The following is a 57,671-nucleotide window of genomic DNA, read 5'->3' as shown; positions in this document are numbered from 1 at the left end:
CGTCAGGCCATGGAGTACTCGGGTCTCGAATATCTCGACAAGTCGCTGGAAAAGGGAGGAGCGATCCTGATAACGGCTCATCTCGGAGGTGTCGAATTTCTTCCCCTGGCTCTTGCGCTCCGTAATTATCCTGTTACCATGGTAGTCAATTTTCAGACACAGCTTCTCAAGGAAAGCCTGATGCAGCGCGCAGCAGAGGTGAATGTGGAGCTTATCGACGGTAAAAGCGGCAACATCATGGCTCAGGCCATGGAAGCTCTTCACCGCGGGAGAATACTGCTCACCGAGTGTGACGAGATAGATGCATGGAAGCCCAAGGGCAACAGGTTTATCCAGGCTTTCGGCGGCCAGATTCTTCTCGACCGTTCCCTCGAGATCATGTGCCGGCGCAGCGGTTCCACCCCGCTTGGCTCGTTCATGATCCGGACCGCCAAAGGATACCGTCTCTCCATAGTACCGTTCAGCGATATGGAGGAGGTTGTCCGCGAGGGACTGTCCGAGGCGATTCTGAAGAAGTTTGAACAGGTTGTCATGACGTTTCCGGATCAGTGGTATCAATGGAAAAAATTTCACAAGATGCGCCCGGAGATTGCATGACAAGTTCAAACGGTGTTTTAAAAATCAGTTCGGCCAGTATCGGAGCATATAATCTTGATTTCTGCATGGACATAACCCACAGCCTGGCTTCACGGTCGTCGTCGGTCAATATTTTTACAACGCTCGAAACGGACAATGGGCTCAGGGGGTATGGAGAGTGTGTTCCCCGCTCCTATGTTACCGGGGAGACGCCCGAGAGTGTGATGGAATCCCTCAGGCGTATTGTGCCGGAAATAACCGGGGATACCTTTGCCGATCCCGGAGATGTCGTTGTAAAACTCGAGCGGCTCGGCATGTCCCTGCGTGACGCCGGGAATCCGGCGGCGCTCTGTGCTGTCGAGCTTGCCGTGCTCGATCTGGCGGGTAAATACTGGAATACAAGTGTTTCGGATATCCTTGGATTTGCCGAATCGGACGAACCGCTCTTTTACAGTCTTGTCATTCCTTATCTCAAGGGGAAAACGCTCGAAAAATTCATCAGCCATGCCGCTCCCTACAACTTCGGGCATGTGAAAGTGAAGGTGGATGACAACGATCCCGCGGGTCATGTATCCCGCATACGGTCATTGACCGGTGACAAGACGGAAATCCGGGTGGATGCCAACTGTTCATGGAACAGGAAGAACGCGCCCGTTTTCATGAGCGAACTGGCGGACCTGGGCGTGGTATCGGTCGAGCAGCCTCTTCCCCCGGACGATATCGAGGGAATGGCGGCAATCAGGGGAAAGGGTCTGCCGCTCGTCACGCTCGACGAAACGGTGAAAAATCCAGGCGATGTCGAACGTGTGGCCGCCGCGGGGGCGTGTGATGTGGTCAATGTGCGCATCTCCAAGTGCGGTGGAATACTCGGCGCTCTCCGTGTGACCGCGGCGGCGCGGAAGCATGGAATCGGTTTTCAGCTCGGCGCGCATGTCGGGGAGAGCTGCGTGCTTTCTGCTGCCGGAGCGCATCTTGCCCATGGAGTATCCGATTTCCGCTGGCTCGAGGGCTGTTTCGGAACGCACCTGCTGAGGAAGGATCTCTGCGATGAGGAATTCCGTTTCGGTTATGCAGGCCGTGTCGATCTGCCGAAAGGACCCGGGCTCGGAGTCGTCGTTTCGGAATCCCGGATGAATGCGGCGCGGAAGTATGAAGAAAAAGTCACTTCTGCCTGATCGCACTGTAACGGAGCGGTTTCGGGCAGAGATTTCCGTTTCGAGAGGAAGGTCTTTTGAAAATCAGCGGTTTTTCCTTCGTCCGCAATGCGATCAAACTCTATTATCCCGTGGTTGAGGCAATCAGGTCCGCCCTTCCGCTCGTCGATGAATTTGTCATAGCGTGCGGAGATTCGGATGACTCGACTACCGACGCTATCCGTGCCATCGATGATCCCAAAATAAAGATCATCGAGACTGTCTGGGACAAAAACTATTTCGTCAAAGGAGCAGTCAACGCGGTGCAGTCCAATATTGCGCTCGATGCCTGTACCGGGGACTGGTGCATGTATCTCCAGGCGGACGAGGTTGTTCATGAACGATACCTCCCGGTGCTCCGTGAAAAGATGAAGCGTTATCTCGATACACCCGCCGTGGAGGGACTGCTGTTCGATTATGTGCATTTTTACGGTTCTTACGATCTTTACCAGGCCGGGCACAACTGGTACTCCCATGAGGTCAGGATCGTCCGCAACGGAATCGGTGTGAGATCATGGCAGAGCGCTCAGGGATTCCGTATCGACGGACGAAAGCTCAGGGTCGTTCCCGCGGGCGCGGAAATCTACCATTACGGCTGGGTACGGCCCCCGGTGAGCATGATGAAAAAGCAGATAGCGCTCGCATCGGTGCACCATGACAGAGCGTGGGTCGATGACCGGTATCCGGACGAGGCAGCCGAATTCGATTTCGGGTCGCTCAAGACCTGCCGCCCTTTCAAAGGCACACATCCGAAAGTCATGGAATCGCGAATCAATGAAATGAAGTGGACTGTCAGACCCGGCAGGCCGAACAAGAAAGACCACAAGCACGACCGTCTCTGGGTACGCGCGCTCACATTCATCGAAAACTCCATTCTGCACCATAAAATCGGCGAATACAAAAATTACGTGCTTATCGACAATCTCCTGAAACGCAACGGATAATACAGTAATACAGGCCCGTGAACGAGTCAGGATTGCAGACCTGTTCAACTACTGCATCCGGAGCAGGACGCGCTGTTATTTTTTTCTCTCGGGGGCAAGACTGATGGCGTTGATGAATGACGTGTAGTCATGGGACTGCAGGGCGGCAGTCCGTGCATTGGGGTCGGAGAAGATGCGGGCGATATCGGCAAGAATCTGGAGCTGCATGCCCTGATCGCGCGCCGGGGTGAGCAGCATGAAGATAAGTTTTGCAGGTGCGCCGTCTATTGCATCGAAATCGATCCCCTCGTCAGAATGTACGGCCATGACAAACGGTGTGGTGATTTCGGTAAGCCGTGCATGGGGAACGGCGATATTCCCACCGAGGGCGGTTCCCATGATTTCCTCCCGGTCCCAGACCGATTTGTAGATACGGATGGCTTCGATCCCTGTTTCCGCCGAGGCGAGGCGGGCAAGTTCCATGATGACATCACGGCGTGTCGTGCTTTCCACCGATTTGAGATATCCGGCGGGTTTCAGGAGATTTATCAGTTTGAGCGGTTTCTTCTCGCGGATCATCCATTCCATTACCGGGCCGGAGAGCATGGTTGTCCCGAGAGCCATGACAACGAGCGCCACAAAGAGGTGTTCGTGTATGACCCCGTATTCGAGCGCGAGCAATCCGAGGATGATTTCCATTGCGCCTCGTGAGTTCATTCCGAACCCGACCGCAAATGATTCCCTGAAAGTCAGGCCGCCCCACCGGGCTCCGAGCGTGCAGCCGAAAATCTTTCCCGCGCAGGCGAGTAGGAACACGATGAGGATGAGCGGAACGTTGAAGTTGGTGGCGAAATTTACTCTCAAGCCGATAAAGGCGAAAAACAGCGGAGCAAAAATATTCATGGCAAACTGGTAGATGACATCCTTGGTCCGTTCGGTGAGGTGGTGTGAATCACCGACAGCTATGCCCACGATGAACGCGCCGAACACCGCGTGAATACCGAGCCACTGCGTCGCTGCAGCCCCGATCATGGTAAAGGCGAAAACAAACCCGAGTATGCCGCCGGGCCAGACAGTCTTACGTTCGAGCCAGGGGAGTATCCGGTGAAAAGCCCACCGGACGAATGTGAGGGTGATGACGGTGAACAGGACGGTGAATACTATTGTTTCCTGGGGGCTGTGTCCGTAAACCGCGCCGGTTCCCATGATACTGAGCACAATGCTGAAAATAATCCATCCGATGAGGTCGTTGAAAGCCGCCGCTGTCAGAACGAGCATACCCATGTCGCTTTTCAGAAGATTCATATCCATGAGTGTTTTGGCGATGACGGGCAGCGCCGATATGGACAGCGCAGTGCCCAGGAACAGCGAAAAGGTCAGTTTTTCTGAGGACTGGTCGAATCCCAGGAAATGAGGCCATGCCAAAGCAGCTCCAAATCCGAGAGCGAACGGTAACAATATCCCGAGAGAACTGACCATCAGGGCGGCGCGTCCCTGTTTCCAGACGGAGGAGAGGTTGATCTCGATTCCCGCAACGAGGAGCAGGAGCACCACCGCAACCGTGGTGAGCCCTTCAAGCGCTGTAAGTGTGTGCTCGCGCATGGGAAAGAGGAGATTCTGCAGTTCGGGCGCAAACGTTCCGAGAATTGTCGGTCCGAGAATGATGCCGGCGAGAATTTCCCCCACCACCATGGGCTGACGATACCGTCTGGCCACCTCGCCGAGAAACCTCGAAAGACCGAGCAGAATTCCGAGATCGAGCAGTACGATAGTTATGTCCTGTGTTCCAAGCATTATTCAATAATCTCTTGTTTGATAAAAAAGAATCCCACGCAGTTTGCTCCGGGAGTAGTCATTTAATCATATAATAAAACCCAAAGGGATGTACAATATGTGTTATAACACGATAAGGGACGTTTTTGTTGTAAGTATTAACGTTTTCGTTTACCCAATAAAACAATATCTCTGAGATCTTCGATATTTTTTGCGGCACGCCATCGTTTATGAAAATGAGGATCCTGTATTATCTGGGCAATTGCCGATAATGCCCGAAGATGGAAATTCCGTTCATCACGGGTTCCGGCCAGAATAAAAACGGTATCGACCCTGTGAGCAGTTTCAGAGAATGTAATACCCGGTATGCATCGGGCAAGGAGAATATCGAATGTATTCTCGCCATCGATAATGATATGGGGTATTGCAATTCCTGAAGCAATAACCGTGCTGCTTTCTTTCTCACGGTCGAAAAGTAATTGTAAATAATTACACAACTCCATGTTTATCCTCTTACACATTTTTTCGGCGACAAGGGAAAAAAATTCATGAAGATTCATGGATTTGTCCAAATCGACAATAATGCAGTTTTCAATGATTTTGTCAAATCGGTCCTCGATAATATTGTCCCGTTCCCTGATAATCTCCTTCAATTCCGATTCAAGGGAGTGGGTGGTGATTTCCTTTGAGGTGATTCTCCGGATGAGATGGAGCAGTGCATATTCACGGGTCGCTCTTATTTTCCCGTAAAACCAATATGAGAAAAGGCCTGCACAAATAAGGATCGTACTTGCAATCAACGCCTCTATGCCCATCTCGTATATCAGGATACAAAAACCGGCAATACCGATAATCTGGACCCAGGGGTATAATGGACATTTAAATTGGGGTTGGTAATTCTGAACATGACTTTCTCTCATGATGATGACCGACAGACAGGAAAAGATGTATGTCAGAATCAGGGCTGTTGATGCAACTTCGACAAGAATTTTGAGTTTCAGGAAAAGAGCTATCGTAATGAAAAGACCGGTTATTAAAATTGCATAGTGAGGGGTTTTGAATTTTTCATTTATTACCGCGATTTGTTTGGGGATTAATTCATCGCGCGCCAGAGCAAGGGGATACCGGGAAGCGGCCATGATTCCCGCATTTGCCGTCGAAATAAAGGCGAGTATTGCCGCGATTCCGAGGAGAATCATGCCTTTTTTACCCAGAAAAACAAACGCACCGTCGGATATAGGAGTGAGAGAATGATCGAGCTCACCTGATCCAAGCACCCCCGAAGTCACGAAAACTGTTAATGTATACAGAATGATTACCGTTGCGAGAGATAACAACATGCCAAGAGGTAATGTCCGGGAAGGATTTTTTACTTCTTCAGCAATACTGGTTATTTTCAGGAGTCCACCGTATGAAACGAAAACCAGCCCTGTGGTTGATAAAATCTTATAAAATCCATGAGGTGCGAATGGAGCAAGGTAGTGAATATTGACATTCGGGAAGCCGAAGGCGATATAAATCACCAAAAGCACCAGCAAACCGGCAACAAGTACAATTTGCAGTTTTCCTGCTTCTTTTATTCCAATAATATTGGTGATAATAAAAATGCCACACAGCACCAATGATATTACATAAATATTCGTACTGATAATGAGTTCCATAAAAGCGGCCATACCTACGAGGGCAAAGGCGCTCTTGAGAGAAAGGGAAAACCATGTCATTAAACCGTTGACTGTACCCACCACCGGACCCATGCTGCGCATGACGAAAAAGTATGATCCTCCCGCTTTAGGCATTGCTGATACCAATTCGGCTTCGCTTAACATTCCCATTAAAGCTAGAACTCCAGCAAGGAAATAGGAAAAAATAACGGCAGGTCCGGCTTGAGCATGAGCGAGTCCGGGAAGAATAAAGAGACCCGAACTGATCATTGCACCCGTTGCGATACAATAAACATCGAGCAGTGTCAGCTCTCTTTTCAATTTCATGGGAATAAAATCCTTATGGGCCGATATTGAAATAAATTATACTATATATTGATATTGATGATGTTGTGAAATAATGAAGACTTACTTTGAATTTCCGTAAATTTCAAGGTTAAAAGAAAGATATTGTTAAATAATCTCTTTTTCAAACTATATTTTTACTGCAAATAAAAAAAAGGGTTCATATCCGGACTCATTATTGAATTTATATGACAGCTAATGGATCAGGATACTTTATAAAACTTGATTTATAAAATATGATTATATATTTTAAAAAAATATTGTAAAAGCACAAGTTTCACATGTACGTCGATATGTTCATACTGGTGAAAACACAGATGCTGCTCCGGCGAACACATAGTGATGCCGATAGTCTGGACAGATGCCGTAACAAGTACGGCATGACCTCTTCGATATCACTGTTCGTTCACCGGAGCACTAATTCATAGACATGAGGATTCATGGATGAGTAATGCTTTACAGATGCTTGTGGAACGGGGAGTCATTGAACAGATTTCCGATGCGCCTGCACTCGAGAAAAGCCTGAACACGGAAATGTTGACTCTGTATGCGGGATTCGATCCGACCGGAGACAGCCTTCATCTGGGTCATCTCTTCCCGCTTCTGTGTCTCGCGCGGTTTCAACGTCTGGGTCACCGGCCCATCGGTCTTGTCGGAGGGGCGACTGCAATGATCGGGGACCCATCGGGCAAGGACGAGGAACGTCAGCTTCTGAGTGAGGAAGTCATCGCGGCCAATGTCGCATCTTTACGGAAGCAGGTTGAACGGTTTCTCGACTTCGACGGGAAAAACAGCGCTGTCATGGTAAACAATGCCGACTGGACAAAAGAGATTTCCTATCTCAACTGGCTCAGGGATGTGGGAAAGTATTTCTCGGTCAACTATATGCTCGGCAAGGAATCGGTCAGGCGCCGTATCGAAGACCGGAGCCACGGAATCTCGTACACCGAGTTTTCATACATGCTGCTTCAGGCGAATGATTTCCTCGAGCTTTATGACCGGTATGGATGTACGCTCCAGGTCGGCGGCAACGACCAGTGGGGGAACATCACCGCGGGAATCGATCTGATTCATAAACGCCGTCAGACGCAGGCATATGGCATAACCTTTCCGCTGCTGACCTCCTCGACCGGTGAAAAATTCGGGAAAAGCGCGGGAAACGCTGTCTGGCTCGATCCGGATAAAACGAGCCCCTACAGCCTGTACCAGTACTGGATACGCACCGATGACCGTGATGCGATACGGTTTCTCAAATACTTTACCTTTTTACCGGTCGGGGACATCGAAGAACTCCGCCGCACGGTCGAAGAAAAACCTGAGGCTCGGGAAGCCCAGCGGGTACTTGCCGAGATATCGACCCGGATGATCCACGGTGAAGAGGGGCTGGCGAAGGCTCAGAGAGCATCGGAAGTTCTGTTCGGCGGCGAAATTTCTGATTTTACAGACCGCGAGCTCGCCGATATATTTGCCGATGTGCCATCCTCGACTGTCGAGCGCGGCAGGCTCGAACAGGGGATCGGTGTGCTGGCGCTGTTCACTGAGGCCGGAATCACCAAATCCAACAGCCAGGCGCTCCAGATGCTCAAACAGGGGGGTATATATGTCAATAACACCCGTATCGATGATCAGCGCCTCGTTGTTACGCCGCAGTATCTTGCGAGCGATTCGATGATTGTCCTGCGGTCGGGAAAGAAGCGCTATCATCTGGTCAAAGTGACCCGACAGGACTGAAGCGGGTGTACACATACATTTCGGTGGCAAAACTCGCATGTATGAATTACTCCGTGAAAACCCGTGGTCTATCGATCACATGAGAGGAATGGGTAAATTTTTTTTCCCGCAAAAACGGTTGAATTTGCCATTTTGCCAAGATATGAGTATATTTTGATTGTATGACAAACTGATGGTGTGGGTATGATAGAAGAACAGTGCTTGTTACCGCATAATCGCTCGAATCTCAGCCAGGAAAAAATCAGGATTATCAATTCCGTTCTCAATAAAATTCCCCAGTTGTCACTGTCTGTGCGGAAGATTATTGAGATGGCTTCCGACAAGGATGTGGACTCGAAGGAGCTCGTCGAGGTTGCATCCTCGGACCCGGTGCTGGCTTCGAAAATACTGATGATGGTCAATTCCTCGTATTACGGGCTTAACCATAAGATTGACAATCTTCGTCTTGCCATCGTACTGCTCGGATTTAACGAGGTGCGGAATCTCGCCCTCCAGTTCGGGTTCATGCAAGCATTGAGCGGTCTGGATGTTGACAGGATGTACGATCCCAAAACGCTCTGGGTTCACTCATATCTTGTGTCCATATGCGCCGAATCATTTTCGCGCGAGGATGATCCCAAACGGGCGGGCGTTCTCATGACTCTGGGCATTCTTCATGATATTGGGAAATTCGCCCTTCATGCAATCGGAATCATGATGGAAAAGAAAGGTATCAAAATCGAGTCAAAAAAGGTTTTCCCTCCCGATGTCTCGTTACTTGTCATAGAAGAAAACCTGTTTGGAGTCAACCACAGCGTTATAGGTGCCATGCTTGCGGAACGATGGAATCTGTCGGAACGGACCTGCGCGGTGATCGAGCATCACCACTCACCGTTATTTTTAGATATCAGCGAGATACAGGATGAATATATCGAAGACATCACAATTACATGCATGTCGGATATCATTGTGAACAGTCTGGCGAATGACGGGAAAAAGTTCAGCGAACTTCACCCCGCCTTTTATGAGAGACTCGGTTTAATCCCTCCCCTTGAAAAACTCATTACCGATGAGCTCAGATTAAAAATCTCGACAGCCGAAGAATATGCCCGCAATCTCGAGTGAGAACAGAAAATAGGTCACGAGCCCGAACCTGTTTCAACAGGATGAAAATCCATGTTTATACTATTCGGGTGATGGTTGATAATCCATGGAGACCGGTGCGTCTTTATGGTCACCCAAACCGGGAACAGATGGCGGTTCCGGCGGTAAATCAATGAAATACCGTTCGGAACGGAAGCCCCGGCAGGCTTTGTATGATGCCGTTCTATGTCATTGTTTATCCCGAAGAACACCCATCCGGCTTTTCAGGCGGAATTGCAGCCCGTAAGTTCCCGCTCCCGGATATTTTTCTTTATGTATCTGGAAAATTAACAAAAAATGGTTTGATTTTTATTGATTACCATATTTTCTTATCATACATTGTGTAATATCAAGCATTCCACTACAAAATCAATACTTAATAATAACATATAAAAAAGGATTCAGGCGGTCTTATGGACAATACTCAATCAGACATGGCGCAGAATACTGAGAACCAATGGGTTATGACCCGAAAGGAAGATGTCAATCCCAAGCTTCTGAACATCGTAAGCGCAGTGCTTGATATTTTCCCGGAGCTGCCCGATTCGGTTCAGAAGATCATGACGATGGTGTATGATCCCAAAACCAGTTCCCGTGAAATCGCCGAAATTGCCGCCGCAGATCCTGTGCTGGTGAGCAACATACTCAGGAAACTCAATTCGGCCTATTATCAGATCGACCGTAAGATCGAGGACATCAATTTTGCAATCATTGTCATGGGATTCAATGAGATCAGGGATCTTGCCATACAGACGGGTCTTGTAAAAAAGCTCGGCGGTGAAATGATTGGCGGAGAATACGATGCCCGCGAGCTGAGCGCCCATATTTATATGGTATCGATCTGTGTTGAGGAACTGAGCGGCAAAAACAGCAAGGATACGGGAATACTGATGTCTCTGGGCATGCTCCACGACATAGGGAAGTTCGCTCTTCATATGATCAAAACACATGAAATGAGACTGGGAATCGAGATGAAAGGTTCGAGTGATCAGAAGTCGTATGCCACGCTTCTCCAGCATGAAGAAAGTGTCTATGGCGTCAATCATGCCATTGTGGGCGGTATACTGGCTGAGAAATGGAATCTGTCCGACCGGTTTCAGAAGGTGATTGAATATCACCATTATCCTTCATTTTACCCGCTCGACTCCGTCCCGTCACAATACCGTGAGGATGTGGCTTTGATCAGTATCGCGGATTATATGGCGAACAGCCTCATTTTCAGCCATACCCTGATTCCCCAGCCTCACCCCTCATATTTTAAAATTCTGGGATTTGACACGAATGTTGAAAACCTTGTAACGCCGGCCCTCCATAAAAAGTTCGCGCGCGTTAAAGAATTTATTTCGAACATTGTGTTGGTCGATTGATGCTGTCCGTATTTTCTTCATTTCTTCTTTCTTATTCTGTTGGGTAAAAGACGCTTTATATAAACATACATTTTGAAATCACAACCATTCACCCCCAAGAAATATTAAGGAAAACAATATGTTTGGATTCGGGTTAGGTGTCAAAATTGCACTCTATATGCTGGCGGCTATCCCTCTCTATTTTATCGGTGGTAAAATGATACATTACACGCTCAATAAATGGGCAGTCATGTTGAAACAGCAGGACGTGGAGATACCATTTGTTCCGTGTGGTATCATCGCGATATTTTTCACATGGTTTTTTATTCCTTTGTTTCTCGTCACATGGTTATTGGCAGCAGTGCTGAGAGAAAAATAACAGAGGGGCAGAGGTATGAGTTTTAATTTATTTATAAAATATGTAATCTTTATCCTTTCTTCTATTCTTTACCTTATCATCAGCAAGGCCATGGTGGATCAATTAATTATTTTTTGGAGCAGCAAGTCTATTTAGATTATTGGTATTGATACTGAAACCGATTATGCCGTTTGAAATTTGAACATTTTCAGTAACCTTAGTGTGTTACCCAATTTTTCCGAATGTTCTCCTTCATAAAGTCTTTTTCACCCTCTCCGTTTTGCCCGCATTAATTATTGTGAAATACTTCATTGTTTTTTTATTAAATAATCTGTAACCGCTTTTGTATCAACGAGCTCCTGTATATCCATATCTCCGAGACAATCCAATTCATATGCCAAGGTGTTTTCTATGAGTCAATTGTGACAGAATGTGACAGAAATAAAATTTATACGGCTCAGTCAAACACAAATCGATTCCCGATCAAGTTGGGGGCTAAAAATAATCATTAAGAATAAATCCATCAACAAGGAATGAATCTGAGATTTCCTTTTTCTTGTCCCATGATCATCGATCCTTTTTAATTTACGGCTCTATGTAACACTTCGTGTTCCCCATAGATGAGGGCATAGAAAGAAGCGGTACGCCATGCTTTCCCTTCCCCGAAAGGAGGGAAGTCGGCCCGAAGAACCGGAAGAGGGGCTATTTGAAAAACGTGGGTATATTCTTATATAAATATAAGTTATAAATGACAATATCCTTTTCGAGTTATAATAGTGATTAAGGATGGAGGGAGTATTTTCGCATTATTTAGCTTGACACTTACTCATAAAATTTTTATATTTGAAAATCTATAATGTAAATAATAATCATATCATTCCCCGGAGGACAAAGGGATGTATGCAGTTGTTAATATAAAGGGATTCCAGTACAAACTGGAAAAAGGGGAAACGATCCGTGTTCCCAGATTTGACCTTGAAGTCGGGAAAAAGGTGAAGCTCTCCGAGGTTCTTCTTATTGCTGACGGCGAAAAGATCACTATCGGTAAACCATTTGTCGAGGGTGCGGTTGTCGAAGCAACGATCACCGACCAGGGTAAGTACGATAAGGTTATCGTATTCAAGAAAATGCGGCGTAAGGATTATTCGGTAAAACGGGGACATCGCCAGGATTTTTCCGAATTATCGGTTGACAAGATAAAAATCAGTGCTTCAAAACGAGCTGCGAAAGCTGCCGAGGATACACCCGAAACTCCTAAAACCGACAATGCTCCTCCTGTTGCCGAAGCGCAGGAAGATAAATCATAAAAATCGCTGTATCCGGCTCAAACGATATCCGATATGGCAGCCTGTCATACGAACAACAGGACAGCGCATCAAAAATGTAAGGCGGATATCGGATAAAACAGTGAAGATGTGGTGAAACATTATCGCCGCGGAATGAAAGCAGAACCACAGCGATTCGCAGCGGCTTATCAAGGATTATGAAAATAAATATAAAAAGCATTCCGATGATCACCATGTATTGAATTCATCGGTATGATTGGTGTGGAAGGAGAGCGATATGGCACATAAAAAAGGTGTTGGAAGCTCGAGAAACGGCAGGGATTCTGCGGGTCAGCGGCTTGGTATCAAGCGGTTTGGCGGGCAGGTTGTTTCGGCCGGCAGCATTCTTGTCCGTCAGCACGGAACAAAGTTCCATCCGGGAAACAATGTCGGCATGGGAAGAGATTGTACGCTTTTCGCCCTTGTAGACGGCAGAGTGGTTTTCGAGCGTTCCGGCAGAACACGGAAAAAGATCAGTGTATATTCGGCCGAATAACGTCCCTATCACATGATTTCCCATAACAAACTATAATCTGTAAATAAAAGGCACCTTTCGGTGCCTTTATTTATTATCTGTGATGTAGAATGACGATTGCTTTTTACCATTCCATTATGTATGTTTATGTGGCTTGATTTGTGTAACACATTGTGAGCATTTCAACGCTTTACCCGGGATGTGAAGCATGAGGCTTACATGGTTTGGACACAGTTCTTTCAAAGTAGTTACCTCGTCGGGAACTGCGCTCATTACCGACCCGTATAAACCATCCGAGCGTTTGACGTATACCCCTATTAATTCAATGGCCGATGTGGTGACTGTCAGTCACGATCATTGGGATCACAGTTCTGTCGATGAAGTCTTGGGTTCTCCCGCAATAGTCAGAAATCCGGGAAGTACTGATGTGAGAGGGATTCATATCGAGGGATTTTCTTCATTCCATGATGAAAGGGATGGTACGCTTCGCGGAAAAAACATCATTTTCAGAATTGAAGCAGATAATATAACCCTCATTCATATGGGTGACCTGGGTTATATACCTTCGGATGAAACACTCTCTGCTTTCGAAAACGCCGAGGTTATCATGATACCGTCCGGAGGGGTATACACGATAGGCCCGCTCGATGCATGGAGAATACTGGATACACTTAAACCGAATATAATAATTCCGATGCATTTTCTGAATTCGAAAAACTCTTTTCTCAAATATACCGTGGACGATTTTATCACGTATACTTCCGGTATTCCTGTCAGTGTCGAACGGCATACCGTTACGGTCGAAGATATTCTGAGCAGGCACGAATCCACCGTGCTCGTCATGGAAAGCGCCCGATGAAAATCATTTCCTACGATACCGTTGTTAAAGAAGTTTCTAAGCTCGTTGCCGAAACCAACTACAATCTGCCGCAGGATGTTCGCAAGGGGATCGAACACCAGCGTGAAAGGGAAACCATCCCTCTGGTGGCATCGATTCTCGACCAGATCATCGAAAACTTTCACATCGCATCCTCCGACTGCCTGCCGCTCTGTCAGGACACGGGAATTGCCGTTTTTTTCGCGGAGGTCGGCGACAATGTCAGTGTGGACGGGGATGGTCTCGGGTCAGCGATAAACGAAGGCACACGAAAAGGATACCGTGACGGCGCACTCAGAATGTCGGTCGTACGGGATCCCCTGAACCGGGTGAACACAGGCGATAATACTCCTGCTGTCATACACTATACTGTTATACCGGGGGAGACGCTTTCACTGGTGTTTTGCCCGAAAGGCGCGGGTTGTGAAAATATGAGCAGAACTGCCATGCTTAATCCCGGGGACGGGCGTGACGGAGTAGTCAATTTCATTCTCGACACGGTACGGGCGGCGGACGGTAAACCATGTCCCCCGGTTATTGTCGGCGTCGGACTGGGCGGTGATTTCGAGTATTCGGCGCTCCTGTCGAAACGGGCTCTTCTCAGGACTCTCGGCAGCCGTCACCCCGATCAGTTCTATGCCGACCTGGAGACGGAACTGCTCCGAAAAATCAACGAGCTCGGTATCGGTCCGATGGGTCTCGGCGGAGATTCAACGGCTCTCGATATTTTTATCGAAACGGCGCCGTGCCATATCGCGAGCCTTCCGGCGGCGGTGAACATACAGTGTCATTCGGCCCGTCACGGGGAAATAGTATTCTGAAAAAAGACAGGCATAAGGCATAAGGCATAAGGCAGGGAAAGACAGGCACAAGGCATAAGGCACAAGGGAAAAAAGAGAGAAGGCAGGTATAAGGCTGGAAAAGCAAGGCAGAAGCGGGGCGGTTCTCCCTTTGTTTTATATGGGGGATACAGCGAAGCCGAAAGAGATCGATGATTTCAGCTGATTTAACTGGATAACAGGATTCTGAAATACAAATACAAATTTTAAGTTAATTGTATTAAAAAGTTGTTTCATTGTTAACCTTGTATATTTTATATTGACAGGTACATGAATGGGCATTGATATTATACGAATGACAACACCGCTTGACCGGAAGGCACTGGCCGGGCTCAAGGCTGGCGACCGTGTCAGTCTCAGCGGCGATGTGCTGGTATTCCGTGACGAAGTCCACCGAATACTGTGCGGAAAGATCGGCGAGGGAATTGCACTGCCGTTCGATCTCAAAGACAGGGCGCTCTATTACTGCGGACCGACACCCGCCCGTAACGGCATGCCGGTGGGATCGGCCGGCCCGACAACTTCCGGCAGGATGGACAGATTTACCGGGCCGCTCCTCGCCCGGGGGCTTGCAATGACCATCGGCAAGGGAAACCGTTCGGCGGAGATTGTGCAACTGCTTCAAAAACACCGCGCTGTGTACCTTGTCGCTGTGGGTGGAACCGGCGCGCTGATCGCCCGACATATAACGGCATCGAGGATTATCGCATTTCCGGAACTGGGCACCGAAGCGGCGCGCGAATTTACTGTTATAGATTTACCGTTGATTGTTGGTATGGATATGTATGGTGGAAATGCGTTTGTGTAGTATGAAAAGAGGGGAGAATCACCATTATTTCCGCCATCATGCAAAAAAAAACAGCGGGATGAAAAAAAAAATTGACAATGTGACCCTAATCACCGATTTTGTGTTGCGTTGGTACTATTTTAAGGCTAAGTTAAAAAATATGTGTAAATGTGCCGAAATTCCTCAGATAAACAGTATGGTAAAAAAAATAATAAGATTAAAAAATATCTTGACAGGCGTATGCATTTATAATATTATTCGACAAACATATATGGCTGAAAAAACTGTCGTTTGCGCATGGATTTACGTGAAACCACTTCGGGAAATCAAGTTAACGTATTGATAAATGTGGATTTGCGAATGGTATTCTCTGTCTTTTTATAGTTATTTGTAATGAGAGGAGGGTGATACTAATTAGACGCAGTTAAACGGGTTAAACGTTTTTGCAGTTTCAGAAAGGAGGTTTTACCAGGCCGAAATCGGCGAAATATTGATGATTTGAAATGAACAATCTGACATTGGTGAAGTTATGCCTGAATTTTCGAAGGAGGGATGTGAATGGTATAAACGGAGAGAATCAGGGTTTTATAAGATTTTTAAGAAGTTTACTGTTACGAATTATAGCAACTCATCGCTAATCCGTTTCTTTGGAAGGAGATAGGGATGAAACCAAAGATTGGTTTATTATCTTTATTAGTTCTTTTACTGGTTGCACCATCTTTAGCGCTTGCTGCATCGACCCATATCAGCGTTGCTGTCAACGTTGATGCGGCGAACGACATCGGCGCGAACAGCTATGGTGTAATCAGCTCGTTTGTAGTAACGAATATTCTTGGAGGCCAGACTGTCAAGGTTACCAAGTTCAAACTTGATGGTACACTCGGCGGCGGTAACCTTACCGCGGCAAGTGCTCAGATTGATTCCGTTGAAGTCTGGATTGACAACAACCGTGACGGCAAACTCCAGCGTCTCGGCGAAACCCACGACACCTGCATAGGTACTGCGTCGGGTTTCGGCTCGGAAGTTAACAATACGTATATTACGCTCACTTCGGGTGAGCAGGTCAATATTCCTGACGCTCAGGTTCAGTATTTCCTCGTTGTCCTCAAGACAAAACCGACCCTGACCGATGGAAAGGTGACGAATGTCGGCGTCACGGTTTACGACGGTGCAACACCGACCGCCGGTGATGTCGCACTCGCAGCCGGACTTGCTGACAACATCGCGATCGTTGCCACACATCTGAAGTGGGTTGCGGGTGAGTATTACCCGAAACTCAACGGCACATCCACCAATTTCGTCAAAGCCAGCGCCAATATGCTTAAAGCTGTCGACGATTACGATAACGTTGATGCGGGTTTTGGTGATACTGTTCGTTTCGGCGTATACAGCTACAATACGCTCGATAACCTGACTGCCGATGCAACTTTCTTGGCAACAAACGGTGCCGGCGCTGATATCAAGTCAAATCAGGCCGTAACCTCAGCTACGTTTGTGGGCGGTCTTCTTGTCTCTACATCCGCTTCCGTTGCGGGCGCCGAGGTGAAATCGATTAAGTATACCAATGCCTCGTATGCCAATGTGCCGATCATTCTCGTTGCACAGACGGTTACGTATAAGCTCGAAGGTTCGGTAACGGTGTATAACGGAACCACGTACCCTGTACAGGTACCGGCGCTTGCAGTATCGCGCGGTATCGAGGTGTACGATACCGACCGTAACGGCCATATTGACCATGTGACGATGTTCTTCAACGTACCGGTCGCCGTGGGAACCGCAACCAACAATGATTTCACGGTTGGCGGCGGATATCTGCTCTCAGGCGCTCCTGTGACCAACTTCGATGCGGGCGGCACCGGAATCAAGAACGCCGGCGAGTATGGCGTAACGCTGACGCTCACAGAGAAGATGGATACATATGATACGGCGGTTACACCGGATGTTCAGTTCTCCGGCGGAGCCAACAAGATCACGGATATCGGTGGAAGTCAGTCGGTGGTCTCATGGGCCTCGGCGCAGGCGGTCGAGGTTGACCGTGCACGGCCGATTCTCATCGACGCTTACACGAGAGACACCGGAATCGGCGCCGGAGAGGCGAAGAACGGTTTACTCGACGGTATCGAGTTCGTTTTCTCCGAGCCTATAAGGAATGTGAGCGCCGGAACTGATACGACCGGTGTTCTGTTCTATATCAACCAGGTTCAAGGTACATCGTTCAACCAGGGCAGCGGGTCCAGCTCCGAAAGCAAGTGGATTGTTCCTCTTGCCGAAACATCCCCGAACACTGGTCTGACGCCCACTATCATTGTCAACGATGTTACCGGTGCAACTGTAAACCGGTATATCACCGACTTTGCGAAGACCGCTGCAGGAGCCTTCTTCTACAACAGGTTCTTCCCGGATAACACGGATTACTCCGATTATAAGACTCTTGAGACCCGTGACGGCGCTCCTATGGTCGTTTCGAGTGTCAGGACCCGTGACATCGGCGCAGCAGGCGGCGGCGGTACCGGATCGACTGCAAATAACGGAAAACTCGACGCAATCGAGGTCATTTTCTCCGAAAACGCTATCGTTCCGGGCGGCGACGGTGTACAGTTCTTTACCGATGTTGCCGGCTTCTCGAGCACGAACAACGGTCTGTATACCATCGAAGCCGGTATCGGCGGATCCGGTGCTTCGTATACATTCAAGATTACGGAAAGCACCTCGACAACCGTATTCGACTCTGAAGCGTTGCCGAAGTTTGCATACGAGCCGTCTACAGGAAAGATCACGGATTCGGCCGGTAACGCACTCCAGAAATACGGAATCGGCGCTGCCGAGCATCCGGCCACAGTTGACGGTATTGCGCCTGTTGTCGTGAAAGTTCTGACACAGGATGCCTATACCGACACCTCGCGGTACGGTAACAGCTCGTTCGAAGCTGAAGGTGCTGATGGCCGTGTTGACGGTGTCAAGGTAATCTTCTCCGAGAAGGTGATGACGCCCGGAGGAGCACATTTTGACGGCGCTACGACACAGCGTGACAATACAATCGACCAGTTCACCATTACCCATGCTCTGACAGCCAGTGAAGGACTGCGGGTGCTTCTGAAATCCGCAGAGGCTTTCGGTAAACCGACATGGGCGGATAAATCCGAGAATGGCGATACCTGGACGGAACTCACCATTTACTTCAAGGAAGCTTCGAACTTATCGACCGGCATGAAGAATGGCGGCGATACGGGTATGCTTCCCACAGTGGCCTATGCGCCAAGCGCGACAACAACGTACAATATCAAAGATTACTCGACCCTCTCGAATAATCTGTATTCGACGATTGCCGCGGGCAACATTAAAGACGGTGCCAAACCGTTCCTCATTTCCGGTATAACTAACGGATGGGGTGCCGAAGCTTTCTCGAACATCATCACATTCGATGTGAACGCTGATGTCGATGGTCTCGCCGAACGCGGCCGGACCGGCGAAAACGACGGTAACGGCAACGGATATCTCGAAGGATTCGAACTCAGGTTCTCCGAGGTTATCAACAGTGTTGGCGGTGTTGCGGCTGCTGGTCCTTATACCGGCGCTAACGTCAAGTATTTCGTCGCCGATACACTCTTTGGCGATCAGACGATTACCTTTGACGATGCGACTGCTAAGATGGAAGCCAAATCAGGCGATGCATCGATCTGGTATATAACCGGTATAAACAATAAGAAGGGCGGACCCAACACAGGTGTTACCCCGACCCTGAAGTACACGTACAACGATGCCATGATAGTCAAGGACAGCGATGGCAACAAGCTCGCCACGTTCGATCCTAAACCTTCGTATGATGGCGCGGCGCCGGTTGTGTATACGGTAAACCGCGGCGCAACGGACCGTGACCTTGTATTCACGTTCTCCGAGCAGATTTGGGGACATTATTCGAACGGTGTGAACTGCCCCGTTGACTCGATCAATGTGGCTTCCAATACCCTGTTCGGGTATGAGAACACCGGCACCCCGACGAGCGCAAGCGGCTTCACATCTGCGATCGTTACCCAGATCGCGGCCAATCAGCTCAATGCGAAGCTCAATGCCGATCTGATTGCAGGCGATATCAAGAACGATCTCGTCTGGATCAGGATGAATGCACTCTATGACAATGCAAATGCCAATGAGTCAGGACTCGCTGACAATTTGACGACTGCATCCACATCGGGTACAGATATCAAGATCGCTATCTTCGACGATGTCGTTGCTCCGTGGATTATTGGCGCGTGGACTGTCGACGCTGACGGTAACGGACTGGTCGACCACATCAAGATCCAGTTCTCCGAAGCGATGAAGGATACGCTTGCCAAGGGTTACATTTCACAGAATACCATGTCGAACGATGTTTCGGCGTCATGGAAGCTTTCCGGCTACAACGGAACGCTGCGCTGGAACTTCTTCAACAACGACAATGCAGGGAAGAAAGCCTCTATAGCCGCAGGAAAACCGGTATTTTCCAATGCTGGTACCAATCTTGCGGTTGCTTCCGGCTATAACGATGACATCATGTACCTCGAGCTCGAAGAAGATAAAGCGCCGGTTTATTCCATTTCCGGATACGGTTCGACCGGATGGGTTCCGACGATCACCTGGGGCACCGGTACCAACGCTCCGGGTCTTGGCGACCTTGCGAAGAACGTACTTGATGTAGCTTCGACCGTAACGAGCCCGAGCTCGCTCGCGGCAACGAACGGCGCGGTTATCGACGATGTCCAGCCTGTTATCATGAAGGCTGTCTACGCATCCGGAAAGACCACGCTGTACTTCAGCGAGGCGATTTCCGATACCGCGAAGTCGATCGAGTGCGATACTTTCTTAGTGCTCGATACCTATGCATTTATCTGTGACAACCGTTCGAGCAGCTACAATATATCGACTGGTGCTTCAAAGCATGCGACTGCTCTCGGTGGCAAACTGTGGCTCAGTCCGGGTGTTCTGGAAATCCCCATGCTGTCGAGCTGGACTTGGGATGCAACCAAGGCATACGGCATCCAGATCAGCAATGCTGTTTATACAGCAGAATGTTTATTCAAAGACAGCAGGGTGCAGGACACCAAGAAGGAAGGATTAGAGTACGCTGCTGATCCTTATAGCCCTGCAAAGATGTACTATGTCTACAACGAATTCTGTCCGACACCGTACAAAGATTTGACCTGCTATGACACTCACGGACTCGTGCTGATCGAAGGTGTATCGTCGATTGCACTCACTTCGCTTACGAGTGCTACCACCACAAAAGCGGGCGTTGCCGTCGATGTCAAGTGGTCTTCAACTCTGGTGGACAGTGTTGATGTCTATCAGTCGACCGATTACGGTGTAACCTTCACCATGATTCCCGGTTCGCGTACTGCTGCTTCGGCTAATAAGTACGTATGGACCGCGACATCCGGTGTTGACAAACTCAGAATCGTGTCGGCAACCGATGCAACGATCAAAGCCACATCCGCAGTTCTGACCATTCTCGGCGGAACCGGCGGAGATACGGGACTGCCGATTGCCGCCCCGACGGAACTTGCACTCAAGGACGTTCCGGGTGACAACGGACACTGGTTCATCGCAACCTTCAAGCCTGTGACTGATTCCCGTGTCAAGTCCTACCAGTTCTACAGAGAGATGACGTTTGCTCTCACCGATACGACCTCTGAAAAACAGTGGGTCTACTCGGCAGTGGTTCCCAAGACCGCGGTTGGCACTGATGGAATGGCCAGAGTTCTGGTACCGTCGGTTGTCAATGGCACCATGAAGTGGGCAGTTGCCGCTTCCTCCGGCGATGTAGTTTCCGATTTCGGAATTGCAACGAAGGAAAGCGACGAAGCAGTTGCCATGCTGGTCGAAGGCGCTGCGAAGGCTGCTGATGGAATGATCGTATCCGCCCTGAGCGAAGCTGCCGAAGGCGGCGCGATCGATAACATCGCCCCGAGCCCGATAACCGTATTTGCCGCTGATGACAACGAAGGTGCAAACACCGGTGTTCTGCTGAGCTGGACTGCGCCCGAGGATCACGGTATTGTCGGTTACTACGGATGGGCCGGTGTCGGTCAGCATCCGATTTACGGTGTCGAGAAATATGAAGTTTACAGAAAGGCTGCCGGATCCGCTACATATGAATTAGTAGGATTCGCCGGACCGCTGTCGACCTCGTACATTGACGCTGTTAAAGACGCTTCGACAGTTTATTCATACTATGTAAAGGCTACAGACCTTACCAATGCCGTAGAGACCAAGAAGTCCAACGCCATGGCATTTGCCGGCGGTGCCGACTTTACCTCGGACGGCGTTGTCGGTCTTGGCGACCTCGTGCTCTTCGGAAGCAACTGGGCTGCCAAGAAGACCGATGCCACCTGGGTGTCCGCGTTCGATCTGAACAAGGACGGCGAGGTTGGACTCGGCGATCTGGTGCTCCTCGGCTCTGCATGGTCTCAGACCAGCAAGGCTGCAAAGGCTCTTCCGATGTCGAACGATGTCGCTCTTGGCTTGACCGCATCGTATGATCAGACTACCGCTACCTACATCCTCAACATCAGCGCTTCCGAAGTTGAAGGACTGAACGGTCTCGGTCTGACCCTGTCGTACGATACAGAAGCTCTGCAGCTTGTCAATGACGGAATTTCGGGACTTGGTACAGTCAATGTCACCAGGGAAACCGAGCCCGGCATGCTCTCCATCAATTCGTACTTCAAGGAAGGTGAATTCAATGGCGGAATCACCATTGCCTTCACATCCAAGGGCACGAATAAAGACCTGAACTTTGAGCTCGTGGATGCCAGTGTTGCGATTAACAGCACTGTCAGCGCTGTCAGCGAACTTGCAAATGTAACTCTCAATGCGGTTCCGACAGTGTACTCACTCGCTCAGAACTTCCCGAACCCGTTCAACCCGACCACGACGATCGAATACTCGATCCCGCAGTCTGGTAATGTATCGCTTGTTATCTACAATATGGCCGGTCAGAAGGTCCGCACACTGGTTAATGAAAATCAGTCTGCCGCCTTCAAGAAGGTCGTTTGGGATGGCAAGAATGAACTGGGCGAGTCGGTAGCAGCAGGTCTGTACTTCTACAAGCTGGTCTCTGGTAACTTTACCAAGATCCAGAAGATGACGCTGATCAAGTAAATCATCACAAGGATGGAAGCCACATTGTGTGGCTTCCATCCTGATTTGATGTAAAACAGTAAAGGATGATTTATATGAAAAAATTTAGTGCAGTCATCTGTGTCATATTCCTGTCATTCGTTTTTGCAAATGCTGTTTTTGCACAGAACAATTCAAACGCATATTTCCTGATTGACAACAATCTGACGACTGCTGGCTATCAGGGATTGTCGGATGTAAAAGATATCGGAGCATCGGCGAAAGTCGGTTTTGCTCTTTATGCGAAACAGTGGGAAAATTCCAAAGGCTTGACCGTAACATTTGAATGGGATTCGACAAAGGCTGAATTCAGAGCCAGCAATTCCATGACTTCAATTGTTGACGATGAAATGACCATCAACGGTGCAACGCTGACTCCTCCGAAAGAAGAAAATATTCTGGCTGGTGCACTCATCAGCTCAGGAGTAAAAGACGAGGCAGGTTATTACACAATATCGTATGCAAAACAGGGTGGTGATGCTTCCAAAGCAGCGGAAGGTCTCATCTATTTTGCAGTCTTCAGAACAGCTGCCAATTTTACAAAGACGAGTACCTTGTCAATCAAGGCTTCCGTATCTGTTGCTGATGAAAACGGAGCCACGAGATTCCTCGGGACACGTTATTTTCACGTAAACCAGTCAGTCGATGTTAAATCGGCTACCTGGAAAGAAGTGAAAGAGCAGTTTAAAGACTTCTGAGATACGATAGGATGTCTAAAAAAAAGCCGCTGTGAAAACAGCGGCTTTTTTTGTTTAATTGCAAAAAATTATTTGAGCATGAGGCATTTACGGATTATTGAAGAATCAATGCTGGTAAATCTGAAGAAATACATTCCTGAAGGCATGGATACTCCATTTGAGTCCCTGCCATTCCACGTAAATCTTACCATATTGTTTTTCATTGAATTAATGCTGTAGGATGTAACAGTTTGACCGATGACATTATATATTGTAACGGTAATACCGTTGTTATCATACGATGAATATACATCGAAAGAAACTATACTGTTAAAGGGATTCGGATAGGACTGCGAGACGGAAAACGGTACGGGTCTGTGTTCATTTTGAACGGCTGTGATGACCTGTGACAGGGTAAGGGAATCATAGATTCTGAGTTTACCAAATCCCCAGATATCATTGGGAACCGGGCCGGTAAAATTATCGGTAAGTGCATAGTCGTATAGCATTGCAGAGAGGCCGGAGGATGTCAGGCCGGGCAGAACCTGTCTGATAAGCGCCGCACAGCCGACCACATGGGGCAGGGAAGCGCTCGTTCCGCCGAAATCTATATATCCGCCGGGGATACCATGCGAGGGATAATGAGATGAGAGCGAATATACGAGAGTTCCGGGCGCTGTAATATCGACAGCCCTGCGGCCGTCGATGGTGTTTCCCCAGGAACTGAAATCGTTGATAGCACCTTTAACGTTACGGGTTCCGCGCGGGTCATATGCGCCGACAGTTATGTCGCTGTCGGCAGTAGCCGGAGAACAGACGGTTCCGTCATCGGTGATGAAGTTTGTAAATTGTGCGCCGTTCATCCATTGCGAGACATCGTCGGCGATATAGGCATCCACGGCGAGCGCGGAAAATCTGCTTTTATTTTCAACGTTTATCGACATATCACCGCTGAATGGATTATCGGAGGAAATTAATATATCGATTCTCGTTGTGCCTTTCGGTGATGTATCTCTCCCGGATATTACCTTGATATCTCCGAAATAGTAATATTTTTCATCATATGTAATCAACAGAGAATCGTTAGAACTCAACTGTAATAGTATCGAAGGAGAAAAAAATCTGCCCCGCCAGAGCAGGCTGATAAAGACATTTTTAATGTTCGATCCGGGTACGGAAAAAGTGAATGTATCCTGTTTAAGCGGATCGAGGGAAAAAACGGCGTGTTTTTTCCTTTCGGGTCCCGCAAGATTTCCGGATGCGGTTAACTGCGGATAGTTGTCCCGATGAAGATCGCTGATAAATGTTTCGAGATTGGATGAGCCATCGAGGAACTGAAAAATCCAGTTCCCGAACTCATACATGAAAATATCGGCTCCCATATCTTTTGCTAAAAGAACGTTTTCCTCAATATCAACTTCGGTCTGATTTATTGCAATGAATTCGACTCCCGGCGCCATTCCGGTCAGACGTCTTCCCGGAACCTGACCGCCGACAATACCGGATGAACCGGTGCCGTGGTTTGAAATATCGCCCGTATTGGTAAAAAGATTTTCTCCGCGGTGGTGAACACCTTCCTTATCGATTATAGCAATAACACGTGAAGTTCCGAGGCCGATTAATTTTTCGCCGATATCGAGGCGATAGTTGTCATTATCATCCGATATGATAAACAACAGCTCGCCGAAAGACGGATCAGTTTCGGAGTAGCCCGCATCGGGGCCGTAATCACGGACTCCGTTGCCATTCTCATCGTTGTAGAGCCAGTCAATATCCGCGTCGTATTTATCAGCCGTTCGTGGCATAAGATTGAGCGGGTCGCGGAACGAAGCATCGTAAAAGCTCAGCGTTTCATTGCCGTCCGGCAGGCCGTTTCTATTGAGATCGACACAATCCGTTCCTTTTTCAAAAGAGCCTGAGTTATTGACGTCTATCCAATCGTAGACGCCAGCATCCGGTTTGAAAAAGGCCGGATGATAGATATCGATGCCTGTGTCAATATTTGCCACCGTAACGCCGGAGCCATCTATTGAAGAGCCGTGTTTTTCCAGCTTCCAGACCCGTGAAGCCTGAACCTGAGGATTTGAAACATCGAGTGTCGAGCAGTTAAGCGATGCAAGATTTCGTTCAATTCGTATAATGTCCTCCGCGCCGGTGAAATAATCGAGGTTGTCAAGGTTGATCCGTGCAGGATAAATATGCTCGGAATGGAGAATGACGTCATTATAACGGCTGAAAAAAAGGCCGAGGGACTCGAGTTCACGGATACGTTCCCAACTCGGCGGAACGTTGAAACGCACGGTAACCGGTACAAAATTTTCTTGGTCGACGCCGGACATTTTATAAAGGCTCGGGGAGCCAGTCGCCCGCAGGAAAAAAAGGAGCGGAGATACGGATGGTCCGGCATAAGTTTTTAAAGAGAAAAAAAATAAAAATATCAGGGCATACTGAAGTATTTTCATTAGCAACTCCGTCAAAGATTAATTACTATAGTATTTCAGTAGTTCAGATTGTATTCAACCGCCATGACGATGTATTATTAAACGTGTTATTGAGGGCAGTGTCCATGGCTACCGATATTGATAAAATAATACAAATCCTTCGTGAAACGACACAAAAATGGCGGGAGCCGATCGTTACGGAGATGACACGACAAACACATGACCCGTTCAAAGTGCTCGTTTCGACCATTATAAGCCTGAGGACAAAGGATGAAGTGACCCGTGAGGCGTCACATCGGCTCTACATACTTGCGGAAACGCCGGAAACAATGCTCGTTCTGCCCACCGATACGATCGAAAAGGCGATATATCCCGCCGGATTCTACCGGAACAAAGCCCGGACGATTATTGCCGTATGCAGGACGATAATGACCAAGTACGGGGGGAAAGTTCCCGATGATCTCGATGAATTGCTGAAAATCAAGGGTATAGGGAGAAAGACCGCTAATCTGGTGTTGACAAAAGGATTCGGAAAACCGGGAATTTGTGTGGATACCCACGTTCACCGGATATCGAACCGGCTCGGGTATGTTGTCACGAAAAACCCTGTCGAAACCGAGTTCGAATTACGCAAAATTCTACCTGAACAGTACTGGATTGAGTATAACGATTTATTGGTTACGTTCGGCCAGAACATGTGCAAACCCGTTTCGCCGCACTGTTCGGAATGTCCGATTCACAATTTCTGTAATCGCACAGGGGTGAAACAGCATCGCTGAAGCGGTGATGCTCATATCACCGGGCACTGAAATCCGTGGGTAAAAACTCGCCGTAAAAATGAGCGAAAGAGGTACTGCCGATGAAACGCTCCCTTTTACTGACCAATGACTTTCCCCCTGTCATCAGCGGAATATCCACGGTTTTCTACCATGTATGGAAATACTTCCCGTCCGACCGGATGCTTGTCCTGACACCACGGGTGAAAGATTCCGTTGCCTTTGACCGTAACGCTTCCTTCAAGCCGCTTCGTTTCCGCCCGAACAGGGAAGGGATACTGGGGAAAATCGGTTCGATGTGCGGCATGTTTTTATGGACCGCATATCTTGTTATATTCAGAAATGTGCGTGAAATCCATGCCGGCCAGGTTCTGACGTCCGGGCCTATCGGGTATTTTTTTCAGGCGGTTTTCGGTATACCGTGTTTTCTCTGGATTTACGGCGGTGAAACGACATCCTCATACAGCGCCTCAGCTTTAAAAATGTGGATCGTTACCCGGATGGTGAGGAAAAGTGCGTTCATCGTAACGAACAGTCCTTCCACAACCCGTGAAATGACCGGTTTCGGTATATCCCGCGACCGTATTATCGAAATTCTCCCCGCTGTCGATTCAGTGCTGTTCACACCCGGATCGCCGGATGAGCACCTTATCGAAAAATATCGCCTCGAAGGGAAAGATGTACTCGTAACCGTGTCACGTCTGGCAAAGCGGAAAGGACATGATCTTGTGCTGCGGGCTCTCGCTGTCCTCAGGGAGAGAAAGAATCTGCATTATCTTATTGTCGGCGCGGGAGAAGACCGTGCGCGGCTCGAACAGGTGGTCAGGGAGCTCGGCATCGAAAAAATGGTGACGTTTGCCGGGAGAGCCGAGGATTCCGAGCTGCCGCTTTATTACCGCCTCGGCGATGTTTATGTCATGCCGAACAGGGAAGTGTTCGACGAGCCCGACTCGGTCGAAGGCTTCGGCATTTCCTTCATCGAAGCTGGCGCGTGCGGCAAAGCAGTGATTGCCGGGCGTTCGGGTGGCGCCGGTGATGCCGTCGAAAACGGGATAACCGGTTATCTCATCGATCCCGAAAATCCCGCCGAATGTGCGGAAAAGATAGAATATCTGCTCGATCATCCCGAAGTACGGGAGGAAATGGGTCGCAGAGGAAGGGAACGGGTGGAGAAGCAGTTTACCTGGAGACATCGCGCCGAAACGCTCTCCGGGTATCTGACCGTACCCCCGATAGAAATCCGGAAATAAAGAAGCTCCGAGAATCCGGTTATTCAGTATGGGTAAATTTCTAAGACGTTCAAATAAAGGTTTCCATTAAAAAAGATGGTTGAAGACAAACTTACCGGTATAACGGTTATCGAGGTAATTACCCGTCTTGACCGCGGCGGTTCGGCTGAGATGGTTCTCGATCTCGTTCGTGAACTTTCACGCGACGGGGTTCGTGTCGTGCTGATCACGGGGAAAACCACGAATCCGCAGACCGATCTGGACGTGTTTGCCGCGCAGTATGGTGTCGATCTTATTATTGTGCCGCAGCTCGTCCGGGAAATTTCGCCGCTGAACGACGGTATCGCTTTTCTGAACATTCGGAGGATTATTAAGCGGATCAAGCCCGATATTGTTCACACACACACGTCAAAAGCCGGTATAGTGGGGAGATTCGCGGCATGGTCGGCCGATGTCGGACATATCGTTCATACGCCGCATGGGCATATTTTTTACGGATACTATAATCCGATTGTGACATGGTTTTTTGTTCTGGCCGAGAGGCTTGCGGCCCGAATCACCGAAAAAATCACCACGCTCACCCGTCAGGGGCTTACCGATCACGTCCGCAAAGGGATTGCTGAAGAGAACAAGTTCACGGTCATTCCCGGAGGTGTCGATGTGCGGCGGTTTAAAAACGCCAGCGGAGAACCGGTCAGGAGCGAAACCGGATTCCGTGACCGGAAAATTGTTGGCTGGGCCGGCCGTATCGATCCGATAAAGAACTGTTCCCTGTTCATCGAAGCCGCATCTATTGTCATGAAACGAAAGGGAGACGTGTGTTTTATCGTTGCAGGAGATGGGAAAGAAAGCGATATTGTAAAGAAACAATCGGATGAGCGCGGTCTTTCCGGCAGGGTCGTGTTTCTCGGAAACAGGAGCGATATGCCCGAAGTCATGGCCGCTTTCGATATTTTCGTGCTTTCTTCGCACAACGAAGGATTCGGCAGGGTGCTTGTCGAGGCAATGGCCGCCGGGGCTGTTCCGGTTTCGGTAAAAGTCGGGGGAACGAGCGATGTTATCGAGGATGGCGTTTCGGGGATTCTTGTACCGCCGGAGAATGCTGAAGCAATAGCGGATGCCGTATGCGGGTTACTGGAGGACAATGCGCTCTATAATCGTCTCAGGGACAGCGGGAAAAAAAGAGCGGACCTCTTCGATTCAAGAGCGGTCATCGACCGGTTTGAGGAATTATATGCGGGGATTCTTGGTTTGTAAACTGCTGGTGATCCTTGTATGGATGGCTCCGGCTCCTGTCATTGCACAGGATGAACAGGATGAATATCAGCAGGTTATAGGACTGCTTCACATGGATTCGGAGGTATCGGGAGGAGAAAACTCTCTCGATATGCTTGCGGCTGTGGCAAAAAACGCCGGAGCGCAGATGGCGATTGTCACCGACCATGATACACAGCGGGCAACGTACGGTATCTGGCCGTTGAAAAAGATACTGAAAATGAGCCATTCAAGGCCATCGGTGCGAACATACGGAATCGATAAATACCTGAAAGAGGTTCAGCGGGTCAACAGGCAGAATCCGGATTTTACATACATTCCCGGTATCGAGGCAGTGCCGTACTATTGGTGGAAACGGTCGGTTAAGGGCGGCGATCTGATTATAAGGGACATTCATCAGCATATACTTGTTTTCGGGCTGGAGAAACCGGAACAGCTCCAAAAACTTCCCTCGATCGAAGCCGGATATCCTATGATTCCGACCCCCCGGAGTCTTATGCAGTTATTATGGCTGATTCCGCTCATAATAGCGCTTATCATATTCAGGATACCGGACACGGACGAGTATTATGAGTCAAGCCTCCTCGTCCGGTTCTTATCGCGGCCGTTAAATTTTCTGGCCATACTCATCGGCACCGTGTCAATCGTATTCCTCATAAACGGATTCCCTTTCATGGAACCGGTTGTCGACCAGTATGATGAGGATGCCGGGGCGCTGCCTTACCAGATATTAATCAATTATGTCAGAAAACAGGGAGGATTGACCTTCTGGGCGCATCCTGAAGCGCAATACTACCAGACGATTATTTCGGGAAAGAGTAATCCGCTTGTAAACGCTCTCCTGCGGACAGCATTAACGGGAGAACTCAAGGTTGAAACAGACCCTTATTATCACCTGCTCAACGAAACCACTAACTATACCGGTTTTTCCATATTTTTCAACGGAATGAATATCGTGGGGAAACCCGAAGGATTGTGGGATGACCTCCTCCTGCAGTTTGTATCCGGTCACCGTAACCGGCCGTTGTGGGCAATCGCGGAGATCGATATGGAGGAAGGCACCGATCCGTTAACCGCGAGCGAATCCCAGACTGTTTTCCTCGTGAAAGAAAAGACAAAACGGGAGTATCTTGAGGCGCTGCGGACCGGGAGGGTATACTGTTTCTGCAGTCATATCAACGATTGGCTCACCATACGTGATTATTCGGTCATTGCAGGGGATACGCGCGCCATATCCGGCGAAGTGCTTCCTTATGCCGAGGATACCCGGCTCATCTTCGATGTTGATCTTCATGGAAAGCCCCTCGATCTGGAAGCGGTTATCGTCAAGGATGGCAAAATACTGGAAAGAAGGCCATTTTCTGCATCCGAAAGGATGGAAATTCCCTTGTCAGGACCGCGAGAGGCGATGGGATATGTGCGGATAACCGTGTATCAGGGCGGGAATATGGTAGCTGCAACAAACCCGATATTCTTTTCAAAGGTCGTTAAACCATGATTGTATCTGTTCATCAGCCGCACTATCTGCCGTGGCTCGGGTACATCGACAAAATCGATGCCGCCGGAACGTTTGTTCTGCTCGATACGGTGCAGTATGAAATACGCGGCTGGCAGAACCGTAACCTCATAAAGACCCCGAGCGGGAAACAGTGGCTGACCATACCGGTCAACCATGAGTTCGAAACACCGGTCAGGGATGTTGCCATCGACAATTCATGGCGGTGGGCGAAAAAGCATGCGAATGCCATCAGGATGAATTATTCCCGGGCGCCGTGGTATTCACGGTACGGCGAATATTTCGAGGCTCTGTATTCACGACCGTGGGAGATTCTTGCGGACCTCAATACGGAAATGCTCCGCTTTTTTGTCGGTGATCTCGGTCTCGCCGCACGCATTGTAAAAGCTTCGGAACTGGGGGTCGATTCCGAAGAGCCCAATGAACGCATCGCCCGGATAGTCGCAGAAGTCGGCGGCGATGTCTATCTTTCCGGCCATGGAGCCCGCGAGTACTTTTGTGAAGAGCCATTCCGGAAGGCAGGAATCAGGGTGGTTTTCCAGGAATTTGAAACCGTACCGTATCCGCAGCTTTACGGTGATTTTATTCCGGGATTATCGGTCATCGATGCGCTTTTTAACATGGGGCCGCAAGCTGCCCTTGAAATCATACGAAAAGGCAGGAGGACTGCGCTATGAATATACTTGCTCTCGGGTCTCACCCTGATGATATCGAATTCGGGTGCGGTGCAACGCTCCTGAAATTCGCTCAGATGGGCCATAAAGTGTATCTTTTTGTTGCCACATATGGCGAGCTCGGCGGCGACTGGAGGACACGTAAAAAAGAGCAGATGAATTCCGCCGATTACATGGGAGTAGAAAAGATTTTCTGGGGTGAGTATTCGGACTGTCAGCTTCCGCTTTCACGTCAGCTGATCATGAGAATCGAAGATGTCATCACCGAAGTCGATCCCGATTTTATCTTTGTACATTATGACGATGATACCCACCAGGACCATCGTGTACTGGCGAGCGCCACGTTGTCGGCTACGCGGTATATTCCGAACTTCCTCTTTTATGAGGGGCCCACCACGCTTAATTTTTCTCCCAACGTTTATGTCGATATCGGAAATACGATCAAGGGGAAAAAAGTGCTCCTCAAAAAGCATGCCTCCCAGGTTCGCAAGGTCAATGTGAACATGCCGGACATTTCCATTCTCGATATTGCCGAATCGACCGCGTATTTCAGGGGTATTCAGGCACGCATGAAAATTGCCGAGGCGTTCAAATCCGTGCGGCTTTTTATAGACATACCGAAAGCCGGCGACGAGTGCACACCGGCAAAATCCGGCAAGGCAAAGAAATAATATATAGCCCGATACTTTCGCAAAAATTAATAGAACATGGCAGCCCCTCCTTTGTTTAAAACACTTTTTAATATGATACTTTCCTTTGCACGCCCAAAGGAAAGTATCCAAAGGAAAGGGCGCCCCGTGAAAAGCCTTTTTCCCCGTTCACTGCCCGTTTTTCGGGAATATGTGAACTCACGAGCCTTCGGCTCGCTCGAACAGCACCCATTCTTTTTCCGAAAACCGGTTGTGAACGCGGGGCTTTTCAACGGGTTTGTAAATTCTTCCATTAATAGCTTGCATTCTATTTATAATCAATATATTACAATACATTTCAGTCTGGATTTTCAGAGGGTTACCAGAAAGCAATAATTGATGTAATCAGCTTGGGTTATTTTTGTTTTCTCAGGTATCGTTATATGTATCGGTACGGCTCATGAAGCGAATACCGTATGATCGAGTACAATTTTCACGCCGATGGCGATGAGAATGATTCCCCCCAATATTTCCATGTTTTTACTGAACCGCAGGCCGATTCTGCACCCGAGCCGTATGCCGACCACGGTGAAGGCGGCGGCGACGATGCCGATGATGATGCTGGGATACCAGATATTCCTGTTGAGCACTCCGAGGCTGATACCGACCGCAAGGGCATCGATACTCGTTGCGACCGACAGCCCGTAGAGGTGGAATCCCCGTGTAGGATCGCTCGGAAGCTTTGACGTGTCCGATTTCACGAGCGCCTCATATATCATTTTCCCGCCGATGAATCCGAGCAGCAGCATGGCTATCCAGTGGTCGAACGAGCTAATCACCTTTTCCATCGAAGCGCCGAGCGACCAACCCAGTACAGGCATCAGAAACTGGAAAAATCCGAAATGCGACGCAAGGCGGAATGTCTGGCCGCCGGTAACACAGCCAAGCCTGATCCCTGCCGCGACCGATACGGCGAACGCATCCATGGCGAGCGCAACAGCCAGCGCGAGTATGGTTAACAGTTCCATATGTGTATGCTGTTTCCCTGAAAAATGTAATCGAAAAATTCCACTATGATTGCGTCCGGATGGAATGAAAACCGCCCGGCCTCCCGGAACTCACCTCATGTCCTGCTGCCTGCCTTTTTATTTCGACCCTTTGAGGGACTCGGAACACCCTTGACAAACATAGCGTATTCATGTATATAAAACAACAAATATCACTATTTCTGAGGTTATCCTTCTCATACGATCGGCTCGCTTTATCCCAGATGGAGGCTTTTATGAAAAAGATTCCGCAGTGTTTTCCCGAAGCCGTTTCCGACGGTCCGGTTCGTATCCGGATCGGTCAAATACTGTTTTTCCTGTCGATTCTGTTTCTGCTGAACCTCACAATCGCGGTGGCGGATCAATACGATGTAACGATACAGGATAAACACACCCGCGGCTTGCTCAATGAAGAATATAACAATCTGCAATGCACGACGAATGCAATAACGATGAACATGCCGACCCTGTCCGTTCAAAACCAGATTTTCATATATCAGACACCGACTGTCGGCGCAGCCGGAGTGTTCGATTTCAAACGTGATAAATGGATATTCTCCGGCGGAACAGTCACCTTCAGCCCGTGGTACCGGTACAACAACGGCGTCCCCGACTGCATCGGGTCTTATTCGCCGACTGTGACGGGAACCTACGCTCTCTATAAGACCTTCTCCTTCCCGACTGACATTCCGGTCGACAGCTCCACCCGGAAGCTCATTGTGCTCATCCACGGCTGGAATCCCGACGAGATGACGAATCCCTATGAAGGATACAGCTGGCCGGCACTCGTGGCCAACCTGAATACCTGGGTGAGCGCGCACCCGAGCTGGAAAGTGCTTGCGTATAACTGGGGAGAGGATGCCGCGACTGGACCGGTACTCGACATCGGCGGTCCTGATGTGCTCGGAAACGCAATCAGAAACGGTACACAGGCAGCCGAGATATCCCATCAGCACGGCCAGCATCTCGGGCCGCTGATCAAAAGCAAGCTCCCGAACCTCGAGCAGATACAGTTCATCGCCCACAGCGCCGGTACATGGAATGCCCGCGCCACCGCCATCTACCTATCGCAGCAAATGAGCGGTGTACGGATACAGATTACGCTCCTCGATCCGTATATCCCCGGCGAAGCCCCCGATCCCGAATCCGACTGCACGATCGGCAAGGTCAACGATCTCGCATCTCTCGACCGCATCGAACTGCTCGAAAACTATTATTATACGAACGATGTCAATGGAACACAGTCGGTCTTTACCTGGCGAGCGCAGGATATCAACAAAAAACTGGGTTCATCACTGCTGCCCAATCCCTATAACCACATGGCCCCGGTCGAATGGTACGGCGCCACAATCGGCGAGAATCCGACGGACGGATGGTTGCACAGCCTGGCATTCAACGACACCCCGCCTGCAGTCGAAATCCGCCCGCCCTCGGGCCTGACCGCTATGGACACGACGGAAGACAACGGCCACAGCATCATGCTGTCATGGACTGTTTCCCCCGACGATGCGATCATCGACCAGTACAACATCTACCGTTCACGTAACGCCGGGGCGACCGTAATCCGCGAACCGGGCGATTTCCCCGACCTCGATGAGATCGCTGCCGCGGAGGAGACCTTCATGATCCATATCGTCTCCGTTCCCGCAGGCACCTCAACCTACACCGACACAACAGTCCTCTTGAACGACGTTAAATATACCTATTGGATAGAATCGGAGAAGGACGGCGGCGTGAGTAAAATAATACCATCGTTCACGGTAACAGCGGTGGAGGTGTCTCCCGCCGCGTTCTCAGTGTTTTCCCCTTCCCCCAATCCCTTCAATCCCTCGACGACCATCGCGTACACACTCGGTGAATCATGTCCGGTCAGCTTTACGGTATATGATATCCTGGGGAGGGAAATGTATGTGCTCAAAAGCGGTATACAGGGCGTGGGAATGCACAGTGTGGTCTGGAACGGCACCGGCGGCGACGGCACCCGGCTCGGATCGGGCGTATACCTGTTCAGACTGACCGCGGGCCGGCATGTTCATCAGGGGAAAATCGCGCTTATCCGGTGAGGTTGTTATACCGGTGATCATTCTGAGATTTCATTGATGAAGCTTGTATTGAATATGTGCGTCTTTCCTGTGTTTTGCAGAATTGGTTTTGCATATGTAACCAGAAGAGCGATTAAAGTATACTGACTCGCGTCCGACCATACTATTCCGCTTTTTTCCGCAGAAGCGCCACAATATTCGTCCTCAATCTCCAGAGCCCGGGGAGTCTCGTTATGAGATGGAACAGGAGAAGCGCCATGAAAACAGGCCGGTTCGACCAGTTGAGGTCCTGTATGACATGCCGTTCCACGAGCTCGAATCCCTCTACAGAACTGAACGCGCCGATTGTATTGAGACGATGATAAGCCCTGAAAACATCGCGCTCCTGTGCTCCGAATCCTTTTTTCATGAGCAGTAGCCTCAGCGGTTCCGGGACGAGTTTCCCAAGCAGGATGAGCGGCGAATGACGGTTTGTCGTATGAATGAGCACATGCCCGCCCGGTACGAGCACACGGCGTATTTCACTGAATACCGCCGCAGGATTGTCAAAATGCTCGACAACGGTGTTCAGGGTAACGAGCGTGAATGCGTCATCCCGGAAGGGGAGAATCCGTATATCACCGATTACAAAATGTACCGGCGCAGTGTGAAGAACCTCGGGATGACGGTATATGTCGAGTCCGATGGTTATATCCGAGGGGAATTCCTCGATGGCGATGTTCTTTCCGCAGCCGCCGTCCAGCCAGCGCGCCCCGTGACCGGTAAACCGCCGGAGGATACCGTCGTACACCTCCCAGCGCTGTTTATAGGAGGGGTCGAGTTTACGGACGAGCCGTTCGGCTGTTTCCCTGTTGCGTTGTGGAGAGTGAGCCATTCAGAGTATCCCTGGCTGAGATGAGTAAGGATAGATGGACAGTGCGGGAACGAAGATGGTACACCCGGGCTTCATTTCAGTCAAAAAACTTGAATTTGATGATATGGTAGAGAGCACTGAAAGCGTCTTTCATGCCGATTTTTTTCCCCTCGTTGTATGTCCGGCCATGATAGACGATCGGTACCTCGTAGATTCGGACGTTGAGGCGGGCTATTTTCTGAGTCAGTTCGGGCTCGACCCCGAAACGTCGGGATGTTATGGTGATCTGTCGGATAACATCGCGGCGGAAAACCTTGTAGCAGGTTTCCATATCGGTGAGGTTCAGATTTGTCATTATGTTGGAAAAAAAGGTGAGCAGGGTGTTCGCCACATAATGCCAGAAATAGAGCACGCGATGAGGACTGCCGAGAAACCGTGAACCGTAAACAACATCCGCCTTACCATTGACGATGGGATCGATAAGCTTTACATAATCGTCAGGGTCGTATTCGAGGTCCGCATCCTGGATGATGACAATGTCCCCGGTAACATGCTGAAATCCGGTTCTGAGCGCCGCGCCTTTCCCCATGTTCTTCTCATGGTAGAAAACGCGGATATCCGGTTCATTCCCGAGCTCCTTCAGTATATCCCGTGTGCCGTCCGTTGAACAGTCATCGACAATCACGATCTCTTTCTCAAACGGTGTTTTCCGAACAAGATTGATTATTTCGCGCAATGTTTTATGCTCGTTATACACCGGCATGACAATGCTGAGTTTCACCGCTCCTCCGTGCTTTTACAGGTACATAGTACCATATAATACAACGTCCCGGGTTTAGCGACAAGCCATTTTCACCTTATCAGGTTATTTTATGCCAGTTTGCATATAATGATTCACTTTTATCCCCGAAAAGAAAACGGCTATCGGAGATTCAATTTTTTCTCTTTTGCCTTATGCCGTTCTTTTTATTGATTTTTGGGTAACACCAGGATTTTCTTGCTCCTTTGACTTGACAGACAACGATACCCGTAGTACTTTGGGAGACAGTTCACGGAGGATATATGGCAAAAAAAACACGGATACCGGTTCGCGCCGTCAGGGCGGCAGCCGATATACCCGCGCCGTTTTTCGAAAACATCGGACAGTGGTATGAGTCTGCAGAATCGTGGATACCCTGGGCGGTTGCCTGTTTATATACGGTTTTCATGGCTTACATCGCCTTCCGTTACCATACGGTCGGGGGGCTCGATGTCGAGACCGATTTCTATGCGGAGCTCTATCCGCAGGCAAAAAAACTCGTGGGCGGACATTTTTCCCCGCTCAATTACGGCGCTAAAGGGCCTGTTTATTCCTTTCTGCTTGCGGGTGTTTACGGCATCGTCCGTGACTACTTCAAGGCCGCGCAGGTGCTGAATCTTCTCAGCAGCTTCCTGTTTATCGGTGTGCTGTATAATCTCATCCGGCAGGTTTTCAACAGTCTGACAGCCATCCTTGTCATTTTTGCCGTCGTCACGAATTTCATGTTTCAGAATTTTACGTACCAGACAGGTTCGGATATGCCGTTTCTGGTGCTCTGTGTCAGCTCGATGTATTTCCTGTTCAGAAACAGCGGCACGCGTGACCTTGTCCTGTCGGCTCTGTTCGGGATTCTGGCATTCCTGACACGGTATAACGGTGTGTTCATCGTTTTCGGCTCCATGGTGTTTTACGCTTTCGAGGATATCCCGGTCATGCGTCGTATGAAGAGAATCGGGCTCTGGATCGGTGTATTTGTCGTGGCAGGTCTTCCGTGGTTCATTCCAAACTGGATCGCGACAGGCAACCCGGTATATAACGAAAATTACGTAAATGTGATGCTCGAATTCTACGGCAACGGTTCTTCCGGCTACGGTTACGAAAACTGGGAGCAGATGCTTCCCAGACGGTTCACGAGCCTCGGAGATATTTTCCTCTACAATCCCGTCTATTTTCTGAAAAAGATGGCCTCGAATGCTGCCGGGCATTTCATATGGGATATGCGGGCTCTCGTGGAGTGGAGGCTTGGTGTCTGTGTCATGCTGGGGCTTGCGGCGTTCTTTTTTACAAAACCGGACAGGCGGAAACTCGTATTTTTTTCATTCGGGGCAGTATACTTTCTTATTCTGACGCTTGTTTTTTACAATTCGCGTTTTTCATTGTATCTCCTGGCATTTTATATACCCGTTGCAGTGCTGCCGTTTTCGAATACTCTGATCACGCGGTTTCTGAAGCGGTTTTCATGGATTCCCGTTGCCTTTCTTTTTCTCCTTACCTCGACATATGCCTATACCACAACTGTTGATATAATCGAGAATATCAGATACACCCCGTTTTTTCTCAAGGACATGGGAGAAGCGCTTGCCAAACAGAATATCGACAAATCCGCGAAACTTCTGGCGCGCAAACCGCATGCGGCCTATTATGCAGGGCTTACACCGTCGATGTTTCCCGGCGATGATGTGCAGACCGTCGACCAGCTTGTCACATACTGCCGTAAAAACGGGATCGAGTATATTCTGTACAGCCTGGTCGAGGTGAAATACCGCCCGCAGCTCCAGGAACTGCTCGATATCAGTAAAGTTCACCCGGGACTGGAGGCTATGGTCGCCAGCCAGTTCGGTGTGGTATACCGTGTCATACCGGAGTGATTTTTCTGCCTTGTGTATTCTGATTTACACCCCAGCACAACCGCAGCGGTTCGAGAAAACGGAAATCCATATGGGGAAAAACGCCAGAAATCGGAAATAATGGTGGATTATTTCATTGACATATGGTTGTTTTACGGTTAAAATTATTAACTGATGTACCAGTTTCTGTCAATTTGAGTTAATTTACAATAGAATCGGCAAGTTACCACTTTCACTAGTTAACGGTGTTCCTGCGGGGAACGCTGGAAGGAACAATTCCACATGTCAAACTTTGTCGTGAACAACCCGATTACCCGGTTTTTCCGTACTGTCGTAGGGCCGGCTGCAATTATGGCTGCGGGAATGATCGGAGCCGGAGCAGTATCGACCCGTCTCCTTGCCGGCTGCTGGTTCGGATTTTCGCTTTTATGGGTGGCGCTCTATGTCATTCCCATGGTTATTTTCACCAACGACTCGGCGTCCCGTGTGGGAATCATGACAGGGCACAGGGGTATGCTGGATATGATCAAGACCGAACTTCATCCTGCCCTTGCCTGGTTCATATTCATTCCCACGTTTCTTTTGAATATTGTCATAAATATAAGCCAGATGTCGGTTATGGTCGAGGCAGCATACGGCGTGTTCAATATACCCCTTCCGGCTGGTGGCGCGGTTACACCGGGAAAAATCATGATTGTTCTCTGTCTTGTAACCCTGACGGTGCTCGGTTCGGTCACCGGAGGTTTTAAACGTCTCGCGAAAGTAATGACCTGGCTCCTGATGATCATTCTCGTCTGCTTCATCGTTGTAGCGGTCAAAGGGCTCTTGGACCCCCATACATGGGTACGACTTTTCAAAGGTCTTGTACCGCGCATTCCCGAAAACGTGCAGGTCCTCGGTTCCTCGGATGTGAGAGGCGGATTTACCCAGCTTATGGCCATCGCCGGACAGGCGCTCCCCGCCGCGGTATTTCTCTCCTTCGGCTATTTCACCAGTGATGCGGGGTACACCGAAGCCGACCTCAAGCAGAATTTCTGGAAATCAGTGCTTAATTTCGGAGTTATCTGGGGTCTTTTCTCCGTTGTCGTCGTTGTCGCCGGTGCAACCGCGCTCCAGGATGTCTATGTCGGTGAAAACGGCGGGCTTCACTGGTCCCAGATTTCGAGTGTCGCACAGGCCGGTAATGTCATCGCCCCGGCTTTGCCGAGTTCGATCGATTTTCTCGCAAAGAGAATCTTTTCCCTGGGCTTGTTTGTCGCGGCTTTCACAACCATGGTCTCCGTCGCCCTGCTCATGGTTTATTTCTGCCTCGATATCGTCGGAAGAGAATGGAAATTCAGCCCCGGATACCGGCTTTTCCAGGTTCTTCTTGCTCTCTGGATAATTGTACCGGGTGTTCTTTCGCCGTTCTGGAAGCTCCCCGCGCTCATTCAGGCGATTATCGCAATGGCCGGAAATCTCATTCTTGCGCCGCTGGCGGTGCTGATCATCATGCTGTTTATCAACAAAAAATCGTATATGGGCGTCCATAAAGCCAATATCGGCAGGAATATCATGCTCGCCATTACCTTCCTCTTTTCACTGTTCGTGGTGGTTTACGGCATTTTAAAGTTTTTGGGTCAGTTCGGATTGACAGGCTGAACGTTATTCCGGTAAAATATCATTATAAAATACAAGCCCGCCCTTCAAGGCGGGCTTGCTTTTTGGAAGGATTTGCTCTATCATTTCATCTGTGGAACATCCCTCAGGTATGGAATATGGTTCGGATACACACTATGGGAATCAACAGCCGCCATATGGTATTTTTTCTCAGAATCATGACGTTTATTACGGTGATTCTTTGCCTTATTACCACGCCATCCGGAGCGTTTGTCCTGGTGAAGGATGGTCTTCCCGCCTGTTTCATCGTACTGCGGAACGATGCCCCCGAAGCCGAACGGTATGCCGCCCGTGAATTGACCGATCATCTCGAAAAGATGACCGGCGCGCGGCTCCCGATACGTGAAGCCGGTAAAGCCGATGCTGTTCCCGAGATAGGCCATGCGGTGCTCCTGGGACGGGGATCATGGCTCGATCTGCCCCGTTTCAGGGAGATCGGGGAGGATATGGACACCCTCGGATCACAGAGTTATTTCATCAGGGCATATGGCGCGGACGATTCCGAAACGCTCATCATCACGGGGGCCACGCCGCGTGCAACCCTTTATGCGGTGTACGAACTCCTCAAATTCCTTGGCGTCCGCTGGTATACGCCCGAAGTAACGAAGATTCCTCATACACGCACTGTTGACCTGAAAAACATCGATATCGCGGATTTTCCCTGTTTCCCGTATCGGGGGATACTGAGGGGTAACGATGAAATCTTGCCCGAATGGACTGCCCGGCTGCGGCTCAATGCGGGGTACGGCTTTACGGAGCGCGAGCTCGGCTGTGCGCCCGAATATCTGACGCTCGATATACCGCTCGGTACCTGTTTTTCCACTGTGGATTTTGAACAGCACCCCGAAATGTTTCCCCTCATAAACGGCGAACGCACTTTCGGGTATGACCTGTGCTGTTTTACCAGTTCACGGGCGAAAGCTGCGGCAGCCGACACCATCATCGCCCGGTTGTCGAAAAACCCGTCAGTCACCCATGTCATGCTCATTCCGGACAAATCGGGACAGCTCTGCCGGTGCAGTGAATGTGAAAAGGCAGCCCGTACCGGGGGAAACGCCGTCGATGTGATGCTTGCGTGGCTGAACGGTGTTGCCGAAAGGGTGAACCGGTCAGCCGGTCAGGTTTCCATGGTGCTTGTCCTGCCCGATTCCCTCGATTATGCGCCGAAACGGAATCATCTCTCACGGTACACGGTTGTCCGTCTCGGCGATGACCGGTATGATATCAGACGTCCTTTTGAGGAGTCGGTCGATGAAAAAGTCCTGACATTTGTCCGCGACATGCGGCGGTGGGCGCAGCGCACCGAGTCGGTTTTCATACTCCATCCGGTCGGGAACAGTGATTATCCTGCCGCGCCGTTTCCCGATTTTACGCAGACATTCAAAAACACCCTCATGTACCGTAACGAGTTTGTGCAGGGGATGTTTTTCCGCTTTCCCTGTTCACGGGGAGTACCGTTTGCGGATGACGAGATGCGGATGTGGGTTCTGTCGCAGCTCTTATGGGACAGCGACCTTAACGGCGATGATCTTGCGCGGGAGTGGATAAAGGGTGTTTACGGTATCTCGTGGGGGCCTATGCTCGATTATCGGAAACACCTCCAGAAGATCGCACAATCGCTTGAACAGCCCCTGACTGTCCGCAGCGATCCCGGAGAATACATTTCCGGGGAGTGGCTCTCCGTCGCCGACCGTATCATTCAGCGCGGTTTTGCACAGTCGATGACGGACAGCATCGCGCACCGGTATGTACGCAAAACACGGCTTAATCTCTGGTATACAAGGCTTCTTATCGAGCGTAAAAAGATCGAATCTTCCGGAATCTCACCCGATGCAAAAACTTCCGGGACAATCGCGGAACTGCTGAAAAAATGGGAGACCGAAATGAAGGAATCAAGGTATGACCGTGTTTCGGAGACTGAAACAGCAGACCAGTTCGCACGCTCGCTGCGCACCCTCATTAAACCTTCCGGACCATCCCGGAACCGTTAATCCGATCTATTCACGGGATTCGATAGAACGCGGATATACGCGGTCGGGTGGATATACGCGGATTTGAAATTATAAACACATTATATGAATTGGCAACAATAGTATATATAATATGTTATAGTTCTTCGCGGCTGTGTGAAATTTTTTTATGAATTATCCGGAATAACTCCAATCGATTTTAAAAATAGCTGGGACAAATAACCGTTTTTTCAGATAAAACTTGACTTTGATTGTTCATTTACTGACATTTAAAATGACAGTCTTGAATTTTTTTCTGAAGCATGTATAAATAATCAGGGGTACGACTGTAGATGAGATTATGTTCGATTGAAGAGTGCGAGGATGAGGTACTCGGGAAATCCATTTATCAGGATAACGGGAAACTTCTCCTCGGAGCCGGATACCGCATCTCGGGTACCATAAAGGCAAAACTCCTCGAGCGCGGACATTCACACGTGTATGTCATGGAAGAGGGCACCGAGGAGGTTATACCCGAGGATGTGATATCCGATGAAATCCGTTCTCAGGCCAAACTGGAATATGCCAATAAAATTAATGCCATTACAAAACAGGCGGAATTCAAGGACCTGACGTACGAAAAGGCAGTCGAGCTCCTCGATAAGGGGTATCTCAAAGATGTCAAGATCACCTATGATATGAGGATCATCGTCGAGGAGATTCTGAAGGATATCTCATCTGCGGGCTCTAAATTTCTCAATGCAGTGATGATTAAGTCCGATGAAACCTATTTCCTCGATCATGCGGTCAATGTCACCGTTCTGTCAATATTGCTCGGGAGACGGTACCGGTTCAGCAAACCGGAACTTCTGAGCCTCGCCCTGGGATCGTTTCTTCACGATATAGGCAAAATAATTATCGAACAGCTCAAGGAAGCTCAGCAGCCCAAGCGGGCGGCGAGTCTCTATAAGGAACATCCAACGTTCGGTTACCTTCTGATCCGTGACAGCTCCGATGTCAGTCCCATGGAGACCCAGATTGTCAACCAGCACCATGAATATCAGGACGGCAGCGGTTTTCCCATAGGATTGAAAGGCCAGAATCTTCCGCCCGTAAAGCCTGTTGTACGGGAAAACAAGGGATATATATACCGGCTTGCGGAAATCTGCTGTGTCGCCAATGCTTTCGATAATTATGTGTTCAATCCCAAAAAAGAAAAACAGCTTTCCCCCGAACAGAGTATCAAACAGATTATTCTGGATTCGGAAAAGATATACAACCGTGATATTATCCAGACACTTCTCCAGGTTGTTCCCATCTACCCGGTCGGCACCACGATAAAAGTGATTAATATTGTCGATCCGCACCTTGTCGGTTATGTCGGGGTTGTGGCAAAAATCAACGATGAAAACATTAACAAGCCGGTAATCATACTGACGAAGAACAAGTTCATGAAAAAAATAAAACCGATGATTATCGACACATCCAAGTTTACAACGGTCGAGCTCCAGATTCTCCTCTGAGCGTGGTTATACGCATCCACCATCCCGAAACAAGCCATCAGGCCGGTAACAGCATTTTATCAACTCAATCCCGGGATCGGACTTGTTATATCACTTCTTTCCGCACACCGCTTTTTCGATAAGCTCGCAGAGAATATGGTATACGAGGACATGGCCTTCCTGAATACGGGGCGTTTCGTGTGAAGGGATGAGAATCTCGACGGTGCACATGCCCGCCATCTTTCCACCGTTTCCGCCGGAAAACCCCACGACGTTCATACCTTTCCCCGCTGCGGCCGTGATGCCTTTGAGGACATTCGATGAGTTTCCGCTCGTGGAGATAGCAAGAACGCTGTCGCCTTTTCTGCCGAGCGCATCGATCTGACGGGCGAACACATCGTCATAGCCGAAATCATTGCAGAGCGAGGTGATGACGGATACATCGGTGGTGAGAGCAACAGCCCTGAGCCCCGGGCGCTCCATGGCGAAGCGGCCGACAAGCTCCGCGGTGAAATGCTGCGCATCGGCAGCGGAGCCGCCATTGCCAAAGGCGAACACGGTGCCGCCATCGAGGAGTGTCTGTGAGAAGGTATCCACGGCCCGCCCGATTTCAGTTACAAGCCGTGTATCGGAAAGCATCGATTCAGCCATAAGCTGATGAGCCTTCATGATGGATCGAATGGTCTTGGTCATGGACATGGCTGATTCCCGGTCACAAGGTTTGAAAGACTGATGCTTGTTTTACCCTTCGATTCAGTGCTGTTTCTGCTCTTCGTCACGGAGCGCCCGGTCCATAATATCATAGACACGATCGACCATGGTTTTGGGATTATCGAGGAGCCCCGCTTCGGCAAGTGCATTATCAAAAATCTGCCGTACACAGGACTGGAGAAATCCCTTGTCACTTTTACCTTCGCGGAGTTTTTTCAGCCTGACGATGAGCGGGTGACGGGTATTGATTTCAAGGATTTTCTCGCCCCCGGTTTCCATATCCCTGCCCGCAGCTTTCATGACACGGCGCATGGTCGTTGTCATGGCATCGTCGGGATTGACAATTATCGCGGGACGATCCATGAAACGCAGGGATTCGCGGACATCGGAAACGCTGTCACCGATGGTTTCCTTCATCCAGACCGCCAGCCCCTTGATTTCATCAGGAGAGAGAGCCGGTTTTTCTTCCCTTTCCTGTTCCGCCGTTTTGGCTTCTGGCAGCTTGATATCCGCCGAATCGGCGCTTACCAGCTTTTTCCCCTCATAGTCAACCAGCGCGGTCAAAACGAAATCATCGACCGGCTGAAAGAGGTAAAGCACCTCGATATCCCGCTTCCTGAACGCTCCGATATACGGGCCGTTTTCAATCTCTTCCCTCGACCGGCCGTTGAGGTAGTAAATCGAGTCCTGGCCTTCCTTCATCCGTCCCGCATAATCCGCAAGCGAGATATAATCGTCCTTCCCGCCCGTGCTCGAATGAAATCTCAGGAGAGAAGCGAGCTCCTTACGGTTTTCATAATCCGCGACGATGCCCTCCTTGATGTACATGTCGAATTTATCCCAGATTTCGAGGTATTTTTTTAGATTGTTTTTCGCCTCGTCCTCGAAATGGCGGATAATCCTCCGTGTCAGATATTTCCCGAGTTTGCGGAAGATCATGTTATCCTGAAGGGTTTCACGTGAAATGTTGAGGGGCAGATCGGCGGAATCGACAACGCCGTTAATGAACCTGAAATAATCCGGAAGGAGTTTATCGGTATGCTGCTCAATGAGAATCTTTCTGCAATAGAGATTTATCGACGGCTTTGTTTTGAAAAGGCCGAAATGCTCGAAATTCATGGCGGGGATATAGAGGAGCGCCGAGAACTGAATAGGGGCATCCGAGGTTATATGGAGTCTCGACAGCGGCTCTTCCGCAGAATTGGAGATGAATTTGAAAAATCCGTTATATTCCTCATCCCCGACTTCGGACGGCGATTTGAGCCATATTGCCTGGACGGTGTTGACTTTTTCTCCCTTGAGGAGAATGGGGAACGGAACAAAGTTCGAGTACTTGGTGATGGTGTTTTTAATGATGGTTTCATCCTCGTATTCACGGGCATCGTCCTTGAGCGTCAATATGACCGATGTGCCGCGGGGGAGAGAATCCGCCTCTTCAATGGTGTATTCGCCGACACCGTTGCTGACCCATTCATACCCCCCGGCTTCGGGTTCATAGGACCGTGTTCTGACACGGACTTCACCCGCCACCATGAACGCCGAATAAAAACCGACGCCGAATTTACCGATAATTTCCGATTCGAGCTCCTTGCGGTTTTCAACCGATTCGAGGAATTCACGTGTTCCGGAACGGGCTATGGTTCCGAGGTTTGCGGTAAGTTCCTCGTGGGTCATGCCAACGCCGGTATCGGTTATGGTGAAGGTATGGTTGTCCTTGTCGGTTTCGATCCGGATTTCGTAGGGAGCTTCCTTATCAGTGTACGTGTCGTGTAAAAGCGCCTCGTGACGCATCTTTTCGAGGGCGTCGGATGCGTTCGATATGAGTTCTCTGATAAAGATTTCGCGGTGGGTATAGAGCGAATTGATAACAATATCGAGAACCTGTTTGACCTCCGCCTTGAATTTTCTTTTTTCGGGTTTCCGTGATTCCCGTGATTCAGTATTCTCTGTACTCATAGTATTCACCTCGATATCGGGTTATTGCCTGCATGTTACAGTGTTGACCAAAATATATGATATCTCCGGAGTGTGACCACCATGCCCTGGATTCTTCCCGACAGGGTGATCAGGGGGGATTGAATATTCAAAGCCGCCCTGAATATGGAGTATCAATGTTGTTGTTTAGTTACTTACCGGAATAATAATATACAAAAAAACGTCGGAGAATAAAAGTGTCAAACGGCGATGAAGTATAATCCCGTATAAATCTGGAACATCCCGGCATTCTATGGTTACGGAAAACCATCGTGTCACCGCTCAAATGCCATGAAACCCGGTACGTGTAATGCTTTGCACGGAGCGTGTACTGAAAAAACTGTTATATCGGGCGGAAAATGTTATATTATTGAATATAAAACCACATTTGTAACAATCGGAAACATATCTATGAGAGGTCCGAACATGGTAGAAGAGATCAAGCGCAGGGATATGTTGAAAGGGGGCATCGCAATGTCACTCGGCATGGTGGCCGGCGGGAGCGCATCGGCAGCCCCGGACGAAAATCCTTTCCCCCCGAAAAAAATTGTCATGGCGAAGCCGCCGGAGTATTCACCACTCACCTATCTCAAAAAGGTTACCGCCGAAACAGAGCCGAAGCTGTCGTTCAGGGCATCCACCCGTGCTGAAGCGGAAGCATGGAAACAGAAACTCCGCGACAGGCTCTGGGAACTGATCGGTGAACGGCATGTTCCCGGCGAAAGCAATACTACCGCCCGGCTTCTCGAAACAAAGACGGTGGAAAATTTCAGCCGTGAAAAGTGGGAAATGGAAGTGGTCCCCGGCAGGAGCATGCCCTTCTATATGCTGAAACCCAAATCCGCATCGAAACCGATGAAGACCGTGCTGTGCCTCCATGGACACGGCAACGGCGCCCGTGACATCATAAACGAGCCGGTTGACGATACGGCCCGCGAGCTTATAAAAACGCTGAATACCGATTACGCCGTCCAGTGCGCCAGGCGCGGCTGGTGCGCTGTTGCGCCCGAGCTGTTTGCCTTTGGAGAGCGTGTCGATTATGTCGAGGATGCCCGTCCCGGTTTCGACGGCGGCTGCGAGAAGCCTTTTCTCAATGCGATTGAAGTGGGAAAGACTCTTATCGGAATCCGCGCGAAAGACATATGCGTATTGATCGACTGGCTTTCGACCCGTGAGGAATGTTCGCTCGATTCGCTCGCATGTATCGGCCTTTCGGGGGGCGGCATGATGACCATGTACACCGCGGCTCTCGACGACCGTATCAAACGAGCGCTCATTGCAGGGTATGTCACCGAAGCTTCGGGTTCGGTTCTTCCCATTCGTCACTGCAGCTGCAATTACATTCCCGGTCTCTGTCAGTGGGCTGATTTCCCCGATGTGGCGTCGCTGATAGCCCCGAGGCTGTGTATCGTCCAGACTGGCCGAAAGGATGCGATCTTTCCCATTGAAAGCGTCAGGGCTGCCTGTAAGAAAATCGAGAAAGCATACAGTGCTTATGGCGAAAGCGCGAAGTTTCTCCTCCATGAGCATGACGGTTACCATGCATTCTGGAGCCCGTCGCTCGATAACCTGCTGGTGTGAGGTAAATGAGGTGAGCAGATTTCAGAAAATAATCATTATCCTCGGAAGTATCATCGCTTTCCTGATCGCTGCTGTCGGCGGCGGGAGATGGAGATAATCGGCGAGCCGGGGATTAAGGGCTTGTGTTTCGGCGGCAGTGATAAAAAATGATGGGTCTGTGAAGGTACTGTGTTATATTTCATCAAAAGTCGGAATACGTTACGGGGATAACCGTTCCGGAAAATATCTGTCGCGAGGACGTTTCAGGTGATAGGTAAAATACTTGTCGTTGACGATGAACCGGGAATAAGGGATATAATCAAAACGTACGTGGAGCACTTTGGATACATTGTCCATACTGCCGCGGACGGTGTCGATGCCCTGAAACAGGTCGAGTCTGAAAATTACGATGTTGTTCTGACCGACATACAGATGCCCCGGATGGATGGCCTTACACTTACCGAGGAAATCCGTAAAATACAGCCCGATACCATCATTATCATGATGACCGGATATGCGTCTGTCAATACGGCTGTCGAAGCGATTAAAAGAAATATTTTCGATTATATCATGAAGCCGTTTCAGAATATGCATACCATTCTTCAGACCATCGAACAGGGGATAGAACGGAAACGGCTCGTCCTGGAGCGCAACGCTCTGGTCGATGATCTCAGGCGGACAAACAACGATCTTGCCTTTCACCGTGAACTTCTCAACGAGAAAGTTCGTGAAATCGATTCCGAGCTGGGGAGACGTATCGAGCGCCTGACCACCATCTATGAAATCAGCCGGTCCATTTCATCGATAACCAATCTGGATGTTCTGCTCAATACTATCATGAACAGCATAATCAGGTCCATGAAAGATGCCGGGGGCATTTTATGGCTTGTGGATTTTGAAGCCAACCGCCTGAAAAAAGTTATTACCCTCGGGTTGGATAAGACCGATTTCCTTCCTGATACCCTTCAGATACATGAAGGTGAGCTGGGCGGAACAATCAGCGCAGGCCGTGTACGGGTATTCCGGAACGTTGATGAACTGAGCGACCCCGTATTCAGAAAATTGTGCATGCTTGAAAATATATCATCACTTATCATGGTGCCGTTTTCCTATGAGGTCACCATTATGGGTGTTGTGAGCGTTCTGTTCAGGAACAATTACCATATCACCGATGATGATGTGAGTCTTCTCAAGGCTATTGCCGATCAGGCATCGGTATCAATCAAGAATGCCGAGCTTTTTTCAGGCCAGCAGAAAATGTTCCGTGAAACTATCGAGGCTCTGGCAACCGCCATTGATTCCCGTGACCATTACACCGGGGGTCATTCATTCATGGTGACACAGTATTCAATAGCGATTGCGGAACGAATGGGATTCGATGAAAAACAGCTCGACCTGATCCAGATTTCCGGGCTTCTTCACGATATCGGGAAAATCGGTATCAGCGATGCGATTCTCAATAAACCCGACAGGCTCACGGATGAGGAGATGGGCGTGATAAAGGCTCATCCTATCCTGGGGATGACAATCATCGACTCGATCAATGCCCTGAAACCTGTGGCGAAAATCATTTACCATCATCACGAGCACTATGACGGAAAGGGGTATCCGGAGGGTATAAAACGTGATGATATCCCTCTCATGAGCCGTATCCTGACCGTTGCCGATATATTTCATGCGCTAACTTCCGACAGGATCTACCGTAAGGCCATGCCTCTTGAAAAGGCGCTTTCCATCATGCGCGAGGAAATGGGAACAACCATGGATCCCGAAATAGGCAAGATTTTTTTCGAGCTTGTCGAAGAAGAAAAAATACTTCCGCCGCTGTTGCTGCTCAATAGCTTATAGTCTTTTAATCATAATCATCAATGGCTCAGACAATCAGGAGATGTACCGATACAGTACAGCGATTACACCACACACTATGATCTCGATGCATATGATATGCCGATGCCGGAAGATATGGGTCACTTCCGGAAAAGCCTTGAAAAGCGACGTTTCCGGGTTATCGCCGGCCTTGTGCCCCGTTCAGGTATCACGAAAGTCCTCGATGCCGGCACCGGTTCGGGCTGGCTTTCAGAGATGCTTTCGGGGCTCGGTTATACCGTCTGCGCTGTCGATCTCGGGCTGGACAGTCTAAAGCGGGCGTCATCCCGGATGAGAGGAAAAAACAGAAAGGTGTTTTTTACCCTCGGCGATGTTTACCGGCTTCCCTGCCGCGATGGCTGGTTCGACACCGTCGTAGCGAGCGAGACGATCGAGCATCTTGACCAGCCTGACGCGGCTTTCAGAGAATTTTTCCGTGTGATCCGTCCCGGCGGTTCCCTTGTCGTTTCCACACCCTACCGTGAAAAGATAGAGCAGACGCTCTGTATTCACTGTAACAGGAAGACCCCTGTTAATGCTCATCTCCATTCGTTCGATGAATTTTCTCTGACGGAGCTGCTCCGGGATGCCGGATTCACCGTTCAGCGGGTAATACTGTATGTCAGCCGTCCCGCGGAGCGCATGGGAATGGCGGGCTTGACGGGATTTCTGCCTCATGCGGTATGGCGGGCGCTGGATGCTGTGCTGTGCGGGCTTGCGGGCAGGCAGTCATTCATGGCCATAAGGGCGATTCGCAATGAACGATGATAGAAGTATGGGCGGAAAAGTAGGAATTGTCGGTTCGGGGAGAGGTATCTATGTCTTCAGCCTCTTTATTCTGAACATAGGGCTTGCCCGCTCGATGGGCACTGCAGGATTCGGGGCGTTCCAGCAGGTATTCATGTTCAGCGCCCTGTTCATGATTCTGAGCATTGGAATTCCCGAAACGCTGTATTTTTTCCTTCCGCGCCTGACACCGGAAGAACGGCCCGGTTTTCTCGGCCAGACTCTGCTCATACTGGGCATGGGAGGGGTACTGGTAGCATGTGTGTTCTGGTTCGGCGCGCCGTTGTTTGCGGGCATTCAGAAAAATCCGGAGATTGTCTCGAATCTCAGGCTGTTCGGATTGTACGGCGGATTTCTCATTGCCTCTTCATTTGCAGATCCGATTTTTATTACGTTCAAGCGACTCAAATACCTGTTTATCCTGAGCTCCCTGCACGGTATCTTTTTTATCGTGCTCACCGTCTGGCAGTATATAACCAAAGCCGATGCACAGAAACTGTTTATAGTTATGGCTGTTTTCGGATTGGTAAAATTGATGCTGTCGGTGATGTATCTGTACAAGATGCGCGGTGACACGGGTCCGATCAGTTTTTTCAGCGGCAGGCACATGGTTTTACTCCAGATGAGCTTTTCCCTGCCGATTGCCCTGACCAATACCATCGACATCATCTCGAAATGGCTCGATAAATTTGTCATATCGATATTTTATGGCGCAGTGCCGCTCGGCATTTATTATGTTGGAGCGATCGAGATTCCCTTTATCGGGGTGCTTCTATCGTCCATTTACAGCGTGGTCTCACCCGTTATCAACAAGCTTCATCACGATCAGAACAATGCCGGATTCGCCTTGTTCGTGAATAAAACACTGAAATTGACCGCAAAAATCATATGGCCGCTGTTCGTGTATCTCATGATATTTTCCGATCATCTCGTTCCGCTCGTGTTCAGGGCCGATTATGCGGCCTCGGTACCGACTTTCAGAATCTATCTGCTGCTGATGCCGGTGCGGATTGCGCTGTACGGTGTTATCATCATCGCTCTCGGGAAGCCGAAGGTCGTGTTCTGGACATCGTTTGCAGCTTTGGCAGTGAACCTCGTCCTCAATGTGGTTCTCATACGGTTTATCGGATTCCAGGGGCCTGCCATTGCGACGGTTTTTTCGACATATGTCCATGTTATCATTCTCATGGTTATTATCATCAGGACGCTCAAGGTATCATTCGGCGATCTTGTCCCGGTAAAAACCCTGTTCGATATCGGGATAACCTCCACAATTGCCGGTTTGGTCGCGTTCTTACTGACACGGATGTTTGTCAGGGACATTAAAGTGGTGACGATGTCCCTGCCGATTTTTTTTGGCGCATATATTTTTCTGGCATCGAAAGCCGGGTTTATCAAGATTCTGAGTTTGACGGATTTACTGGAAGGGAATTTCCTTGGCAAGAGAAATGACCGTTCGTCCGATAAATGACGATGTCCTGTGGGACTCTTTTGTTTCTTCATCGCCCCAGGGAACGGTGTTTTCAACATCCGCATGGATAAGAACGGCGGCTGCGATACAGGGCGGCGAGCCCCGCTTCCTCGGTGTTTTTGAGGACGACCGGCTTGCCGGGGGGGTCACGTTTATCGAGCTGTCACGCGGACCTTTCAAAAAGATAACCACGCCCGTGCTCACTCCGTACGGCGGTGTCATGTATCGTCCGGCCTCGGGAAAGCGGAGCACCGGGGAAGAAAGCTTCACGACGACCTGTGCGGAACTGCTTATCGGTTATCTGAGCGGACGGTATTCATATTCCTGTCTTGTCCATGCGCCGGGCCTCGGCGATATCCGGCCGTTTACGTGGGGAGGATGGCGCGGGAACGTCCGTTATACTTATATTGTCGACCTGACCGACACCGGGCGTGTCTGGGATCTCATGGAACGCCGTGTCCGCACCGTACTGCGGAAAGCGGAATCGTCCCTCGCTCCCGGCGGGCCGGTCGATATGGAACAGTTCGGCGGTCTCTATGACCGGATATATCGGGATCGCGGAAAGAAACCCCCGATTCCCCGGAATATCGTGACAGCTTTTGTCGATACGATGATGAAAACCGGGCTTGCCGAAATGCGGTCTGTCCGTGATGAAAACGGCGATATCATATCCACGATGGTTCTGGTATCCGGATACGGCACAGTCTATGCATGGATCAGCGGGTCGGTTCCGGACAAAAACTCCACAGGGGCGTTTTCTCTCCTGTTCTGGGACACGATCCGCCGGTATTCGGAAACATGCACGCTGCTCGACATGGTCGGCGCCAATATTCCCTCGGTGGCTTTTTTCAAAAAAGGGTTTGGAGGAGAACTCAAACCGTATTATGTAACAGAGCGGTATGGTTCCCTGTTTGCTCGGGCCGTTTTCGGCGCGTACGGAGAAATAAAAAGGATTTTTTCACCATGATAGATCTGATACTGACATCGAGCGTCGAAGGACCTGCATCCCTGTTTACCCGGAATTTCAGAATCCATGCCGGAATTCCCCTTGGCCTTTACGAGGGCGGCCTGCGTTCGCCTATCGCGCTTGTCTACGGTGATATTTCAGAGAAAAATCTCAGGGAATACAGCGAAATCTATCCGGCAATAATAGCTGTCCCTTCGCTCCAGAACGATGAAATCCCCGAATATCCGTGCCACTACGAAACCATGACGGTGAAAGCGCCGATACTGGCGAAAATTCAGCAGATCGACCGTGAGGGATTCTCCTGCTTCATTAAAACATCCGAAGGCGGACCGCTCGTATACGAGGGGTATACCGGTAACGCCTATACATTGATTTTCGCTGCCGATATAATAAAAGCGACCATCCGGATTCTGTCGGGCGAGCTCGAGGAGAAGACGGGTACCGACCGCTACGGCCGTCACAATCCCCTGCCCGAAAGCGTCATATATGCCCCGGCCGTGTCCTTTCACTTCAACCTGCTCGAAAGCGTCATCCGCTACATCTTTCGAAAGCTGCACCTGCCGCTTTTCTCGCTGCCTCGGTGGCCGGCTTCGGCTTCGATGGCGATTTTCCTCAGCCATGACGTCGATATGGTCAAGAAATGGACGGCGAAACGAATCGTGTATGAACTGCTGCTTTCCCTGGCCGATCTCTTACGGTTCAGGGGCGGACGGTTCGTGCGGACGATTGAGGCGCTTTCGGACGCCCTCAAGGGTTACGATCCCTACTGGAATTTCGATGAACTTCTCTTTCTCGAAGGCGGAAACGGATTCAAATCGACATGGTTTTTTGCACCGTTCGGCGGCGAATACTCCATCCGGGAAAATGATATCGATCCGGTTTACCACCGGAAGCCATCGGAGATAACAGCCATGATACGGCGTATCGTCGAGGATGGCTGTGAACTTGCTCTTCACGGAACCCGCGGCGCTTTTCGCGATGTCAACGACCTGAAACGCCAGCTGGAATCCTTTGAGTGCCGTCTTGGTTTCAGGCTTGCCGGGGTACGTCACCACTATCTCATGTTCCGTCACGGGAAAACGCTCGAAGCTGCTGTCCAGGCGGGTCTCATGTATGATGCTACGCTGGGATTCAGCGACAGGCCCGGTTTCAGAAACGGAATGGCGTCGCCCTATTTTCCGTATCCCCTCGATCATCCTGCGGGGAAAATACTGGAAATTCCGCTCAATTTCATGGACTCGGTGTTTCTCCACAGCGGCGGAGATCAGGAAATGATGAAACGCCGCGTCCACGAGTCGTATCTGTATGCCAGGGCGGCAGGCGGGCTTTTCAGCGTTCTCATTCATCCCGGCAACATGGACCCGTCCGAGATTCCCGGTCTGGCGCATTTTTACCATTCGTTCATCCCGCGCTGCCGCCTCGACCGGGCCCGTGCGATGACCGGCGCCGAACTGGCGCACTGGTGGACAACCCGCGAAAAGGTTCTCCGGGCACTGGAATACGCTCCGGACATGTGGCGTATCAAAGGACTGTCGTTTCCCGAAGAAATGGACTTTTCCATTTCCGCGCCGAATATCACTTCGATGAAATTTACGATCGAGGGTGCCCGCGGAGCCACCGACCTCAGCCATGATACACTGACCATACGGCCGGGGCAGGTCGATCCAGAAAAGGGCATTACCTTTGTGAGAAAACGGTGAAGGGTGATGCGCCGGGAGACATGCCGTTTTTCAGGCAGGGAATGTGTTTTTCACCATACCATTACCGATGAGCAGGAGTATGTCCGCACCGGAAGAGCTTAAAACGGTTCTTGTTCTCCTGATCGGAGAGGTTCTCGAAGACCCCCGTGTCCATAAAACATGCCTCTCGCTCCGCAATTCGGGCGCCGATGTGACGGTTGTGTGTACCAATCCCTCAGGACGGCTGGAGAAGGAAATCGCGGACGGTATCGGCATCGTGCGGTTTCCCCATCGCAGGGAATTCATACTCAAGCGGCTCTACAACCGTCTCGGAGGACTTCTCAAACCCGAATACCGCCGTGTCGTCTCGCAGATTCACGAGGATGTTCCCTCATCATCCGTCATGGCTGCGCTGCGAAATACGGTACTGACAATGAATTTCAATCATTTCATGCGAAGCACCGAAAAGATCGGCCATATGATGACCGGAGCGTTTCCGGGGAGAACCTTCGATCTCGTCCACTGCAACGATGTGGACACGCTTGCCGCAGGGTGTATACTCCGACGGTCGGGCGCGGCGAAAACGCTCGTGTACGATGCCCACGAGTTCTGGCCGGGAATCGGGGTTCACGGGAGCGCGCCGAACACGAAACTTCGTGAGCTCGAAGCAGAAGGAATCGTATACGCCGATCGCGTCGTTACGGTCAATTCCATGATTGCGGAGATGATCGGGAAAGAATACGGCCTGAAAACGGTTCCCTCGGTTGTCATGAACTGTCCCCCGCTCTTCGGGGGGCCTGTTTTCACCGACATGGTGCACGACCCTGTGCGGGTGCTCTATCAGGGCAAGGTTCAGGCGTTCCGGGGGCTCGAGGAACTCGTACTCGCGTTCAGACACATCGACGGTGCAGTGCTGACCATTTCAGGATACGGTCCCCTTGTCGAACGGCTCGAACGGCTGAGAGACTCGGAAGGACTTGGCGGCAAGGTTACCATTACGGGCAAATATGCCCCCGATGAAGCGCTCGGGATCATCACCGGGCATGACATCGGGGTGCTCCCGTTCAATCCTGTGACCCTGAGCATCATGTATTCCTCGCCCAACAAGCTGTTCGATTATGCCATGGGGGGACTGGCTCTCGCCGCAAACGACCTGCCGTACTTGAAACGGGTTATCGAAGAGCACGCCATGGGGAGAATATTTCCCGACAACGATCCGGAAAAAATCGCCGAAGCTATAAATACTATGGCCGGGGACAGGGAAAAACTGAAGGAGTATAAACGTAATGCCCGAAAAGCCGCAGAAGAACACTTCCACTGGGATAAACAGTTTACGAACTACCCCTGGCGGCCATGACCGCAAAGCTTCGCTGATTCCGGAGTCACTGAAGAACATATATCCCAACCATGTGCAGTCTCTGTATGGCACACCCGCGTGTATTTTCCGCGATCACCGCTGGACACTGCCCGTCCTGTACCGGGGCTGGCAGGAAGGCATGCTTTCGCTGCCTGTACTGCTCATCACCTTCGACAGGCACCGTGATGCGCTCGAACCCGTGAACGGTGCCGCGGAACTGGCCCGTTTCCGCCGTGATGAGGGAACATTTGAAAATCTGGTGGAGCTTGTGACACACCACCTTTCGCCGCGTGATGACGACTGGATCCTTTCCGGCATGGAACTCGGCCTGATTTCAGATGCTGTCCAGTTTCGCTCCGCCATCGAACCCGTCGAAGGGGAAACCACCGTACAGAAATACGTTGACGAACAGGGAACCGGACACCGGCTGTTCCGGCTGGGCCGCCCCGTACGCGAGCTGTCCTACAAAGGAGCGCTCGTCGATACAACACACGAAGCATCCATGGCGGGACTCTGGCCGCTGCTCGGGTGGGATTCTTCGAAGAGCGAAATAACAACCGGAACTCATGACCGGATAGTCGATATCGATCTTGATTTTTTCACCTTTTCATGGGATACCCATACATTTCCATTTCCCTTAGAGATATACGAGGGGGAGTTCCTGAACCCGTGCCATTCAGGCTCCGGCAACAGTATCACCCCTGCCGCTTTTCTCCGGAGGCTTATTGAGACCGCTCCGATGGCAACGGTGGCGACAGAGCCGGATTTTTGCGGCGGAGCGGGGAAAACCGGGATTATTCTCAGGGATGTCAATCGTTTATTGTTCGATAACACACTTGATGAAACGGGGGTTCAGGTGGATTATCCGCCGGTTTACCCGCATGAGTAGGGAATGTCCGGTTAAGTACATAAAACGGTTGAGCGGGTGGTGAAAAAGCATCCGTTTACATACGCGATGACGAAAATGTTATTTTTTACTGTCAATGGTGTATAAATCAGCTGATAATTCTCTATTTTTAAGAACATTTTAGGTGATACTTTCCTTTGCGCGCCCAAAGGAAAGTATCCAAAGGAAAAGGCGCCCGCGAAAAGCCTGCTTCCCCGCTCACTGCCCGTTTTTCGGGAATGTGTGAACTCACGAGCCTTCGGCTCGCTCGGACAGCACCCATTCTTTTTCCGAAAACCGGTTGTGACCGTGGTGTTTGCGACGGGTTTTAAAATCATCTGCATTATGGTCTATATTCTGTTTATAATCAATGCATTGCAGTTCATTTTCAATGTGGTATTTGGATAAGTCAGCGTGTAAATCAGCGCCCGAATCATTAATCGGGTATTCGTTCTGACTCATGACAGGTTATCTCCTGCAGACGGAATTTTTAACAGAATTTTCAGAATAAAAAAACATATAGGAATACCAGTGTATAAAACGTGGAATTACATGCTCGGGAATGTAATTCATTGAAAATGTGCCAAAATAATATTTGACATTTATTGTTGTTAATATTATCTTATTAGTCTGTAGTTTAAGCCACTCTATTATGAACTAATTGACGGGCGGATTTTTGTGTTTAAAATAAAAATGCCCATTGATTTGTTGCATAGAGGGCGGGAATAACTCAATTGGTAGAGTGTCACCCTTCCAAGGTGAAAGTTGCGAGTTCGAGTCTCGTTTCCCGCTCCATAGACAGAATAAGACCGGCGAAATATATATTTTTGTTTGAAAAAAGCAATAAGCTGAGCGCCCACATAGCTCAGTCGGTAGAGCGCATCCTTGGTAAGGATGAGGTCAGCAGTTCGATCCTGCTTGTGGGCTCCAAAACGAATTGGAGACCGGATTCCGGTCGATTTTTTTCAAAGGGGATACCACATGGCGAAAGAGGTATTTAAGAGGACGAAGCCG

42 protein-coding genes, 2 tRNA genes and 1 pseudogene (1 of these 45 running past the window's edge) are annotated in these 57,671 nt (G+C 49.7%); 35 read left to right on the top strand and 10 right to left on the bottom strand.

Annotated features, from left to right (window positions below; genetic code table 11):
• The 3 genes in view from LLG96_02830 to LLG96_02820 are tightly spaced (at most 56 nt apart) and all read left to right on the top strand, a layout consistent with a single transcriptional unit that may run on beyond the window.
• On the top strand, window positions 1-597 hold the 3' portion of the coding sequence (locus LLG96_02830; protein MCE5249133.1) for a hypothetical protein. Its footprint begins 279 nt before the window's first position; 597 of the gene's 876 nt are visible here — the last part of the coding sequence; its start codon lies off the left edge, out of view; its stop codon occupies window positions 595-597.
• Window positions 594-1,751: a hypothetical protein gene (locus LLG96_02825; GenBank protein ID MCE5249132.1), complete on the top strand. Its 1,158-nt coding sequence runs from the start codon at window positions 594-596 to the stop codon at window positions 1,749-1,751. Before LLG96_02830 ends, LLG96_02825 begins: the two co-directional genes overlap by 4 nt.
• A gap of 56 nt (window positions 1,752-1,807) precedes the next feature.
• Window positions 1,808-2,713, top strand: coding sequence for a glycosyltransferase family 2 protein (locus LLG96_02820; protein MCE5249131.1), 906 nt, complete (start codon window positions 1,808-1,810; stop codon window positions 2,711-2,713).
• A gap of 75 nt (window positions 2,714-2,788) precedes the next feature.
• On the opposite strand, the gene LLG96_02815 is transcribed toward LLG96_02820, so the two are convergent.
• The 3 genes and pseudogenes from LLG96_02815 to LLG96_02805 all read right to left on the bottom strand — a co-directional run bounded on the left by LLG96_02815 (window position 2,789) and on the right by LLG96_02805 (window position 6,453).
• Window positions 2,789-3,271, bottom strand: coding sequence for a PTS sugar transporter subunit IIA (locus LLG96_02815; GenBank protein ID MCE5249130.1), 483 nt, complete (start codon window positions 3,269-3,271; stop codon window positions 2,789-2,791).
• Window positions 3,263-4,486: pseudogene (locus tag LLG96_02810) on the bottom strand (cation:proton antiporter). The gene LLG96_02815 and the pseudogene LLG96_02810 overlap by 9 nt, the downstream one beginning before the upstream one ends.
• Window positions 4,487-4,623: 137 nt before the next feature.
• Window positions 4,624-6,453 (bottom strand): amino acid permease, encoded by a 1,830-nt coding sequence (locus LLG96_02805; GenBank protein MCE5249129.1) that lies wholly within the window; start codon window positions 6,451-6,453, stop codon window positions 4,624-4,626.
• A gap of 462 nt (window positions 6,454-6,915) precedes the next feature.
• Between LLG96_02805 and tyrS the strand changes: the two genes are divergently transcribed.
• The 11 genes from tyrS to LLG96_02750 all read left to right on the top strand — a co-directional run bounded on the left by tyrS (window position 6,916) and on the right by LLG96_02750 (window position 23,184).
• Window positions 6,916-8,202, top strand: a complete 1,287-nt coding sequence (gene tyrS / locus LLG96_02800; GenBank protein ID MCE5249128.1) for a tyrosine--tRNA ligase — start codon at window positions 6,916-6,918, stop codon at window positions 8,200-8,202.
• 201 nt (window positions 8,203-8,403) lie between these two features.
• The gene (locus LLG96_02795) at window positions 8,404-9,306 is read left to right on the top strand and encodes an HDOD domain-containing protein (protein ID MCE5249127.1); all 903 of its coding nucleotides are present in this window, start codon (window positions 8,404-8,406) and stop codon (window positions 9,304-9,306) included.
• Window positions 9,307-9,788: 482 nt separating this feature from the next.
• Window positions 9,789-10,691, top strand: a complete 903-nt coding sequence (locus tag LLG96_02790; GenBank protein ID MCE5249126.1) for an HDOD domain-containing protein — start codon at window positions 9,789-9,791, stop codon at window positions 10,689-10,691.
• A 118-nt stretch (window positions 10,692-10,809) separates the two neighbouring features.
• A complete protein-coding gene (locus LLG96_02785; GenBank protein ID MCE5249125.1) occupies window positions 10,810-11,049 on the top strand; it encodes a hypothetical protein in 240 nt (79 codons plus the stop codon).
• Between the two features lie 875 nt (window positions 11,050-11,924).
• On the top strand, window positions 11,925-12,335 hold the full coding sequence (gene rplU / locus LLG96_02780; GenBank protein ID MCE5249124.1) for a 50S ribosomal protein L21: 411 nt from the start codon (window positions 11,925-11,927) through the stop codon (window positions 12,333-12,335).
• A gap of 256 nt (window positions 12,336-12,591) precedes the next feature.
• Complete coding sequence (gene rpmA, locus LLG96_02775; protein ID MCE5249123.1) at window positions 12,592-12,849, top strand: 50S ribosomal protein L27; 258 nt, start codon at window positions 12,592-12,594, stop codon at window positions 12,847-12,849.
• Between the two features lie 187 nt (window positions 12,850-13,036).
• The gene (locus LLG96_02770) at window positions 13,037-13,687 is read left to right on the top strand and encodes an MBL fold metallo-hydrolase (GenBank protein ID MCE5249122.1); all 651 of its coding nucleotides are present in this window, start codon (window positions 13,037-13,039) and stop codon (window positions 13,685-13,687) included.
• On the top strand, window positions 13,684-14,526 hold the full coding sequence (locus LLG96_02765; protein MCE5249121.1) for a fumarate hydratase: 843 nt from the start codon (window positions 13,684-13,686) through the stop codon (window positions 14,524-14,526). The genes LLG96_02770 and LLG96_02765 overlap by 4 nt, the downstream gene beginning before the upstream one ends.
• Before the next feature lie 292 nt (window positions 14,527-14,818).
• Window positions 14,819-15,352, top strand: coding sequence for a fumarate hydratase C-terminal domain-containing protein (locus tag LLG96_02760; protein MCE5249120.1), 534 nt, complete (start codon window positions 14,819-14,821; stop codon window positions 15,350-15,352).
• A 642-nt stretch (window positions 15,353-15,994) separates the two neighbouring features.
• Complete coding sequence (locus LLG96_02755; GenBank protein MCE5249119.1) at window positions 15,995-22,468, top strand: T9SS type A sorting domain-containing protein; 6,474 nt, start codon at window positions 15,995-15,997, stop codon at window positions 22,466-22,468.
• Window positions 22,469-22,542: 74 nt separating this feature from the next.
• Window positions 22,543-23,184: a hypothetical protein gene (locus LLG96_02750; protein ID MCE5249118.1), complete on the top strand. Its 642-nt coding sequence runs from the start codon at window positions 22,543-22,545 to the stop codon at window positions 23,182-23,184.
• Window positions 23,185-23,252: 68 nt separating this feature from the next.
• Here LLG96_02750 and LLG96_02745 read toward each other — a convergent pair whose 3' ends face one another.
• Window positions 23,253-25,625 carry a S8 family peptidase gene (locus LLG96_02745; protein ID MCE5249117.1) on the bottom strand — a complete coding sequence of 791 codons (2,373 nt, stop codon included), beginning with the start codon at window positions 25,623-25,625 and terminating at the stop codon, window positions 23,253-23,255.
• A gap of 104 nt (window positions 25,626-25,729) precedes the next feature.
• Here LLG96_02745 and LLG96_02740 point away from each other — a divergent pair, with 104 nt between their 5' ends.
• The 6 genes from LLG96_02740 (at window position 25,730) to LLG96_02715 (ending at window position 31,745) form a co-directional block, all read left to right on the top strand.
• Complete coding sequence (locus LLG96_02740; GenBank protein MCE5249116.1) at window positions 25,730-26,383, top strand: endonuclease III; 654 nt, start codon at window positions 25,730-25,732, stop codon at window positions 26,381-26,383.
• 80 nt (window positions 26,384-26,463) lie between these two features.
• Window positions 26,464-27,630: a glycosyltransferase family 4 protein gene (locus tag LLG96_02735; GenBank protein MCE5249115.1), complete on the top strand. Its 1,167-nt coding sequence runs from the start codon at window positions 26,464-26,466 to the stop codon at window positions 27,628-27,630.
• Window positions 27,631-27,705: 75 nt separating this feature from the next.
• Complete coding sequence (locus LLG96_02730) at window positions 27,706-28,866, top strand: glycosyltransferase family 4 protein (GenBank protein MCE5249114.1); 1,161 nt, start codon at window positions 27,706-27,708, stop codon at window positions 28,864-28,866.
• Window positions 28,856-30,382 carry a hypothetical protein gene (locus LLG96_02725; protein MCE5249113.1) on the top strand — a complete coding sequence of 509 codons (1,527 nt, stop codon included), beginning with the start codon at window positions 28,856-28,858 and terminating at the stop codon, window positions 30,380-30,382. The genes LLG96_02730 and LLG96_02725 overlap by 11 nt, the downstream gene beginning before the upstream one ends.
• A complete protein-coding gene (locus LLG96_02720) occupies window positions 30,379-31,077 on the top strand; it encodes a WbqC family protein (GenBank protein MCE5249112.1) in 699 nt (232 codons plus the stop codon). Before LLG96_02725 ends, LLG96_02720 begins: the two co-directional genes overlap by 4 nt.
• Window positions 31,074-31,745, top strand: a complete 672-nt coding sequence (locus LLG96_02715; GenBank protein ID MCE5249111.1) for a PIG-L family deacetylase — start codon at window positions 31,074-31,076, stop codon at window positions 31,743-31,745. The genes LLG96_02720 and LLG96_02715 overlap by 4 nt, the downstream gene beginning before the upstream one ends.
• 416 nt (window positions 31,746-32,161) lie before the next feature.
• On the opposite strand, the gene LLG96_02710 is transcribed toward LLG96_02715, so the two are convergent.
• A complete protein-coding gene (locus tag LLG96_02710; GenBank protein MCE5249110.1) occupies window positions 32,162-32,731 on the bottom strand; it encodes a manganese efflux pump MntP family protein in 570 nt (189 codons plus the stop codon).
• A gap of 254 nt (window positions 32,732-32,985) precedes the next feature.
• Between LLG96_02710 and LLG96_02705 the strand changes: the two genes are divergently transcribed.
• Complete coding sequence (locus LLG96_02705) at window positions 32,986-34,812, top strand: T9SS type A sorting domain-containing protein (protein ID MCE5249109.1); 1,827 nt, start codon at window positions 32,986-32,988, stop codon at window positions 34,810-34,812.
• Window positions 34,813-34,954: 142 nt separating this feature from the next.
• Here the strand turns inward: LLG96_02705 and LLG96_02700 are convergent, their stop codons facing one another.
• Both LLG96_02700 and LLG96_02695 read right to left on the bottom strand, forming a co-directional pair.
• Complete coding sequence (locus tag LLG96_02700) at window positions 34,955-35,665, bottom strand: class I SAM-dependent methyltransferase (GenBank protein MCE5249108.1); 711 nt, start codon at window positions 35,663-35,665, stop codon at window positions 34,955-34,957.
• A 76-nt stretch (window positions 35,666-35,741) separates the two neighbouring features.
• Window positions 35,742-36,425 carry a glycosyltransferase family 2 protein gene (locus LLG96_02695; GenBank protein MCE5249107.1) on the bottom strand — a complete coding sequence of 228 codons (684 nt, stop codon included), beginning with the start codon at window positions 36,423-36,425 and terminating at the stop codon, window positions 35,742-35,744.
• Between the two features lie 281 nt (window positions 36,426-36,706).
• On the opposite strand from LLG96_02695, the gene LLG96_02690 reads away from it, so the two are divergent.
• From LLG96_02690 to LLG96_02675, 4 genes are all read left to right on the top strand, one after another.
• The gene (locus LLG96_02690) at window positions 36,707-38,311 is read left to right on the top strand and encodes a glycosyltransferase family 39 protein (protein ID MCE5249106.1); all 1,605 of its coding nucleotides are present in this window, start codon (window positions 36,707-36,709) and stop codon (window positions 38,309-38,311) included.
• A gap of 261 nt (window positions 38,312-38,572) precedes the next feature.
• Window positions 38,573-39,931, top strand: coding sequence for a divalent metal cation transporter (locus tag LLG96_02685; GenBank protein ID MCE5249105.1), 1,359 nt, complete (start codon window positions 38,573-38,575; stop codon window positions 39,929-39,931).
• Between the two features lie 134 nt (window positions 39,932-40,065).
• Window positions 40,066-41,940 carry a DUF4838 domain-containing protein gene (locus LLG96_02680; protein MCE5249104.1) on the top strand — a complete coding sequence of 625 codons (1,875 nt, stop codon included), beginning with the start codon at window positions 40,066-40,068 and terminating at the stop codon, window positions 41,938-41,940.
• A 311-nt stretch (window positions 41,941-42,251) separates the two neighbouring features.
• A complete protein-coding gene (locus LLG96_02675; protein MCE5249103.1) occupies window positions 42,252-43,421 on the top strand; it encodes an HD domain-containing protein in 1,170 nt (389 codons plus the stop codon).
• A 90-nt stretch (window positions 43,422-43,511) separates the two neighbouring features.
• On the opposite strand, the gene LLG96_02670 is transcribed toward LLG96_02675, so the two are convergent.
• A complete protein-coding gene (locus tag LLG96_02670) occupies window positions 43,512-44,099 on the bottom strand; it encodes an SIS domain-containing protein (GenBank protein ID MCE5249102.1) in 588 nt (195 codons plus the stop codon).
• Window positions 44,100-44,153: 54 nt separating this feature from the next.
• Window positions 44,154-46,067, bottom strand: coding sequence for a molecular chaperone HtpG (gene htpG, locus LLG96_02665; protein ID MCE5249101.1), 1,914 nt, complete (start codon window positions 46,065-46,067; stop codon window positions 44,154-44,156).
• 429 nt (window positions 46,068-46,496) lie between these two features.
• Here htpG and LLG96_02660 point away from each other — a divergent pair, with 429 nt between their 5' ends.
• From LLG96_02660 to LLG96_02625, 8 genes are all read left to right on the top strand, one after another.
• Window positions 46,497-47,666, top strand: coding sequence for an alpha/beta hydrolase family protein (locus LLG96_02660; protein ID MCE5249100.1), 1,170 nt, complete (start codon window positions 46,497-46,499; stop codon window positions 47,664-47,666).
• Between the two features lie 246 nt (window positions 47,667-47,912).
• Window positions 47,913-49,493 (top strand): response regulator, encoded by a 1,581-nt coding sequence (locus tag LLG96_02655; GenBank protein MCE5249099.1) that lies wholly within the window; start codon window positions 47,913-47,915, stop codon window positions 49,491-49,493.
• Window positions 49,494-49,595: 102 nt separating this feature from the next.
• The gene (locus LLG96_02650; protein ID MCE5249098.1) at window positions 49,596-50,279 is read left to right on the top strand and encodes a class I SAM-dependent methyltransferase; all 684 of its coding nucleotides are present in this window, start codon (window positions 49,596-49,598) and stop codon (window positions 50,277-50,279) included.
• Complete coding sequence (locus LLG96_02645) at window positions 50,269-51,768, top strand: oligosaccharide flippase family protein (protein ID MCE5249097.1); 1,500 nt, start codon at window positions 50,269-50,271, stop codon at window positions 51,766-51,768. The genes LLG96_02650 and LLG96_02645 overlap by 11 nt, the downstream gene beginning before the upstream one ends.
• Window positions 51,734-52,735, top strand: a complete 1,002-nt coding sequence (locus LLG96_02640; protein ID MCE5249096.1) for a GNAT family N-acetyltransferase — start codon at window positions 51,734-51,736, stop codon at window positions 52,733-52,735. Before LLG96_02645 ends, LLG96_02640 begins: the two co-directional genes overlap by 35 nt.
• Entirely contained in the window at window positions 52,732-54,435 is a 1,704-nt protein-coding gene (locus LLG96_02635) for a hypothetical protein (GenBank protein ID MCE5249095.1), read from the top strand. The genes LLG96_02640 and LLG96_02635 overlap by 4 nt, the downstream gene beginning before the upstream one ends.
• A gap of 79 nt (window positions 54,436-54,514) precedes the next feature.
• Window positions 54,515-55,771, top strand: coding sequence for a glycosyltransferase (locus LLG96_02630; protein ID MCE5249094.1), 1,257 nt, complete (start codon window positions 54,515-54,517; stop codon window positions 55,769-55,771).
• The gene (locus LLG96_02625) at window positions 55,701-56,660 is read left to right on the top strand and encodes a UPF0489 family protein (protein ID MCE5249093.1); all 960 of its coding nucleotides are present in this window, start codon (window positions 55,701-55,703) and stop codon (window positions 56,658-56,660) included. The genes LLG96_02630 and LLG96_02625 overlap by 71 nt, the downstream gene beginning before the upstream one ends.
• A 246-nt stretch (window positions 56,661-56,906) precedes the next feature.
• Here LLG96_02625 and LLG96_02620 read toward each other — a convergent pair whose 3' ends face one another.
• A complete protein-coding gene (locus LLG96_02620; protein ID MCE5249092.1) occupies window positions 56,907-57,119 on the bottom strand; it encodes a hypothetical protein in 213 nt (70 codons plus the stop codon).
• A 257-nt stretch (window positions 57,120-57,376) separates the two neighbouring features.
• On the opposite strand from LLG96_02620, the gene LLG96_02615 reads away from it, so the two are divergent.
• Together LLG96_02615 and LLG96_02610 are read left to right on the top strand one after the other, a co-directional pair.
• A tRNA-Gly gene (locus tag LLG96_02615) sits at window positions 57,377-57,452 on the top strand.
• A gap of 59 nt (window positions 57,453-57,511) precedes the next feature.
• Window positions 57,512-57,587: transfer RNA gene (locus LLG96_02610), tRNA-Thr, on the top strand.
• The last annotated feature ends 84 nt before the right edge of the window (window positions 57,588-57,671 follow it).

Source organism: bacterium (assembly GCA_021372535.1).
In the GTDB taxonomy this organism is placed as follows: Bacteria; Latescibacterota; Latescibacteria; order Latescibacterales; family Latescibacteraceae; genus JAFGMP01.
The sequence above is the reverse complement of the archived record's forward strand: the minus strand, read 5'-3'. Positions and strand labels throughout refer to the sequence as shown.

Coding starts and splice junctions, on each gene's coding strand:
- LLG96_02825 (MCE5249132.1), top strand. CDS start 594: ATGACAAGTTCAAACGGTGTTTTAAAAATCAGTTCGGCCAGTATCGGA.
- LLG96_02815 (MCE5249130.1), bottom strand. CDS start 3,271: ATGATCCGCGAGAAGAAACCGCTCAAACTGATAAATCTCCTGAAACCC.
- LLG96_02805 (MCE5249129.1), bottom strand. CDS start 6,453: ATGAAATTGAAAAGAGAGCTGACACTGCTCGATGTTTATTGTATCGCA.
- tyrS (MCE5249128.1), top strand. CDS start 6,916: ATGAGTAATGCTTTACAGATGCTTGTGGAACGGGGAGTCATTGAACAG.
- LLG96_02790 (MCE5249126.1), top strand. CDS start 9,789: ATGACCCGAAAGGAAGATGTCAATCCCAAGCTTCTGAACATCGTAAGC.
- LLG96_02785 (MCE5249125.1), top strand. CDS start 10,810: ATGTTTGGATTCGGGTTAGGTGTCAAAATTGCACTCTATATGCTGGCG.
- rplU (MCE5249124.1), top strand. CDS start 11,925: ATGTATGCAGTTGTTAATATAAAGGGATTCCAGTACAAACTGGAAAAA.
- rpmA (MCE5249123.1), top strand. CDS start 12,592: ATGGCACATAAAAAAGGTGTTGGAAGCTCGAGAAACGGCAGGGATTCT.
- LLG96_02770 (MCE5249122.1), top strand. CDS start 13,037: ATGAGGCTTACATGGTTTGGACACAGTTCTTTCAAAGTAGTTACCTCG.
- LLG96_02765 (MCE5249121.1), top strand. CDS start 13,684: ATGAAAATCATTTCCTACGATACCGTTGTTAAAGAAGTTTCTAAGCTC.
- LLG96_02760 (MCE5249120.1), top strand. CDS start 14,819: ATGGGCATTGATATTATACGAATGACAACACCGCTTGACCGGAAGGCA.
- LLG96_02755 (MCE5249119.1), top strand. CDS start 15,995: ATGAAACCAAAGATTGGTTTATTATCTTTATTAGTTCTTTTACTGGTT.
- LLG96_02750 (MCE5249118.1), top strand. CDS start 22,543: ATGAAAAAATTTAGTGCAGTCATCTGTGTCATATTCCTGTCATTCGTT.
- LLG96_02745 (MCE5249117.1), bottom strand. CDS start 25,625: ATGAAAATACTTCAGTATGCCCTGATATTTTTATTTTTTTTCTCTTTA.
- LLG96_02740 (MCE5249116.1), top strand. CDS start 25,730: ATGGCTACCGATATTGATAAAATAATACAAATCCTTCGTGAAACGACA.
- LLG96_02735 (MCE5249115.1), top strand. CDS start 26,464: ATGAAACGCTCCCTTTTACTGACCAATGACTTTCCCCCTGTCATCAGC.
- LLG96_02730 (MCE5249114.1), top strand. CDS start 27,706: ATGGTTGAAGACAAACTTACCGGTATAACGGTTATCGAGGTAATTACC.
- LLG96_02720 (MCE5249112.1), top strand. CDS start 30,379: ATGATTGTATCTGTTCATCAGCCGCACTATCTGCCGTGGCTCGGGTAC.
- LLG96_02715 (MCE5249111.1), top strand. CDS start 31,074: ATGAATATACTTGCTCTCGGGTCTCACCCTGATGATATCGAATTCGGG.
- LLG96_02710 (MCE5249110.1), bottom strand. CDS start 32,731: ATGGAACTGTTAACCATACTCGCGCTGGCTGTTGCGCTCGCCATGGAT.
- LLG96_02705 (MCE5249109.1), top strand. CDS start 32,986: ATGAAAAAGATTCCGCAGTGTTTTCCCGAAGCCGTTTCCGACGGTCCG.
- LLG96_02700 (MCE5249108.1), bottom strand. CDS start 35,665: ATGGCTCACTCTCCACAACGCAACAGGGAAACAGCCGAACGGCTCGTC.
- LLG96_02690 (MCE5249106.1), top strand. CDS start 36,707: ATGGCAAAAAAAACACGGATACCGGTTCGCGCCGTCAGGGCGGCAGCC.
- LLG96_02685 (MCE5249105.1), top strand. CDS start 38,573: ATGTCAAACTTTGTCGTGAACAACCCGATTACCCGGTTTTTCCGTACT.
- LLG96_02680 (MCE5249104.1), top strand. CDS start 40,066: ATGGGAATCAACAGCCGCCATATGGTATTTTTTCTCAGAATCATGACG.
- LLG96_02675 (MCE5249103.1), top strand. CDS start 42,252: ATGAGATTATGTTCGATTGAAGAGTGCGAGGATGAGGTACTCGGGAAA.
- LLG96_02670 (MCE5249102.1), bottom strand. CDS start 44,099: ATGTCCATGACCAAGACCATTCGATCCATCATGAAGGCTCATCAGCTT.
- htpG (MCE5249101.1), bottom strand. CDS start 46,067: ATGAGTACAGAGAATACTGAATCACGGGAATCACGGAAACCCGAAAAA.
- LLG96_02660 (MCE5249100.1), top strand. CDS start 46,497: ATGAGAGGTCCGAACATGGTAGAAGAGATCAAGCGCAGGGATATGTTG.
- LLG96_02650 (MCE5249098.1), top strand. CDS start 49,596: ATGCCGGAAGATATGGGTCACTTCCGGAAAAGCCTTGAAAAGCGACGT.
- LLG96_02645 (MCE5249097.1), top strand. CDS start 50,269: ATGAACGATGATAGAAGTATGGGCGGAAAAGTAGGAATTGTCGGTTCG.
- LLG96_02635 (MCE5249095.1), top strand. CDS start 52,732: ATGATAGATCTGATACTGACATCGAGCGTCGAAGGACCTGCATCCCTG.
- LLG96_02630 (MCE5249094.1), top strand. CDS start 54,515: ATGTCCGCACCGGAAGAGCTTAAAACGGTTCTTGTTCTCCTGATCGGA.
- LLG96_02625 (MCE5249093.1), top strand. CDS start 55,701: ATGCCCGAAAAGCCGCAGAAGAACACTTCCACTGGGATAAACAGTTTA.
- LLG96_02620 (MCE5249092.1), bottom strand. CDS start 57,119: ATGAGTCAGAACGAATACCCGATTAATGATTCGGGCGCTGATTTACAC.